At 61.4% G+C, this 57173-nt stretch carries 53 protein-coding genes and 1 tRNA gene (2 of these 54 cut by a window edge); 25 read left to right on the top strand and 29 right to left on the bottom strand.

Translation table 11 applies throughout. From position 1 onward, the window contains the following. On the bottom strand, nt 1-577 hold the 5' portion of the coding sequence (hisN, locus tag AF71_RS17645) for a histidinol-phosphatase (protein ID WP_026372158.1). The gene continues 197 nt to the left of window position 1, outside the view; only the first 577 of its 774 coding nucleotides appear in the window; it begins with the start codon at nt 575-577; its stop codon lies off the left edge, out of view. Nucleotides 578-819: 242 nt separating this feature from the next. Then, nucleotides 820-1701, bottom strand: coding sequence for an N-formylglutamate amidohydrolase (locus tag AF71_RS17650; protein ID WP_018859901.1), 882 nt, complete (start codon nt 1699-1701; stop codon nt 820-822). Nucleotides 1702-1889: 188 nt separating this feature from the next. Here AF71_RS17650 and cpdR1 point away from each other — a divergent pair, with 188 nt between their 5' ends. Both cpdR1 and AF71_RS17660 read left to right on the top strand, forming a co-directional pair. Then, the gene (gene cpdR1 / locus AF71_RS17655; RefSeq protein WP_007527565.1) at nt 1890-2252 is read left to right on the top strand and encodes a response regulator CpdR1; all 363 of its coding nucleotides are present in this window, start codon (nt 1890-1892) and stop codon (nt 2250-2252) included. Between the two features lie 83 nt (nt 2253-2335). After that, nucleotides 2336-2410 (top strand) — tRNA-Val (locus tag AF71_RS17660). A gap of 126 nt (nt 2411-2536) precedes the next feature. On the opposite strand, the gene AF71_RS17665 is transcribed toward AF71_RS17660, so the two are convergent. Next, on the bottom strand, nt 2537-2857 hold the full coding sequence (locus AF71_RS17665) for a hypothetical protein (protein ID WP_018856621.1): 321 nt from the start codon (nt 2855-2857) through the stop codon (nt 2537-2539). A 145-nt stretch (nt 2858-3002) separates the two neighbouring features. Continuing rightward, nucleotides 3003-3224: a hypothetical protein gene (locus AF71_RS17670; RefSeq protein WP_018856620.1), complete on the bottom strand. Its 222-nt coding sequence runs from the start codon at nt 3222-3224 to the stop codon at nt 3003-3005. A 245-nt stretch (nt 3225-3469) separates the two neighbouring features. On the opposite strand from AF71_RS17670, the gene AF71_RS17675 reads away from it, so the two are divergent. Next, nucleotides 3470-3949, top strand: coding sequence for a hypothetical protein (locus AF71_RS17675; RefSeq protein ID WP_018856619.1), 480 nt, complete (start codon nt 3470-3472; stop codon nt 3947-3949). 24 nt (nt 3950-3973) lie between these two features. Here the strand turns inward: AF71_RS17675 and AF71_RS17680 are convergent, their stop codons facing one another. The 3 genes from AF71_RS17680 to AF71_RS17690 form a co-directional block, all read right to left on the bottom strand. Further along, a complete protein-coding gene (locus AF71_RS17680) occupies nt 3974-4672 on the bottom strand; it encodes a hypothetical protein (protein WP_018856618.1) in 699 nt (232 codons plus the stop codon). Nucleotides 4673-4808: 136 nt separating this feature from the next. Next, nucleotides 4809-4994, bottom strand: coding sequence for a hypothetical protein (locus AF71_RS17685; protein WP_018856617.1), 186 nt, complete (start codon nt 4992-4994; stop codon nt 4809-4811). Nucleotides 4995-5041: 47 nt separating this feature from the next. Then, nucleotides 5042-5287, bottom strand: coding sequence for a hypothetical protein (locus AF71_RS17690; protein WP_018856616.1), 246 nt, complete (start codon nt 5285-5287; stop codon nt 5042-5044). A 356-nt stretch (nt 5288-5643) separates the two neighbouring features. Between AF71_RS17690 and AF71_RS17695 the strand changes: the two genes are divergently transcribed. Beyond that, nucleotides 5644-6735 carry a DUF475 domain-containing protein gene (locus AF71_RS17695; protein ID WP_018856615.1) on the top strand — a complete coding sequence of 364 codons (1092 nt, stop codon included), beginning with the start codon at nt 5644-5646 and terminating at the stop codon, nt 6733-6735. Nucleotides 6736-6860: 125 nt separating this feature from the next. Here AF71_RS17695 and AF71_RS17700 read toward each other — a convergent pair whose 3' ends face one another. Further along, a complete protein-coding gene (locus AF71_RS17700) occupies nt 6861-7028 on the bottom strand; it encodes a hypothetical protein (RefSeq protein ID WP_018856614.1) in 168 nt (55 codons plus the stop codon). 86 nt (nt 7029-7114) lie between these two features. Between AF71_RS17700 and AF71_RS17705 the strand changes: the two genes are divergently transcribed. After that, nucleotides 7115-7714, top strand: coding sequence for a GNAT family N-acetyltransferase (locus tag AF71_RS17705; protein ID WP_245267938.1), 600 nt, complete (start codon nt 7115-7117; stop codon nt 7712-7714). Between the two features lie 175 nt (nt 7715-7889). Here AF71_RS17705 and AF71_RS17710 read toward each other — a convergent pair whose 3' ends face one another. From AF71_RS17710 to AF71_RS17720, 3 genes are read right to left on the bottom strand one after another with little or no spacing between them, the layout of a single operon-like run. Next, nucleotides 7890-9407 (bottom strand): tripartite tricarboxylate transporter permease, encoded by a 1518-nt coding sequence (locus AF71_RS17710; protein ID WP_018856613.1) that lies wholly within the window; start codon nt 9405-9407, stop codon nt 7890-7892. Between the two features lie 11 nt (nt 9408-9418). After that, nucleotides 9419-9910 (bottom strand): tripartite tricarboxylate transporter TctB family protein, encoded by a 492-nt coding sequence (locus AF71_RS17715; RefSeq protein WP_018856612.1) that lies wholly within the window; start codon nt 9908-9910, stop codon nt 9419-9421. Then, nucleotides 9907-10851, bottom strand: coding sequence for a tripartite tricarboxylate transporter substrate binding protein (locus AF71_RS17720; RefSeq protein ID WP_025658942.1), 945 nt, complete (start codon nt 10849-10851; stop codon nt 9907-9909). Before AF71_RS17720 ends, AF71_RS17715 begins: the two co-directional genes overlap by 4 nt. A gap of 315 nt (nt 10852-11166) precedes the next feature. Between AF71_RS17720 and AF71_RS17725 the strand changes: the two genes are divergently transcribed. Continuing rightward, nucleotides 11167-11355: a hypothetical protein gene (locus AF71_RS17725; RefSeq protein ID WP_018856610.1), complete on the top strand. Its 189-nt coding sequence runs from the start codon at nt 11167-11169 to the stop codon at nt 11353-11355. Between the two features lie 15 nt (nt 11356-11370). Here the strand turns inward: AF71_RS17725 and AF71_RS17730 are convergent, their stop codons facing one another. After that, entirely contained in the window at nt 11371-12438 is a 1068-nt protein-coding gene (locus AF71_RS17730; protein ID WP_192241587.1) for an ABC transporter substrate-binding protein, read from the bottom strand. A 170-nt stretch (nt 12439-12608) separates the two neighbouring features. On the opposite strand from AF71_RS17730, the gene AF71_RS17735 reads away from it, so the two are divergent. The 5 genes from AF71_RS17735 to AF71_RS17755 all read left to right on the top strand — a co-directional run bounded on the left by AF71_RS17735 (nt 12609) and on the right by AF71_RS17755 (nt 21412). Continuing rightward, nucleotides 12609-13286, top strand: coding sequence for a response regulator transcription factor (locus tag AF71_RS17735; protein WP_018856608.1), 678 nt, complete (start codon nt 12609-12611; stop codon nt 13284-13286). Next, nucleotides 13283-14665: a sensor histidine kinase gene (locus tag AF71_RS17740; protein ID WP_018856607.1), complete on the top strand. Its 1383-nt coding sequence runs from the start codon at nt 13283-13285 to the stop codon at nt 14663-14665. The genes AF71_RS17735 and AF71_RS17740 overlap by 4 nt, the downstream gene beginning before the upstream one ends. Before the next feature lie 111 nt (nt 14666-14776). Beyond that, nucleotides 14777-18097, top strand: coding sequence for a transglutaminase family protein (locus AF71_RS17745; RefSeq protein ID WP_018856606.1), 3321 nt, complete (start codon nt 14777-14779; stop codon nt 18095-18097). A 13-nt stretch (nt 18098-18110) separates the two neighbouring features. Further along, nucleotides 18111-20528 (top strand): circularly permuted type 2 ATP-grasp protein, encoded by a 2418-nt coding sequence (locus AF71_RS17750; RefSeq protein ID WP_169682337.1) that lies wholly within the window; start codon nt 18111-18113, stop codon nt 20526-20528. Continuing rightward, entirely contained in the window at nt 20525-21412 is an 888-nt protein-coding gene (locus AF71_RS17755) for a transglutaminase family protein (RefSeq protein ID WP_169682340.1), read from the top strand. The genes AF71_RS17750 and AF71_RS17755 overlap by 4 nt, the downstream gene beginning before the upstream one ends. Here the strand turns inward: AF71_RS17755 and AF71_RS17760 are convergent. Beyond that, a complete protein-coding gene (locus tag AF71_RS17760; RefSeq protein ID WP_162763411.1) occupies nt 21396-21836 on the bottom strand; it encodes a hypothetical protein in 441 nt (146 codons plus the stop codon). The two genes, AF71_RS17755 and AF71_RS17760, sit on opposite strands and share 17 nt — an antisense overlap. A gap of 38 nt (nt 21837-21874) precedes the next feature. Here AF71_RS17760 and AF71_RS17765 point away from each other — a divergent pair, with 38 nt between their 5' ends. The 7 genes from AF71_RS17765 to AF71_RS17795 all read left to right on the top strand — a co-directional run bounded on the left by AF71_RS17765 (nt 21875) and on the right by AF71_RS17795 (nt 33459). Then, a complete protein-coding gene (locus AF71_RS17765; RefSeq protein ID WP_018856602.1) occupies nt 21875-24337 on the top strand; it encodes a glycogen/starch/alpha-glucan phosphorylase in 2463 nt (820 codons plus the stop codon). Continuing rightward, nucleotides 24334-26541, top strand: coding sequence for a 1,4-alpha-glucan branching protein GlgB (gene glgB, locus AF71_RS17770; protein ID WP_018856601.1), 2208 nt, complete (start codon nt 24334-24336; stop codon nt 26539-26541). The genes AF71_RS17765 and glgB overlap by 4 nt, the downstream gene beginning before the upstream one ends. Before the next feature lie 20 nt (nt 26542-26561). Then, nucleotides 26562-27824 carry a glucose-1-phosphate adenylyltransferase gene (glgC, locus tag AF71_RS17775; RefSeq protein WP_018856600.1) on the top strand — a complete coding sequence of 421 codons (1263 nt, stop codon included), beginning with the start codon at nt 26562-26564 and terminating at the stop codon, nt 27822-27824. A gap of 3 nt (nt 27825-27827) precedes the next feature. After that, nucleotides 27828-29270, top strand: coding sequence for a glycogen synthase GlgA (glgA, locus tag AF71_RS17780; RefSeq protein WP_113470637.1), 1443 nt, complete (start codon nt 27828-27830; stop codon nt 29268-29270). A 6-nt stretch (nt 29271-29276) separates the two neighbouring features. Then, entirely contained in the window at nt 29277-30908 is a 1632-nt protein-coding gene (locus AF71_RS17785) for an alpha-D-glucose phosphate-specific phosphoglucomutase (protein WP_018856598.1), read from the top strand. Nucleotides 30909-30917: 9 nt separating this feature from the next. After that, nucleotides 30918-32882, top strand: a complete 1965-nt coding sequence (gene glgX, locus AF71_RS17790; protein WP_113470636.1) for a glycogen debranching protein GlgX — start codon at nt 30918-30920, stop codon at nt 32880-32882. 91 nt (nt 32883-32973) lie between these two features. Beyond that, a complete protein-coding gene (locus tag AF71_RS17795) occupies nt 32974-33459 on the top strand; it encodes a MaoC family dehydratase (protein ID WP_062374398.1) in 486 nt (161 codons plus the stop codon). Here AF71_RS17795 and AF71_RS17800 read toward each other — a convergent pair. The 6 genes from AF71_RS17800 to AF71_RS17825 all read right to left on the bottom strand — a co-directional run bounded on the left by AF71_RS17800 (nt 33456) and on the right by AF71_RS17825 (nt 40358). Continuing rightward, nucleotides 33456-34589, bottom strand: a complete 1134-nt coding sequence (locus AF71_RS17800) for a zinc-dependent alcohol dehydrogenase family protein (protein WP_113470635.1) — start codon at nt 34587-34589, stop codon at nt 33456-33458. The two genes, AF71_RS17795 and AF71_RS17800, sit on opposite strands and share 4 nt — an antisense overlap. An 82-nt stretch (nt 34590-34671) precedes the next feature. Beyond that, the gene (locus tag AF71_RS17805; RefSeq protein ID WP_018856594.1) at nt 34672-35067 is read right to left on the bottom strand and encodes a VOC family protein; all 396 of its coding nucleotides are present in this window, start codon (nt 35065-35067) and stop codon (nt 34672-34674) included. A 152-nt stretch (nt 35068-35219) separates the two neighbouring features. Next, complete coding sequence (locus tag AF71_RS17810) at nt 35220-35768, bottom strand: sarcosine oxidase subunit gamma (protein ID WP_018856593.1); 549 nt, start codon at nt 35766-35768, stop codon at nt 35220-35222. Further along, the gene (locus tag AF71_RS17815; RefSeq protein WP_018856592.1) at nt 35761-38754 is read right to left on the bottom strand and encodes a sarcosine oxidase subunit alpha; all 2994 of its coding nucleotides are present in this window, start codon (nt 38752-38754) and stop codon (nt 35761-35763) included. The genes AF71_RS17810 and AF71_RS17815 overlap by 8 nt, the downstream gene beginning before the upstream one ends. Further along, nucleotides 38751-39092 (bottom strand): sarcosine oxidase subunit delta, encoded by a 342-nt coding sequence (locus AF71_RS17820; protein ID WP_018856591.1) that lies wholly within the window; start codon nt 39090-39092, stop codon nt 38751-38753. The genes AF71_RS17815 and AF71_RS17820 overlap by 4 nt, the downstream gene beginning before the upstream one ends. A 12-nt stretch (nt 39093-39104) precedes the next feature. Then, a complete protein-coding gene (locus tag AF71_RS17825; protein ID WP_018856590.1) occupies nt 39105-40358 on the bottom strand; it encodes a sarcosine oxidase subunit beta family protein in 1254 nt (417 codons plus the stop codon). Between the two features lie 510 nt (nt 40359-40868). Here AF71_RS17825 and AF71_RS17830 point away from each other — a divergent pair. After that, entirely contained in the window at nt 40869-42233 is a 1365-nt protein-coding gene (locus AF71_RS17830) for a DUF1254 domain-containing protein (protein WP_169682357.1), read from the top strand. Nucleotides 42234-42322: 89 nt separating this feature from the next. Here the strand turns inward: AF71_RS17830 and AF71_RS17835 are convergent, their stop codons facing one another. From AF71_RS17835 to AF71_RS17845, 3 genes are all read right to left on the bottom strand, one after another. Beyond that, the gene (locus tag AF71_RS17835) at nt 42323-42541 is read right to left on the bottom strand and encodes a hypothetical protein (RefSeq protein WP_018856588.1); all 219 of its coding nucleotides are present in this window, start codon (nt 42539-42541) and stop codon (nt 42323-42325) included. 39 nt (nt 42542-42580) lie between these two features. After that, nucleotides 42581-42820: a 30S ribosomal protein S21 gene (gene rpsU / locus AF71_RS17840; RefSeq protein ID WP_007527643.1), complete on the bottom strand. Its 240-nt coding sequence runs from the start codon at nt 42818-42820 to the stop codon at nt 42581-42583. A gap of 456 nt (nt 42821-43276) precedes the next feature. After that, complete coding sequence (locus AF71_RS17845; RefSeq protein ID WP_018856586.1) at nt 43277-43486, bottom strand: cold-shock protein; 210 nt, start codon at nt 43484-43486, stop codon at nt 43277-43279. A gap of 442 nt (nt 43487-43928) precedes the next feature. On the opposite strand from AF71_RS17845, the gene rpsU (AF71_RS17850) reads away from it, so the two are divergent. The 4 genes from rpsU (AF71_RS17850) to AF71_RS17865 all read left to right on the top strand — a co-directional run bounded on the left by rpsU (AF71_RS17850) (nt 43929) and on the right by AF71_RS17865 (nt 47834). Continuing rightward, the gene (gene rpsU / locus AF71_RS17850) at nt 43929-44141 is read left to right on the top strand and encodes a 30S ribosomal protein S21 (RefSeq protein ID WP_003585885.1); all 213 of its coding nucleotides are present in this window, start codon (nt 43929-43931) and stop codon (nt 44139-44141) included. Between the two features lie 134 nt (nt 44142-44275). Next, on the top strand, nt 44276-45136 hold the full coding sequence (locus AF71_RS17855) for a tetratricopeptide repeat protein (RefSeq protein ID WP_169682342.1): 861 nt from the start codon (nt 44276-44278) through the stop codon (nt 45134-45136). Between the two features lie 496 nt (nt 45137-45632). Then, the gene (locus AF71_RS17860) at nt 45633-47291 is read left to right on the top strand and encodes a sensor histidine kinase (protein ID WP_018856584.1); all 1659 of its coding nucleotides are present in this window, start codon (nt 45633-45635) and stop codon (nt 47289-47291) included. Between the two features lie 60 nt (nt 47292-47351). After that, nucleotides 47352-47834 (top strand): DUF992 domain-containing protein, encoded by a 483-nt coding sequence (locus tag AF71_RS17865; RefSeq protein WP_169682343.1) that lies wholly within the window; start codon nt 47352-47354, stop codon nt 47832-47834. 51 nt (nt 47835-47885) lie between these two features. Here AF71_RS17865 and AF71_RS17870 read toward each other — a convergent pair whose 3' ends face one another. The 7 genes from AF71_RS17870 to AF71_RS17900 form a co-directional block, all read right to left on the bottom strand. Continuing rightward, nucleotides 47886-48509 carry a LysE family translocator gene (locus AF71_RS17870; protein WP_018856582.1) on the bottom strand — a complete coding sequence of 208 codons (624 nt, stop codon included), beginning with the start codon at nt 48507-48509 and terminating at the stop codon, nt 47886-47888. Between the two features lie 81 nt (nt 48510-48590). Continuing rightward, a complete protein-coding gene (locus tag AF71_RS17875) occupies nt 48591-49985 on the bottom strand; it encodes an NAD(P)(+) transhydrogenase (Re/Si-specific) subunit beta (protein WP_018856581.1) in 1395 nt (464 codons plus the stop codon). Between the two features lie 7 nt (nt 49986-49992). Then, complete coding sequence (locus AF71_RS17880; RefSeq protein WP_018856580.1) at nt 49993-50391, bottom strand: proton-translocating transhydrogenase family protein; 399 nt, start codon at nt 50389-50391, stop codon at nt 49993-49995. Next, the gene (locus tag AF71_RS17885) at nt 50391-51536 is read right to left on the bottom strand and encodes a Re/Si-specific NAD(P)(+) transhydrogenase subunit alpha (RefSeq protein ID WP_018856579.1); all 1146 of its coding nucleotides are present in this window, start codon (nt 51534-51536) and stop codon (nt 50391-50393) included. The genes AF71_RS17880 and AF71_RS17885 overlap by 1 nt, the downstream gene beginning before the upstream one ends. Nucleotides 51537-51632: 96 nt before the next feature. Beyond that, a complete protein-coding gene (locus AF71_RS17890; RefSeq protein WP_018856578.1) occupies nt 51633-51857 on the bottom strand; it encodes an aa3-type cytochrome c oxidase subunit IV in 225 nt (74 codons plus the stop codon). A gap of 178 nt (nt 51858-52035) precedes the next feature. After that, nucleotides 52036-52788: a hypothetical protein gene (locus AF71_RS17895; protein ID WP_025658921.1), complete on the bottom strand. Its 753-nt coding sequence runs from the start codon at nt 52786-52788 to the stop codon at nt 52036-52038. A gap of 162 nt (nt 52789-52950) precedes the next feature. Next, nucleotides 52951-55254: an EAL domain-containing protein gene (locus AF71_RS17900; protein ID WP_169682345.1), complete on the bottom strand. Its 2304-nt coding sequence runs from the start codon at nt 55252-55254 to the stop codon at nt 52951-52953. Nucleotides 55255-55585: 331 nt separating this feature from the next. Between AF71_RS17900 and AF71_RS17905 the strand changes: the two genes are divergently transcribed. Then, the gene (locus AF71_RS17905; RefSeq protein WP_018856575.1) at nt 55586-56125 is read left to right on the top strand and encodes a TRAP transporter small permease subunit; all 540 of its coding nucleotides are present in this window, start codon (nt 55586-55588) and stop codon (nt 56123-56125) included. Between the two features lie 20 nt (nt 56126-56145). Continuing rightward, nucleotides 56146-57173, top strand: partial view of a TRAP transporter large permease subunit gene (locus tag AF71_RS17910; RefSeq protein ID WP_018856574.1) — the 5' portion only. Its footprint extends 520 nt past the window's final position; only the first 1028 of its 1548 coding nucleotides appear in the window; it begins with the start codon at nt 56146-56148; its stop codon lies beyond the right edge, outside the window.

Below are 57173 nucleotides of genomic sequence, written 5' to 3' on the forward strand. Positions count from 1 at the left end.
GCAGCGCGTAGGCGTAGCAGTCCGTGCCATAGCGGAAGAGCCGCACCTGGCTCTCGATCTCACGGTATTTCTCCATCTCGACACCGGCAAACAGATGCGGCGAGGTGGTGAAGAGAATGGCGTTCGCCAGTGCGCCGCAATCGCGAACCTGCAGCCGCCGCTCCCCTTCCGGGCCGTTATAGATCGAACCGTTCGCATCTGCGAAATAGCTTTCGCCAGTAAAGGGCTGGTCGATCATGCCCATGACGGCCCGGCCGTTTCGCTGCAGACCGATCAGCGTTCCCCAGACCGGTACACCGGAGATGAACGCGCGCGTACCGTCGATCGGGTCGATCACCCAGACATATTCGCGGTCCAGGCCAACATTGCCGTGCTCTTCGCCGAGAATGCCGTGATCCGGGAAATGCTCCTCGATCAGCGCCCGAATGGCGACTTCCGCCGCCCTGTCGCCTTCGGTGACGGGGTCAAAGCCGCTCGATAGCTTGTTGGTCACGTCAAGTCCGGAACGGAACCGTGGCAGCGTTTCGGCCTTGGCGGCCTCCGCCAGGCGATTGAAGAACGAGCGATCAGGCAACATGGTGGAATCCATTGGTGGCGCGCGAGTGCCGCTTTTCATAGCCGAATTGCCGCCCGTTGCAAACGAGAGCGGCAGCTTTTAGCCGGCTGCACAATATTTTTGCACTGCAAAATTTTGATTGACAATTGTGCACCGCAATAGTAGCTTTTGCCCACAGTCTTTGACTGTAAATGCCCTCCTTGGGTGTTTCCTCCCTAGACTTAGACCGCCGCGAGGCGGTCTCTTTTTGATGTCTTGAAGGCCTATTCGGCAGCGAGGGCGGTGTCGGTCGCGAACTGCGCCACATAGACCGCCATCTGGCGCATGAAGGCGGTGATCGCTGCGGCAACCAAGGCGAAGTCGGAGCGCTTCTCCAGCGTAACTTCGTCGACATAGATCGAGCGGTTCACTTCAATCTGCAGCGCATGCAGTCCACGCGACGGGCGGCCATAATGCTCCGTGATAAACCCGCCGGCATATGGCTTGTTGCGGATTGCCGTGAAGCCCATCTCCTCCAAGATGGCGACAGCCGCACGCGACAGATCGGCCGAGGCACTGGTGCCGTAGCGATCGCCGATGATGAAATCCGGCCGCGCATTGGTGCCGGCGACGCGAACGTTGCCCGGCATGGAGTGGCAATCGATCAGCACGCCGAAGCCGAACTGGACATGCGTGCGGGCGATCAGCCGCCGCAACGCCGCGTGATATGGCTTATAGACGGCTTCGATTCGATCGAGCCCCTCCTGCACCGACAGCCGACGGGCATAGATCTCCATGTTCTCGGCAACGATGCGCGGAATGGTACCGAGCCCGCCTGCCACGCGCAGTGAATTGATGTTCGCGTAGGGCGGCAGCAGACCGTCGAACATGCGCGGATCGAGCTCGTAGGGCTCGCGGTTCACATCGAGATAGGCGCGCGGAAAGTTTGCAAGCAGGAGCGGCGCCCCAAGCGCGCTCGCATCGGCAAACAGCTCATCGACATAGTGATCCTCGGAGCGGCGGATGGAAATGCCCTCGAGCCTGGACTGAGCGATGAATTCGGGGGGATAGATGCGCCCGCTGTGCGGCGAGTTGTAGACGAATGGAATGGCGTGCGACGCAGGCTCCCGGACCTCGAAAAGTGCGTATTCAGGGATTTCGTGCACCCTTTTTTCCCTCTTTACCACATCAGGAGGCCATTGCTTCGACCATGTTGCCAGTTGCAGCACTCCAAGTCCATACTATCTCATGGGGATGACGGCCCGGATGGCCTCTTCACCGGTTGTTTACTGGGCGAACTCTAGTGTAAATGGCTGGAGCCCAACGCATAAATTATTGATTAGCGGTCTGGATAATGACTCAGAAGATACTTCTTGCAGAAGACGACAATGACATGCGCCGGTTCCTTGTGAAGGCGCTTGAAAAGGCAGGCTACAAGGTCCTCTCCTACGACAACGGCGCCAGCGCCTATGACAGGCTTCGTGAAGAACCCTTCTCGCTGCTCCTGACCGATATCGTCATGCCCGAAATGGACGGAATCGAACTGGCGCGCCGCGCCACCGAACTCGATCCGGACCTGAAAGTGATGTTCATCACCGGATTCGCAGCCGTCGCCCTCAACCCTGATTCGAAGGCACCGAAGGACGCGAAGGTCCTTTCCAAGCCTTTCCACCTTCGCGACCTCGTCGAGGAAGTAAATAAAATGCTTGCCGCATAAGGCTTCCGGCAAAGCATGTCACAAAACCGAAAAAAGCCTATTGACGGCAAAAAGGGTTTGTGGTCTATGCGCCGCCATCGGATGGGCGTGTAGCTCAGCGGGAGAGCACTACGTTGACATCGTAGGGGTCACAAGTTCGATCCTTGTCACGCCCACCATTCGAATTCAAAGGCTTAGCGCGAAACCGCTAAGCCTTTTTCGTTTCTGGGCCAGCCCAAACATTGATTGCACGCAGCCGACGCGCGGCAAGAGACGGATGGCCGTCTTCGCCTTTGCGTCGGCACCTACGGGTTATTGTAAAAGGACCCACTGTCGTAAGTGCAGGCGTAGTCGAGCGCGCATTGCTTGCCGGTCTTATCCCGGAAATTCGCGGTGGTGCGCGCGTAGCCCAAGCCGCATTTGGCGGGCGGATAGCGAAAGCTGCTGCCGCCGAAACCGGAACGGACGAAAACCTTCTTGTTCTGGCGGATGATCTGGGAAATCTGGCTGCACGTGTAAGCGCGGGCATCGACGTTCAGTGCTCCGGCAGACCATGCCGCGGACGGAAGCATCAACGCAGCGGCCAAGACCCCCGCACCGAAAGCCTTATTGAATGGCGTGCCCATCTCGCCCTGCCCGTAAGTGTGATCGAAGCTTGAATATACTCGTTTTCGGCGAAGCAACAAAACGGCGCTCCATTCCTTGCCAATGCGGAACGCCCGCCAAGGGGCGGGCGCTTCGTTCGGCTTTCGTGCACAACAGCAGCCCATGCTACATGCAGGCAGACGCGGACTTCATTGCCGCCTCGGCAAGCGCCCTCGTCTTGTGCGCGCCGCCGATAGCCATGGCGGTCTTGCCATCAGGACGCTTCGACACGACGCTGCATTTACTGTTGTTCGGAGAATGTTCTACGTAGTAGTGGCTGCTTGCGGCCAGCGCCGGTGCGACGCCGAAGGCCAGGATAGTTACGCTCAGAGCGATTTTCCTGATCATCGCATTCCTCCATCTTGAATCGGCCGGCAGTCTCGCTGCCAGACCAAAGCGTAGCTATCGCGCCCGATGAATTTGACGAAGCGGCATTTCATCGCATGCTCTCATGTCCGGACCAACGACCGCGCAGGAAGGCAGTCGATTGCCAAGTCCACAGGCCAAGCCTATCGACCAATTTCGAACACAGAAGAATGGCAAGCCGCTGCCGACATACTGCACCGCCGACATAAGCACTACGAGGTATAGAGATGAGACTGGCAACTTTGGCCGCCGCTTCGCTGCTCGCCGCAACACTGACAACCGCAGCGGACGCAGCCCCGCAGAACTTCCCCGGCGCTCCGGGGGCACTGACGCTCACCGGCAAATGCGCCAAGCTCGTCGTCGGCAAGGTCGACGCGACGAAGGGCTGCGAAGGCGAACTCGCGAGCGTGACGCTCGTAAATGGACAGGTCACCTTCATCTTCACCTCGGGCGGCAAGATGCTGGGCTTCCAGGGTGACGGCACGGCCATCAAGCCTGCTGCCAACGGCAATGCCCGAATGCCGCTCAACCTGGTGGTCACGGGCGTCGGCCAGAAGATGACAGGTCAGGTCAAAGTTGCCGGCACCTGCACGATGGGTAACCCCTACGGCGGCAAGCCGGTCGCCATCGAATGCTCGGCCGAGAGCAAGGACACCGCCTTTACCGGCAGCTTTCGCACCAACGGCAAGGCGCCGAAGCAGAAGTAGGCCGGCATACGCCGCGGGCTCGCCTCAGGCGCACCACGCGCCATTTGCGCCGGGTTTGCGGGCCAATCCCTCGTTGATCATCTGCGCGCCGATCGACCGACCATCGCGAGACACGACATGCGGGACGCCGCCCTTGCCAGGCTGCCCTGCCGGGTTCATCGCGAAGGATCCGGAGTTCAGGATATTCAGGAGCCGCAGCTTCGCGGCGAAGCCTAGCCGCTTCTCGTTGTCGCAACGGGCCGTCTCAATGCCGGGGCTCACGACGTCGGCAATGGCGATCTTCTCGCCCTTGTACCAGAACGTGCCTCCATCGGCGACGCAGTTGATGTGCTCGCCCTGGCCGCAATAGCCGAAGGCGGCCTTGCCGGTCTGCGCCTGCGCAGGGGAGAGGGAAACTGGCACCGCTTTTTCAAGGACGACAGGTGCCTTGGCCGGAATGGGCACGGCTGCAGGCGGCACCATGCGGGACACTGGCGCGATTGAAGCGGTCTGCCTCGGGCTCGGATCGCGTGCAGGTTCGCTTCGCGCGACCGGCGCTGCCCGAGAGACGATCGAGGCTGGCGCATGCGTGGCCAGCATCGGCTTCACGCTCTTCCAATTGTCGTAAGTCGCAATGCCCCCAACGGCGATGACGCCGATGATTGTCCAGGGGAGAGCGCTTCCGCCTCCCCTTGCCTTCGATCGTGCCGATGATTTGCGGCGGCGTGTCGCAGTCTTTGCCATCTATCCGATTCCCGTGAACACACGGATTATCGCCGGGCAATCCTTTCCGAAAGGTTGGCGACCACGTCATTTTGGTACAGACGTGATGATCCAACGCTCCTGCGAACGGGCGCGCAGTCGCAAAAGTACAAGATATCTAGAGCCGGGCGCCCGGGAACGTGGAGTCCGGCCTTGAGTGCGTCGGCGGGCTCCAACGAGACCTCAGTGAATTCGTGATCTCGATTCTTTCCAGATCGATCTGGATATCAGCGGCCGCGCGAAGCGCCTGCCATTCGATCTCGTGCTTCAGGCAAATGTCGTGCGGCACCAAAGTCGTCTTCATCTTTCCTCACCGGTTGTCGATAATACAGGGCAGCAGGCGTCGATAGGTCAGCGGATCGGCCTTGCGATCGTGGAATCCTCCTCGGCAGCAGGCTTCGGCCCGCCTTTCGAAAGATCGCCGCCGGTGCAGTGAGCGGGGATATGGACGTCATCGAAAACGCCATGCGGCAGCGTCAGGTCGACGTGATGCGGCGGCAGCACTTGTGCCTTTTGCATTCGGTTGGGGCGCGCACGCTTCATGCGGTCCGATTTTTCCGTGCGCGTGTCGGGAGTGTGGGTCGAGGGGTGCATCATCGGCCTCCTTTTTATTGCGCATGCCACTGGTGAACGAAGGACTAACGACCTCGGCGCCGAATAGTTCCGAGGAAAAGAACAAACCGCATCGCGCCGCCTTGACTGGCGTGGCAAGTTCACTACCTTCGACTTATCCCGAGGCCTCGGACATCGGCCGACGGGTCAACCTGGTGCCGGGCCCCTCTGGCGAGAGTTTTTACGGCGCTCTCGTGATGTCGGTACCGCCTGCAGCTTAAGCCGGCGGATTTTTCATTGATGAAAAAGCTCACCATGCCTCACGCGCATGCCCTTTGTGGTATGTCGCTTTTTTCCCGCACATCCTTGTTCGACAACCTTCGTGGCTGCGAGGTGCGGCCATGACCAACGGTTCCCCGCAAAAATCGACGCTCAGCTATTTCCGCTGGGCCTTCATCGTCACCTTCCTCGGCCTCGTCCTGGGCGCAGCCCTCGGCTGGCAGACGACGGGCACGATCGGCGGCATGGCGACCGTCTTCTTCATCTGCACGGTGCTCGCCGTGCTGGAGATTTCGCTCTCCTTCGACAACGCCATCGTCAATGCCAACAAGCTCAAGGAGATGACACCGGTCTGGCAGCATCGCTTCCTCACCTGGGGCATCGTCATCGCCGTCTTCGGCATGCGTATCGTCTTCCCGCTCGCAATCGTCGCGATCGCCGCCCAAATCGGCCCGTGGGAAGCTCTGGTGCTCGCTGCCCGCGACCCTGCGGAATACGCCCGCATCATGAACGACGCACACCTGCCGATCGCAGCCTTCGGCGGCACCTTCCTGATGATGGTTGGTCTCAACTACTTCTTCAATCATGAGAAGGACGTCCACTGGATATCAGGGCTTGAAAAGCTCATGGCCCGCTCGGCCACGATCAAGGGCATCGAGATTGCCTTCGTGCTGGCGCTGGTCCTGGTGTTCTCGTCGTTCCTCGGAGAAGAAGAGGCCACAACCTTCGTGCATTGCGCCATCTATGGTCTTCTGACCTTCCTGGCGGTCGAGGTGATCGGCGGCCTGCTCGATGCGTCGCAGCAGACGATGAGCGCCGCCGCCAAAGGCGGTCTCGGTGCCTTCATCTATCTCGAAGTGCTCGACGCCAGCTTCTCCTTCGACGGCGTCATCGGCGCCTTCGCGCTGACGCAGAACCTCTTCGTTATTGCGATTGGCCTCGGCATCGGCGCCATGTATGTGCGTTCGATGACAATCATGCTCGTCGAAAAGGGCACGCTCGCGGAGTACCGCTATCTCGAGCACGGCGCCTTCTACGCAATCCTGATCCTCTCGGTGATCATGTATGTGCAGACGATGTACCATATTCCCGAGGTCATTACCGGCCTTGGTGGTGCCGCCCTGATCGGCATCTCACTCTGGTCTTCCATCCGCCACAACAAGAAGGAACAGGCGGAAGAGCGCGCTGAGGCGCATAAGGAACTGCACGCCTGAGCTTGCAAGCCGCATTCACCGATGCGGCTTCATCAGAACAAAAATAAAGCCCGCGACCATCCGGTTGCGGGCTGTTTCGTATCCGGCGATCAGAGACCGCCAGCCGCGCCTAAGGCGCAGATAAGCTAGTGGTTGATTCTGCCGAACATGCTCGGGTCGATGCCGAGTTCGCGCAGATCGCGCGCCTTCGGGCGGCGGCCAGCTTCGATGGTGGCGCTCACAGCATTCGCAGCACCGATCATCGCAAAGGCGCGACCAAGGAAACCATCGCGAATGGACTTACGGAAGGACATTTTCTCTCTCGCTTTGCTTTATGATTGACCACTCATACATGTGAACGGAAGCGCGTCTTCACAAGCGACAGAAATTCAGCCCTGCCATGCAAGAACAAGCGATCGAGCGCAAAACGCGCCATGTGGTTGAGAACACGCGACAAAATGAATGGAGGCATCAAATTGACAGGCTCGTTCACAATCAGACGCGCGCGCCCATCGGACGCCGAAGCGCTTTGCGAATTTGCGGCCAGCAGTTTCGGGCGACCTACCGCAGCGACACGCCCGCATCGGATCTTGAGTCCTACATCCAGGCGAATTTCAGCGCCGAACAGCAGAATGCGGAGATTGGCGACCCCTCAGCCGCTGTTTTCCTCGCCATGCTTGATAATCGCGTCATCGGATATGCTCACCTCATGCTGGATACAGTCGACAGACGATCGGCCTTCCTCAATCGAATTTATGTCCACACCGATTGGAGGGGACGCGGATTGGCTATGGCCCTCCTCAAAACGGTGCTGCACGACGCGCATCAACGTGGCGCAACTCGCCTGGAGCTGACCGTCTACCAGCGAAACGCACGAGCCATTGCGTTTTATGAGAGGGCCGGCTTTGTCGTGACGGGCAATACGATCTTCGCGGTCGGTCAGGATTTGCAGAGCGACCTGGTGATGGAAATGAAGTTGGCCGAGCGGCCTAACAGCTGAACGGCGCGGCCAGCACACGTGACTGCCGAACAGCAGAAACTCCGCATTGGATGCGCCGCAGAAGCACCCGTGCCGTCCGCAGCAACCACCAATAACACCTTATCGTCACCAGACGAAAAGGCCGGCGATGTTTCCATCGCCGGCCGCAGTTGTGGGGTTCGGGCAGTCTTTTTCTTTAGTCCTCGTTCGCCGCAAGCTGCGACAGAACCTCGCCGCGTCCACGCAGGCGCAGGATCAGCGGGATGATGAAGGCGGCCGCAGCAACGATGAGCAGGCCGGCCGCAATCGGCGACATCACCAGAGTCGTCACGTCGCCCTGACTGATCGCAAGCGCGCGGCGCAACTGTTGCTCGGCCAGCGGGCCAAGGATGAGGCCGACAACAGCAGGCGCGATCGGATAGCCGAAGAGCCGCATGATGTAGCCGAGGATGCCGAAGGCGAGCAGCATGCCCAGTTCGAAGACCGATGGGTTGGCGCCGATCGTGCCGAGTGTCGCAAACAGCAGGATGCCGGCATAAAGCCACGGCTTCGGGATCGTCAGCAGGCGCACCCAGAGGCCGATCAGCGGGAGGTTGAGCACAAGCAGCATCGCGTTGGCGATCAGCAGGCTGGCGATCAGGCCCCAGACGATCTGCGGGTTGTTCGCAAACAGCAGCGGGCCGGGCTGCAGGCCGTATTGCTGGAAGCCGGCGAGCATGATCGCGGCCGTCGCCGTCGTCGGCAGGCCGAGCGTCAACAGCGGCACCAGGGTCCCTGCCGCCGACGCATTGTTCGCGGCCTCCGGACCAGCCACGCCTTCGATCGCGCCGTGACCGAACTCCTCGGGGTTCTTCGCCAAGCGCTTTTCCGTGGCATAGGAAAGGAAGGTCCCGATCTCGGCACCGCCGGCAGGCATCGCGCCGATCGGGAAGCCAATCAGCGTGCCGCGCAGCCACGCCTTCCAGGAGCGGCCCCAGTCCTGCGCCGTCATCCACAGCGAGCCTTTGACCGCCTCGACCTTCTCCTCGATGCTGTTGCCCTGGGCGGCGATATAGAGTGTCTCGCCGATCGCAAACATCGCGACCGCAAGCGTCGTCACCTCGACGCCATCGAGCAGATCGGGGACGCCGAAGGAAAGACGCGCCTGTCCCGTCTGCTGGTCGATGCCGACCATGGCAAGGGCAAAGCCGATGAACAGCGATGTAAGCCCGCGCAGCGCCGAATCCCCGAAGGCCGACGAGACGGTCACGAAGGCGAGTACCATCAGCGCAAAATATTCACGCGGCCCGAAAATCAGGGCCAGCTTGACGATGTAGGGAGCGATGAAGGCAAGGCCGAGCGTCGCGATCAGGCCGGCGACAAACGAACCAATCGCCGCTGTCGCGAGCGCCGGCCCGCCGCGGCCCGCGCGGGCCATCTTGTTGCCCTCAAGGGCCGTAACGATCGAGGCGCTTTCGCCAGGCGTATTGAGAAGAATCGACGTCGTCGAGCCGCCATACATGCCGCCATAATAGATGCCGGCAAACATGATCAGCGAGCCAGCCGGATCGAGCTTGTAGGTAACAGGAAGAAGAAGGGCGACGGTCAGGGCCGGGCCAATCCCCGGCAGCACGCCGACCGCGGTGCCGAGCGTCACGCCGACGAGCGCATAGAGCAGGTTCATCGGCTGCATGGCGACCAGGATGCCCTGGAAGAGGAATTCGAAGGTGCTCATCGCATCCAATCCTAGAAGAAGATGTGTTCGAACGGCCCGGCCGGCAGGGTCAACTGCAAGAGCTTTGCGAAGATCACCCAGACGACGAAGCTGAAAGCGATGCCCGCAGGGATCGAGATCCAGAGCTTGCGGCGTCCGAAGCCGGCAGCCGTAAAGGCAAAGAGAAGGCCGGTTGCGATCGAAAAGCCTGCCGTCTTGAGAAGCAGCATCTGCGCGGCAAGGCCGGCGACGACCCAAACTACAGGCGCGATTTCCTGATGCTCGCGCTCGGGAAACTCGCCACGCCAGGCTTCGAAGATGGTCCAGATGCCGAGGCCGATCAGGCCGAAGGCGACCACCTTGGGCGCAGTTGCCGGACCGATGCGGTCATACTGAGCGATGGCGCGCATATGCGAGGCATCCCAAAGCATGACGGCAGCGACGACGAAAAGACAGATGGCAATGACCAGCGCCGCCCAGTCAGGGCGGCGCTTCGTTGCCAAGGGTTCGTTACCCCTGCTCATTGAACAAGTCCGATCTCTTTAAGGATGCCTTCGGTAGCCGAAACGTCCTTGTCGAGCTGCGCCTTGAAGGCGTCGCCGGCGAGGTAGGTATCAGCCCAGCCCTTGCTCTTCAGGATTTCCTGCCAGCCGGCGGACTTCGAGAGCTTATCGAAATCAGCGGTGATTGCAGCCGTCTGCTCGGCCGAAAGACCAGGGGCGGCGGCAACCATGCGCCAGTTCTCGACAGCGACATCGAGGCCCGATTCCTTCAGCGTCGGCGCGTCGACACCCTCGATGCGCTTGTCGCTGGAGACAGCCAGGAGCCGGAGCTGACCAGCCTTCACCTGCGATTCGAATTCGCCGTAGCCGGAAATGCCCGCGGTCACCTGTCCGCCGAGGATAGCGGCCAGCGCTTCACCGCCGCCGGAGAAGGCGACGTAGTTGATCTTCGTCGGATCGACGCCGGCAGCCTTGGCAATCAGTCCGACCGCGATGTGGTCGGTACCGCCTGCCGAGCCGCCACCCCAGGAAACCGAACCCGGATCCTGCTTCAGCTTGGCAACGAGATCGGCCATCGTCTTGATGTCGGACGCAGCCGGGACAACGATCGCCTCATACTCGCCGGTAAGGCGGGCAATCGGCGTGACGTCCTTCAGCGTGACCGGCGACTTGTTGGTCAGGATAGCGCCGACCATGACATAGCCGCCGACGATCAGTGCGTTCGGGTTGCCGTTGTTCTGGCCGGTGAACTGCGCGAGACCGATGGTGCCGCCGGCGCCCGGAACGTTTTGTACCTGAACGTTGCCTGAGATGCCTTCCTTCTGCATCACGGTCTGCAGCGAGCGGGCCGTCTGGTCCCAGCCACCGCCGGGAGCGGCCGGCGCCATGATGGTGTAGTCCGCCGCATAGGCCGGCAGGGCGACCGCAGCCGCGAAAATGGTTGCAAGAAGAGTATGCTTCACGAGTGTGTCCTCCGTGGGCGCGGCTGAGAAACCGCGCGTTGTTCTCGATGGAATCGGGAAGGACACCGCAGACGGACTCCAAGGTCCGATATGGCTGGCAAGCTCCTCCCGAAACTTCACCTCTCCGCCTCCACGGAGCTGAAGTTCTGCAAAGCGGACCACAACAAGCTGTCATTTAGCTGACATCGATCAACTATCCACCCCGCGATGACACTTTTTTGCCGCAATTACCCTGGGCGAAAACAGACGCAAAATGCCACCATCCGTGGAACCTGGAGGCGGTTTGTGCGTTATGGCGCTCAGGAGGATTGCCCCATGAGTTCTCACATCGATAACAAGCAGATCGAAAATGAGGGCTTACGCCAGGTGTGGAGTGTGCACGATTTTGCACGCCGGCACCGGTTGGACGAGCAGGAGGAGAAACGTCTTCGCTCGCTCTTTGGGTCATACGCGACGAAGCAGGAACTGCTGGCCAACGCCCAGCGGCCCTGCATCTTCCGCTAATCATCCACGGCGATTTTACTGCGTCCGCAGAACTTCGTTCCAGTGCGCGATCAATCGCGCGCGCTTCACCTGGTCCAGATAAACCATCAAGCCCGGGCTGACAGGCACCGGCCGCAACTGCGCGCCCAAGAGCTCCTGCATCGTGTTGGCGGTATTCTCGCCGGCGACCTCCGGGCTGACAGCGGGAATCTGCAACTCCCGCGCCATGATCGTCTGGCCCTCCTTCGACATGAAGAAGGATAGATAGCGCCGTCCGAGTTCCGGTTCGCCCGCCGCCTGCGGCACCAGGCCGATGCGCGACATCACGACCGTATAGTCTTTCGGCAGCACGATCCCGACATCGGGATGACGCTTGGCCCAATCGGCGGCGTAGGACCCGAGGATGTTGTAGCCGAGCACGAAGCGGCCGTCCGATACGCGCTCCAGGATGGCCGAACTGGTGGAGTATAATTTGACGCCGGCCGCCCCCATGGCGCCGATAACGGACCATATGTCACCGAACTGTTCCTGGTCGCGTGCCATGAACAGGAAGCCGACGCCGGAGCGCTCGATATCATAGGTGCCGATCCGCCCATGGATCGCGTCACCCTTGCGCTTGAGGTAATCGACGAATTCCGCCCGCGAACTCGGCGGCGGCTCCGTCGCGAAGCTCGGCTTGTGGTAGACGAACACCGCCGGCTCGAAGGTCAGCGCGTAGGCGGTATTGCGCCAGTTGGCCCATTTCGGCCAGCGCGCGCTCATCGGCAGGTTGCTCACCTGCGCATAGCCGTCGTTGGAGAGCTTGACCTGCAGATCCATGGCCGAGGAGAAGGCGAAGTCCGCAGTGCGTTGGCCGGCATCCGTCTCCCGCACGATGCGGTCATAAATTTCCCCGGTCAGCATATCCTCGTACCTGACCGCCACGTCCAGATTGGCTTCCTGGAACCCATGGATCATCGGCTGCGCCAGTGGCTCGTCGAGCGATGAATAGACAACCAGCGTCGGGGCCTCGGCATTGCCGGAACGCGCCGGGTAGAACACCTCGTCCGCAGTGGCTAAGCCGGGACAGAGCAACAGGCACGCAAGTAAAGAAAGTCTCCTCATGAGAGGACAATGCACCAGCAACCGGGATCCGGCAAGCGAGCCGCATCCACCCGCAGCGCCCCGAAGGCGGCTGGTACGACCGCAGCAGCAGCACACTCACCAGACACAAAAAATGGCTATGACATCTTCGCCGCCACCCTGTATCCTCTTCAAAAATCAAGGGAACATCCGTGCGCATTCTATTGGTGGAGGACAATATCGCGCTGGCCGACGGGCTTTCGGCCATCCTGCGAGGCACCGGCCATGCCGTCGACGTCGTGCATGATGGTGCCTCCGCCAACGCTGTCACGGCGGCCGAGAATTTCGATCTCGTCGTGCTCGACCTGAACCTGCCGGAAATGGATGGCCTCGAGGTGCTGCGCGCCATGCGCGCCAGACAGAACCAGTCGGCAGTGCTGATCCTGACGGCGCGCGGCACGCCGGAAGAGCGCGTCAAGGGTCTCGATCTTGGTGCCGACGACTACCTTATCAAGCCCTTTGATATCTCCGAATTCGAGGCCCGCGTCCGCGTGCTCCTGCGCCGCCAGGCGGGTCTGCATTCGGCGACTGTCAGTTTCGGCGGCCTTTCACTCGATCTAAATTCACGCGCCTTCTCCGCCGGCTCGACGCCGCTCGACATTCCCGCCCGCGAACTCGGCCTGCTGGAAATCCTCTTCATGCGCGCCGGCAAGGTTGTCGCCAAGGAAGCGATCATTCAGTCGCTGACCGCCTTCGACGACGACATCTCGGCCAATGCCATCGAGCAATATGTCAGCCGCCTCAGGAAGCGCCTGTCGCCCTATGGGCTGACGGTGAGGACTGCGCGCGGCATTGGCTACTATCTCGACAAACTGCCAGAGGCCTCATGACAACGGCCTATTCGCTCCGACGAAGGCTCCTGTTCTGGCTGCTGATCTCGACCGCCATCATCGGCATGGTCGCGCTCGCGGACACTTATCGCGAAGCGGTGCAGACCTCCAACATCGTTTCGGACCGCGTGCTGGCCGGCTCGGCACTCGCCATCGCCGAACGCGTGGTCGTGGCGGAAGACGGCACTCTCGAGGTCGACATCCCCTATGTGGCCCTTGAGATGCTGACATCGGCCGCGCAGGACCGTGTCTTCTATCGCGTCGACGGACCGCCCGGAAAATTCATCACCGGCTATCAGGCGCTTCCGGTCCTCGCCGAAACCGTAGGCGACACGGCAGGCTTTGCCGATGATACCTTCCGCGGCGAACCGATCCGTGTCGCAACCCTCAAGCGGTCAGCCTCAACAGGCATTCGCTCCGTCCCCTTCGCCGTGACCGTTGCCGAAACCACGATCGCCCGCCGTCAGCTCGCCCGCGCCATCCTCTTCCGCTCGGCGCTGCGTCTCTCCCTTATGATCGCCGGCGCCGCCGTCATCGTCTGGATCTCGGTCACGGTCGCGCTCCGTCCGCTGTACAAGCTGCGCGATGCGATCGGCGAACGCAGTCCCGACGACCTGCACCCGATCGAACAGGCAGTACCAAGCGAGGTCCAGCCGCTCGTCGATACCGTCAACGGCTTCATGGTCCGCTTGCAATCGGCGCTCGATGCACTTCGTAACTTCACCGGCAACGCCAGCCACCAGCTGCGCACGCCGCTTGCGATCATCCGCACGCAGCTCGCCCTCTCCGCTCGCGCGAGCACATTGGCCGAAGCGCAGGGCTCCGCCCTGAAAGGCGATCAGGCCGTCGCCCATGCCGAACGCATCCTCGCGCAATTACTGCTGATGGCGAAAATCGACGCTGCAACGGCGAAGGAGGCGCTGACCGCATCGTCGATCGACCTGACAGCCATTGCCCAGGACATCACCGGAGAACTTATCCCGACCGCCGCCGAGGCCGGCATCGACCTCGGCTTCGAAGGCGACCGCCCTGCCCTCGTCCGTGCCGAGCCGCTGCTGATCGGCGAACTCTTGCGCAACCTTGCCGGAAACGCCATCGCCTATGCCGGCAAGGGCGCTGAGGTGACCGTTCGGATATCCGAGACCGACGATGCCGTCCGCCTCGAAGTCGAGGACAACGGCCCCGGCATTCCCGCAGAGACGCTCGCGGCCGTCCGGCAGCGCTTCTCGCGCGGCAGCAACTCCGGCGCGCCGGGCGCCGGGCTTGGCCTGCCGATCGTCGAGGAAATCGCCGGCCTCTTCAACGCATCGCTGACGCTGGAGCCCGGCGCACATGGCAGGGGTCTCACGGCCTCCGTGACGTTTGCGAAGGCGACGTAAAGGCTTAGCCGGCTCGGCCTTACCGCCTTGCATTCTTTCGCTGCATTGCACACACTACCCTTCGGGAACAGCAAATGCCGTACAACGATACGGCAGCGGATAAGGCCGTCCATGTCGATCAAAGCCAGCATCTATCACCTGACGCATTACAAATACGACAAGCCGGTCCGCCTCGGACCTCAGATCATACGCCTCAAGCCAGCGTCGCATTCCAAGACGCGGGTGATCAGCCATTCGCTGAAGGTTTCGCCGTCGAACCATTTCGTGAACCTGCAGCAGGATCCCTACGGCAATTATCTGGCCCGCTACGTCTTCCCTGACCCGGTGACGGAGTTCAAGATCGAGGTCGACCTCGTCGCCGACATGACGGTCTATAACCCCTTCGATTTCTTCATCGAGGAGAGCGCCGAGATGTGGCCCTTCTCCTATCCCGAGGAGATCAGGGACGACCTGAAGATCTACATGCAACCGCAGCCGGTGGAGCCGGCGCTGGCTGCCTATCTCGCCGGCATCGACCGCACTCCCATGCGGACCACCGACTTCATCGTAGGGTTGAATGCGCGGCTGAAGAACGACGTCGAATACGTCATCCGCATGGAGCCCGGCGTCCAGACGCCGGAGGAAACGCTGAAGCTGGCGCTTGGCTCCTGCCGCGACTCGAGCTGGCTGCTGGTCGAGATCCTGCGCAATCTCGGCTTCGCCGCCCGCTTCGTCTCCGGCTATCTCATCCAGCTCACCCCCGACCTGAAGGCGCTCGACGGGCCCTCCGGCACCGAGGTCGATTTCACCGACCTGCACGCCTGGTGCGAGGTCTATCTCCCCGGCGCCGGCTGGGTCGGCCTCGACCCCACGTCTGGCCTGCTCACCGGCGAAAGCCACATACCGCTCGCCGCCACCCCGCACTACCGAAATGCCGCGCCGATATCAGGCGCGCTTTACGGCGAGGCCAACACCGAATTCGCCTTCGAGATGAAGGTCTCGCGGGTAGCGGAGCACCCGCGCATCACCAAGCCTTTCTCCGACGAAAGTTGGAAGGAGCTCAACGAGCTCGGTGCCAAGGTCGATAGCATCCTGCAGGCCGGGGATGTCCGCCTGACCATGGGCGGCGAGCCGACCTTCGTTTCCATCGACGACTTCGAATCCGAGGAGTGGAACACTGCCGCCGTCGGCCCGACCAAGCGCGAGAAGGCGGATGTCCTCATCCGCAAGCTGCGCGAGCGCTTCGCTCCCGGCGGCTTCCTGCATTACGGCCAGGGCAAGTGGTATCCGGGCGAAAGCCTGCCGCGCTGGACCTTCTCACTCTACTGGCGCAAGGACGGCAAGCCGATCTGGCAGAACCCGGAGCTCATCGCCGGCGAGGGCAAGGACACCGGTGCAAAGGCAGATGACGCCGCCAACCTTTTGAATGCCATCGCCAGGGAACTGGCGATCGAGACCGACATGGTGCTGCCCGCCTACGAGGATCCAGCCGAATGGATCATGAAGGAAGGCAGCCTGCCCGAAAACGTCGACCCATCCAATTCCAAGCTGAAGGACCCGGAAGAGCGTAGCCGCATCGCCCGCGTCTTCGAACGCGGCCTGACCGTACCGACCGGCTACATCCTGCCGGTGCAGGCCTGGAACGCGCGCGCCTCTAGCACGCGCTGGGTCAGCGAAAAATGGAAGACCCGCCGCGGCAAGATCTTCCTCGTTCCCGGCGACAGCCCCGTCGGCTATCGCCTGCCCCTCGGCACCCTGCCCTATGTGCCGCCGGCGCGTTTCCCCTATATCCACCCCGCCGACCCGTCGATTCCGCGCAATCCGCTGCCCGAAGTCTTCGTGCCATCCGGCCGCGCCATGCCGGAAGCCTCCCGCCACAGCGACGACAGCAGCCAGAACCGCGTTGAGCAAACCGTCGGCGAGATCGGCGGCGCCGTGCGCACCGCAATCTCGGTCGAACCGCGCGACGGAAGGCTCTGCGTCTTCATGCCGCCGGTCGAGCGCATCGAGGACTATCTCGAACTGATCGCCGCCGCGGAGAATGCAGCGACCGAACTCGGCCTGCCCGTCCATATCGAAGGCTATTCGCCGCCGCAGGACGAGCGCATCAATGTCATCCGCGTCGCCCCCGATCCCGGCGTCATTGAGGTCAATATCCATCCCGCTTCCAACTGGCAGGATTGCGTCGACATTACGATGACGATCTACGAGGAAGCCCGCCAAAGCCGCCTCGGCACCGACAAGTTCATGATCGACGGGCGCCACACCGGTACCGGCGGGGGCAACCATGTGGTCGTTGGTGGCGCCAATCCGGGCGACAGCCCCTTCCTGCGCCGCCCTGACCTGTTGAAGAGCCTGGTACTGCACTGGCAGCGCCATCCCTCGCTCTCCTACATGTTCTCGGGCATGTTCATCGGCCCGACCAGCCAGGCGCCGCGCATCGACGAAGCCCGTCACGACAGCCTCTACGAACTGGAAATCGCGCTCGCCCAGGTCCCCGCGCCGGGTCGCGGCGCGCAACCCCTCCCTTGGCTGGTGGACAGGCTGTTCCGCAATCTGCTGACCGACGTCACTGGCAACACGCACCGCGCCGAGATCTGCATCGACAAGCTGTTTTCGCCGGATGGCCCAACCGGACGGCTCGGCCTCGTCGAATTCCGCGGTTTCGAAATGCCGCCGAACGCACGTATGTCGCTTGCCCAGCAACTGCTGGTCCGCGCGTTGATCGCCCGCTTCTGGCAGCACCCTGCGGACGGCAAGTTCGTGCGCTGGAGCACGTCGCTGCACGACCGCTTCATGCTGCCGCACTTCATCTGGGCCGATTTCCTCGACGTGCTCGGCGACCTCAAGCAGAATGGCTTCGACCTCAGCCCGGAATGGTTCAAGGCACAGCTTGAATTCCGCTTCCCCTTCTGTGGCGAGGTCGAATACGAAGGCTCTAAGCTCGAACTGCGGCAGGCGCTGGAACCCTGGCACGTCATGGGCGAGGAGGGCGCGATCGGCGGCACGGTCCGCTATGTCGACAGCTCCGTAGAGCGCCTGCAGGTCCGGCTGGAAACCAGCAATGCCTCCCGCTACACCGTGACCTGCAACGGCCGCACGGTTCCGTTGAGCTCGACCGGCACGGCGGGCGTCTCGGTCGCTGGCGTTCGCTTCAAGGCATGGCAGCCTGCGTCGGGATTGCACCCGGTTTTGCCGGTCAATACGCCGCTCACCTTCGACATTTATGATACATGGTCGAAGCGTTCGATCGGCGGCTGCATCTATCATGTTGCCCATCCGGGCGGGCGTAACTATGAGACCTTCCCGGTCAATGGTAACGAAGCGGAAGCGAGACGGCTGGCGCGATTCGAGCCGTGGGGGCATACGGCAGGCGCATTCATTCCGCGTGCCGAGACAGTTTCACCGGAATTCCCGCTGACGCTCGATCTTCGACGACCGGTGGGAATCTAAGCACTAGGGCGAAATGGGCAAGAAACCGACGGCAGAACTGAGGGAAGAGCCAGCGATCCGCACCGGAAACGATGCCGTGCTTGACTACACTCCTCTGCCCGGCGTCGCCGACGAGATGGTCGACACCAACGGCGCCATCCGCCCGGTCTGGCAGCGCTTCTTTTCGCATCTGAGCGGAATGCCCGAAAAGGAGCTGACCGAACGCTTCACCCGCGCCGACCGTTACCTGCGCGACGCCGGCGTTTTCTACCGAGCCTACGGCAGCACCGGAAGCGCCGAGCGCTCCTGGCCCCTCTCGCACGTTCCGGTCCTCATTGATGCGCGCGAATGGGAGGCGGTCTCGGCTGGGCTCGTCCAGCGCGCCGACCTGCTGGAAGCGATCGTTGCCGACGTCTACGGCCAAAATCGCCTTGTCGCGGAGGGCGTGCTGCCACCGGCCCTGATCGCTGCCAACCCCGAATACCAGCGTCCGCTTGTCGGCGTCACCCCGGCCGGCGGTCACTACCTGCATTTCTGCGCCTTCGAGATCGGCCGCGGTCCTGATGGAAACTGGTGGGTCCTCGCTGACCGTACGCAGGCGCCGTCTGGCGCCGGCTTTGCGCTTGAAAACCGCGTGGCGACGACCCGCGCCTTCTCCGATATATACGCTGAGACGCCGGTTCATCGCCTCGCCTCCTTCTTTGGCGCCTTCCGCGATGCGCTGCAGGGCATGAAGCACAGCGGCGACGACCGCATCGCCGTGCTGACGCCGGGCCCCGCCAACGAAACCTATTACGAGCACGCCTATATCGCCCGCTATCTCGGCTTCATGCTGCTCGAGGGCGAAGACCTGGCTGTCGTCAACGGCAAGGTGATGGTCCGCACCGTGTCGGGCCTGAAGCCGATCACCGTGCTTTGGCGCCGCCTCGATTCGGCCTATTCGGATCCACTGGAACTGAACCAGAATTCACATATCGGCACGCCCGGCCTCGTCGAGGCTCTGCGCGCCGAAAGCGTGACCATCGTCAATGCACTCGGCAGCGGCATCATTGAAACACGCGCGCTGCTCGCCTTCATGCCGACCATCTGTCGTCGTCTGTTTGGCGAAGAGTTGAAGCTCCCCTCGATCGCGACCTGGTGGTGCGGCCAGAAGGGCGAACGCGAACATGTGGCGGCCAACATCGAAAAGATGGTGATCGGTCCGGCCTATTCGCGCGCACCGTTCTTCGATGACAGGGGCGAATCCGTGCTCGGCTCGACCTTGCGCGCCACGACCAAGGATTCGATCGGCGATTGGTTGAACTCCGACGGCGCCAAACTTGCCGGGCAGGAAGTCGTAACGCTATCGACGACCCCGGCCTGGATCGACGGCAAGCTGACGCCGCGGCCGATGTCGCTACGCGTCTTCGCCGCCCGCACGGCCAATGGCTGGCAGATCATGCCGGGCGGCTTTGCCCGCATCGGCGGCAGTGACGACGTTTCGGCCATCGCCATGCAATCGGGTGGTGCCGCCGCCGACGTCTGGATCGTCAGCGACAAGCCGGTGGAGCAGCACACATTGCTGCCAGCGGAAGGCAGCTTCACCCGCAACATGCCGGGCAGCCTGCCGAGCCGCGCGGCCGACAATCTCTTCTGGCTCGGCCGCTACATCGAGCGCGCCGAAGGGGCGCTGCGCATCCTGCGCGCCTGGCACGCCCGCTTTGCGGAAGCCGCCGATCCGAACCAGCCCCTGTTGGCCGACGTGACAGCCTATCTGGCCGCCGTCGATATCGACACCGAGGAAGCAGTCCCGGATACGCTAATGCGCAACATCGACAGCGCCGTCTATTCCGCCAGCAACATTCGCGACCGTTTCTCGCCGGATGGCTGGCTGGCGCTCACTGATCTCGCCAAGACGGCGCGACGGTTCCACGAGACGATTTCTCCCGGCGACGATGCAAGCCACGCGATGACGATTCTGCTGCGCAAGCTCGCGGGCTTCGCCGGTCTGGTGCACGAAAACATGTATCGCTTCACCGGCTGGCGTTTCCTCTCGCTCGGCCGCCATATCGAGCGCGGGCTGCACATGACACGGCTGCTCGGGCACATGTCAGGGCCGGACGCCCCTGATGGCGCGCTCGACATGCTGCTGGAGATCGGCGACAGCGTCATGACCCATCGCCGCCGCTACAACGTCAACACCGCTCGCCTCACGGTCACCGATCTGCTCGCGCTCGATCCGCTCAATCCACGCTCAATTCTTTTCCAGATGAACGAGATCCACCGCGAGGTGGAGCAGCTCCCGAACGCACTCGTCAACGGCCAGATGTCGCCCTTCTATCGCGAAGCGATGCGGTTGCACTCCGGCCTTGCCGTGATGACGCCGGAGACGATGAGCGTCGATGTCTACCGCCGCCTCGAACGCGAGCTGGAGCATCTGTCCGACCTCCTTGCCCACACATATCTCGGATGACCCAGGTGCTTTACGATCTCTCGCTGCACATGGGATACATCTACGACACGCCGGCCTCTGGCGCCCGCCACATCATGCGGCTGATGCCGCTGTCGCTGCCGAACCGGCAACGGCTGGTGGCCGGCTCGATCAAGGTTTCGCCGACGCCGGATGAACAGGCGCACTTCGTCGATTTCTTCGAGCACCCCGCGACTTCCTTCATGCTGCGCGCGCCGCATGAAAAGCTGGATATCCGCATGCATGCCCGCGTGCAGGTGGAGAGCCATTCGATCGCAGCGGATTTTTCCCCCGTGCTCGCAAAGCTTCCGAATGAGGTCGCAGGCGTCTGGTCGCTGAAGCCCGACGCCCCGCATCATTTCCTCGGCAATAGCCCCCGCCTTTCGGACACACGCGCGATCTCGGACTATGCGAAGGCCTGCGCCGAACCGTCATGGACCGTGCTGCAGATCGCCACTGCGCTATGCGCGAAAATCCATCTGGATTTCACCTATGATGCCGAAGCGACGACCGTCGATACGACGCCGCTTGAAGCCTTCCAAATAAAGCGCGGCGTCTGCCAGGACTTCGTCCATGTCATGATCCTTGCTCTGCGTAGCCTCGGCATTCCCGCCGGATATGTCTCCGGATTCCTGCGCACCATTCCGCCGCCCGGCAAGGAACGGCTGGAGGGGGCGGACGCCATGCATGCGTGGGTCAGGGTCTGGTGCGGCGAAACGATCGGCTGGGTCGAACTGGATCCGACGAACAACATCCCGGCCGGCACCGACCACATCGTCGTTGCCTATGGCCGCGACTACGCCGACGTCGCCCCGGTCATCGGCGTGCTGAAGAGCTACGGCGGCCAACGCGCTGTCCAGGCCGTGGATGTCATTCCGTTGGGATAATTGAATAGCCGATAGAATTCAGATCTTTACCGTGGCGTTCATGGTGCCGCAAAAGGTCAAGGACCTCCTTGCCTCCTGCGGGACCACCCCGAGCAACGCCTATCAGCCCAATAGCATGGCTCAGCTGGTTGCGGACTTGGGCCATGGCCGCCAAGGCGACGAGCTCGCGACCCGCCTGACGAACTGGTAACAGCAAAGACCCGCAAACAACAAAAGCCGCCCCGGAACAAACCGGAGCGGCTTTTCGTTTGCCTGCAAAAACGCGCATATCAAATTCGGAAAACCGATTGAAATCAAGCTCTTTCCGCAGCGGAGCGCCAAGCCTCGGCAATTTTTTCGTTTGGGTAATTCCTTTGTTGCAAGTGCGTTGTAACGATGCATAAACTGCGTGTTTAGTGCGCGGCAAACCGATTGAAATTGGCATAACGTACTGAAACCAAACAGAATTGGCGAGGACTGACGATGAACACCGTTTCGAAGCCGACAATCCCCTCCCCCGCGCCGCGCAGCTCCAAGCCAGAAATTCTCGCCGAAGAAATCATCGAACGCCTGACCTACCGCATCGGCAAGGATGCGAAGGTCGCCAAGCCGCATGACTGGCTGACGGCAACCATCCTCGTCATACGCGACCGCATCATCGACAAGTGGATGGAGTCGACCCGCAAGGTCTACGCAACAGGCGACAAGCGCGTTTACTACCTCTCCCTCGAATTCCTCATCGGCCGCCTGATGCGCGACGCCGTCTCGAACCTCGGCCTCATGGAACAGGTTCGCGACGCGCTCGCCTCGCTCGGCGTCGATGTCTCTGTCATCGCCGGCCTCGAGCCTGACGCCGCTCTTGGCAACGGCGGCCTTGGCCGTCTCGCCGCCTGCTTCATGGAAAGCATGGCGACCGTCGATGTCCCGGCCTATGGCTACGGTATCCGTTACGTCCACGGTCTTTTCCGGCAGCAGCTTGCCGATGGCTGGCAGGTGGAGTTGCCGGAAAGCTGGCTGGCGCACGGCAATCCTTGGGAATTCGAGCGTCGCGAGAGCGCTTACGAAATCGGCTTCGGCGGCACCGTCGACGTGGTCAATAGCCCCGAGGGCGAGCCGCGCTATGTGTGGAAACCCGCCGAGCGTGTCATCGCCGCCGCCTTCGACACTCCGGTGGTCGGCTGGCGCGGCAAGCGCGTCAACACGCTGCGCCTCTGGTCCGCGCAGCCGATCGACCCGATCCTGCTCGACGCCTTCAACGCCGGCGACCATATCGGCGCGCTGCGTGAGAGCAACAAGGCCGAAAGCCTGACGCGCGTTCTATATCCCGCCGACGCGACGCCGGCCGGCCAGGAACTGCGCCTGCGCCAGGAATTCTTCTTCTCCTCCGCTTCGCTGCAGGACATCCTGCGCCGTCACCTGCAGCAGTATGACGATTTCACCTCGCTGCCCGACAAGGTGGCGGTCCAACTGAACGACACGCATCCGGCGGTCTCGGTCGCGGAACTGATGCGCCTGTTGTGCGACGTGCATGGTCTCGACTTCGACCAGGCTTGGGACATCACCCGCGGCACGATCGCCTACACCAATCACACCCTCCTGCCGGAAGCGCTGGAAAGCTGGCCGATCCCACTGTTCGAGCGCCTGCTGCCGAGGCATATGCAGATCATCTACGCGATCAACGCCAAGGTGCTGCTGGAGGCGCGCAAGACCAAGACCTTCTCCGAAACGGAAATCCGCTCGATTTCCCTGATCGAGGAAAGCGGCGAGCGCCGTGTACGCATGGGCAATCTCGCCTTCGTCGGCGCTCATTCGATCAACGGCGTTTCGGCTCTGCACACCGACCTGATGAAGGTCACCGTCTTTGCCGACCTGCATAAGCTCTATCCCGACCGCATCAACAACAAGACCAACGGCATCACGCCGCGCCGCTGGCTGCAGCAGTGCAATCCCGGCCTGACCTCGCTGATCCGCGAAACGATCGGCGACGACTTCCTCGATGACGCCGAAAAGCTGAAGCCGCTCGACAAGTTCGCGAATGATGCAAGCTTCCAGGAGAAGTTCGCGGCGGTGAAGCGCGCCAACAAGGTGGCCTTGTCCAATCTCGTCGCCAGCCGCATGGGCATCAAACTCGATCCGTCGGCTATGTTCGATATCCAGATCAAGCGCATCCACGAGTACAAGCGGCAGCTGCTCAACATTATCGAAGCAGTCGCGCTCTACGACCAGATCCGCTCACATCCAGAATTGGACTGGGTGCCGCGCGTCAAGCTCTTCGCCGGCAAGGCGGCGCCGAGCTACCATAACGCCAAGCTGATCATCAAACTGATCAACGACGTCGCCCGCACGATCAACAACGACCCGGCCGTCCGCGGCCTGCTGAAGGTCGTGTTCGTGCCGAACTACAACGTTTCCCTTGCCGAGGTCATGGTGCCGGCCGCCGATCTGTCTGAGCAGATCTCGACTGCTGGGATGGAAGCATCGGGCACCGGCAACATGAAGTTCGCGCTGAACGGCGCGCTGACGATCGGGACACTCGACGGCGCCAATGTCGAGATGCGCGACCATGTCGGCGAGGACAACATCATCATTTTCGGCCTGCGTGCCGACGAAGTCGCCGCCGCCCGTGCAGATGGCCACAATCCCCGCGCCATCATCGAAGCGTCGCGTGAACTGTCTCAGGCACTCCAGGCCATCAGTTCCGGCGTCTTCTCGCACGACGATCGAAGCCGATACGCGGCGCTGATCGAAGGCATTTACGCGCATGACTGGTTCATGGTGGCGGCCGATTTCGATGCCTATGCGCAGGCGCAGCGCGATATCGACCAGCTCTGGACCGATCCGTCGGCGTGGAACAAGAAAGCGATCTGCAACACGGCTCGGATGGGCTGGTTCTCATCCGACCGCACGATACGGCAATATGCCAAGGAAATCTGGAGAGCCGGATGAAAGCGCCGAAAGCCACCCCTGAAGTCAGACTTCCCTGGGAGATTTCGGCAGACGAGATAGCGGCAATCCTCGCAGGGTCGCATTCCAATCCCTTCGCCGTTCTCGGCGTTCACAAATCGGGAAACGCCTACGTCACCCGCTGCTTCATTCCGGGCGCCGAAGAGGTGACCGCGATGGCGCTCGATGGCAGCGTCATCGGCGAATTGAAGCAGCAGCATTCTGACGGCTTTTTCGCCGGCGAGGTTTCGGTGACGAAGCAGCAGCCGGTGCGCTATCGCGCGCGACGCGGCGATGCCGAATGGGCGGTGACCGACCCTTACAGCTTCGGACCCGTCCTCGGCCCGATGGATGACTATTACGTGCGGGAAGGTTCCCATCTGCGCCTCTTCGACAAGATGGGCGCACACTGGATCAAGCACGAGGGCGCGCAGGGGATCCATTTCGCCGTCTGGGCGCCGAATGCTCAGCGTGTCTCGGTTGTCGGTGACTTCAATGGCTGGGATGGTCGCCGCCATGTAATGCGCTTCCGCTCCAGCGCCGGTATCTGGGAGATCTTCGCTCCTGACGTTCCGACCGGTGTCGCCTACAAATTCGAAATCCGCGGCCACGACGGTGTGCTGTTGCCGCTAAAGGCCGACCCTTTCGCCCGACGCAGCGAACTACGCCCACAGACGGCCTCGGTCGCGGCATCCGAGCTGCTGCAGGAATGGGACGACGCAGCGCATCTGAAGCACTGGAGCGAAACCGACAAGCGTCGTCAGCCGATCTCGATCTACGAGGTTCATGCCGGCTCCTGGCAGCGGCGCGACGATGGCTCGTTCCTCTCCTGGGACGAGCTTGCCGCCCGTCTAATCCCCTACTGCGTCGACATGGGCTTCACCCATATCGAGTTCCTGCCGATTACCGAGCATCCCTATGATCCCTCCTGGGGCTACCAGACGACCGGGCTCTATGCGCCGACCGCCCGCTTCGGCGAGCCGGAGGGTTTCGCCCGCTTCGTCAACGGCTGCCACAAGGTCGGCATCGGCGTCATCCTCGATTGGGTGCCAGCCCATTTCCCGACCGACGAACACGGTCTCGGCTGGTTCGACGGCACGGCGCTCTACGAGCATGCCGACCCGCGCCAGGGCTTCCACCCCGACTGGAATACGGCAATCTACAATTTCGGCCGCACCGAAGTCGTTTCCTATTTGGTCAACAACGCGCTTTACTGGGCCGAGAAGTTCCATCTCGATGGTCTGCGCGTCGATGCCGTGGCCTCGATGCTCTACCTCGACTATTCCCGCAAGCACGGCGAATGGATCCCGAACGAGTACGGCGGTAATGAGAACCTGGAGGCTGTGCGCTTCCTGCAGAACATGAACACCCGTATCTACGCCGAGCATCCAGGCGTCATGACCATCGCCGAAGAATCGACCTCCTGGCCGAAGGTGTCGCAGGCGGTGCATGAAGGCGGCCTCGGCTTCGGCTTCAAGTGGAACATGGGCTTCATGCACGACACACTGAGCTACATGAGCCGTGAGCCGATCCACAGAAAGCATCATCACAACGAGCTGACCTTCGGCCTGCTCTACGCCTATTCGGAAAACTTCGTGCTGCCGCTCTCCCATGACGAGGTGGTGCACGGAAAGGGCTCGCTGATCGCCAAGATGCCCGGCGACGACTGGCAGAAATTTGCGAATCTGCGGGCCTATTACGCATTCATGTGGGGCTATCCGGGCAAGAAGCTGCTCTTCATGGGTCAGGAATTCGCGCAGTGGAGCGAGTGGAACGAGGCAACCTCGCTCGACTGGAACCTGCTGCAGTACCGCATGCACGAGGGCATGCGCCGGCTGGTGCGCGACCTCAACTTCACCTACCGCAGCAAGCCGGCCCTGCACGCCCGCGACTGCGAGGGCGATGGCTTCGAATGGCTGATCGCCGACGACCACGAGAACTCCGTTTTTGCCTGGCTGCGCAAGGCGCCAGGAGAGAAGCCGGTCGCCGTCATCTGCAACCTGACGCCTGTCTATCGCGAGAACTATTCCGTGCGCCTGCCGACCGAGGGGCGCTGGCGCGAGATACTGAATACCGATGCCGACATCTATGGCGGCAGCGGCAAGGGCAATGGTGGCCGCGTGCAGGCCGTCAACGCAGGTGGCGCCATCGCCGCATCGATCACCTTGCCGCCTCTGGCGACGATCATGCTTGAACCCGAGAACTGACGACTGGTGGGAGGATAAAAATGGTAGAAAAACGTGTTCAGCCACTTGCCCGCGACGCAATGGCCTATGTTCTCGCGGGTGGTCGGGGAAGCCGCCTGAAGGAACTCACCGATCGCCGCGCCAAGCCGGCGGTCTATTTCGGCGGCAAGACCCGCATCATCGACTTTGCGCTGTCGAACGCGCTGAACTCGGGCATCCGCCGCATCGGCGTCGCCACCCAGTACAAGGCGCACTCGCTGATCCGCCATATGCAGCGCGGCTGGAACTTCTTCCGCCCCGAGCGGAACGAGAGCTTCGACATTCTGCCAGCCTCCCAGCGCGTCTCGGAGACGCAGTGGTATGAAGGCACCGCCGATGCGGTCTACCAGAACATCGACATCATCGAGGACTATGGCGTCGAATACATGGTCATCCTCGCCGGCGACCATGTCTACAAGATGGACTACGAATACATGCTGCAGCAGCATGTCGATTCCGGCGCCGACGTCACGATCGGCTGCCTGGAAGTCCCGCGCATGGAAGCCGTCGGCTTCGGCGTCATGCACGTCGACACGACCGACCGGATCATCGACTTCGTCGAGAAGCCCGCCGATCCGCCGGGCATTCCCGACAAGCCGGAATTCGCGCTTGCCTCGATGGGCATCTACGTGTTCCACACGAAATTCCTGATCGACGCACTGCGCCGCGACGCCGCTGACCCGAACTCCAGCAAGGATTTCGGCAAGGACATCATCCCTTACATCGTCAAGAACGGTAAGGCCGTCGCCCATCGTTTCGCCAACTCTTGCGTCCGGTCGGATTTCGAGCACGAGCCCTACTGGCGCGATGTTGGAACGATCGACGCCTATTGGCAGGCCAACATCGACCTGACCGCGATCGTTCCGGAACTGGATATCTACGACAAGTCCTGGCCGATCTGGACCTATGCAGAAATCTCGCCCCCGGCGAAGTTCGTCCATGACGACGAAGACCGCCGCGGCTCCGCCACATCCTCCGTCGTCGCGGGCGACTGCATCATTTCCGGCGCAACGCTGAACAAGAGCCTCCTCTTCACCGGCGTTCGCGCCAATTCCTACTCCAAGCTCGAAGGTGCCGTCGTTCTCCCGAGCGTCAAGATCGGAAGGCACGCCCAACTCAGAAACGTCGTGATCGACCACGGAGTCGTCATTCCTGAAGGCCTCATCGTCGGCGAGGATCCGGTTCTAGATGCCAAGCGTTTCCGCCGCAGCGAGGGCGGCATTTGCCTCATTACCCAACCGATGATCGACAAGCTGGGCCTGTAAGCCATGAAAGTTCTTTCGGTTTCGTCCGAAGTCTTCCCGCTCGTCAAGACAGGGGGCCTCGCCGATGTGGCGGGTGCCCTGCCGATCGCCCTTGAGCGTTTCGGCATCGAAACCAAGACCCTCATGCCGGGCTATCCGGCCGTCATGAGGGCTATCCGCAATCCTGTAGTCCGACTCCAATTCGACGATCTGCTCGGCGAACCGGCAACCGTGCTCGAAGTCAAGCACGACGGGCTCGATATCCTCGTGCTCGACGCCCCCGCCTATTACGACCGGTCGGGCGGCCCCTATCTCGACGCCACCGGCAAGGATTACCCCGACAATTGGCGCCGTTTCGCGGCTCTGTCCCTGGCCGGCGCCGAGATTGCCGCGGGGTTGATGCTGGACTGGCGGCCGGACCTCGTGCATACGCATGACTGGCAGTCGGCAATGACCTCGGTCTACATGCGCTACAATCCGACGCCGGAATTGCCGAGCGTCCTGACCATCCACAACATTGCTTTCCAGGGGCAGTTCGGCGCCGATATCTTTCCGGGTCTTCGTCTGCCGCCGCACGCCTTCGCAACGGAAAGCATCGAATATTACGGCAATATCGGCTTCCTGAAGGGCGGCCTGCAGACTGCACACGCCATCACCACTGTCAGCCCCTCTTATGCCGGCGAGATCCTGACCACCGAGTTCGGCATGGGCCTCCAGGGTGTCATCGCAAGCCGAATCGATTCACTGCACGGCATCGTCAACGGCATTGATACCGAAGTCTGGAACCCCTCGACCGACCCGGTTGTCCACACGCATTACAACAGCAGCATGCTGAAGAGCCGCGTCGAAAACCGCAGCTCGATCGCTGAGTTCTTCGGACTTCACCACGACAACGCGCCGATCTTCTGCATCATCAGCCGCCTGACCTGGCAGAAGGGCATGGATGTCATCGCCGCCACCGCCGACCAGATCGTCGACATGGGCGGCAAGCTGGCCATTCTGGGTTCCGGAGACGCGGCGCTCGAAGGGGCACTGCTTGCCGCCGCCGCCCGTCACCCCGGGCGGATCGGCGTTTCCATCGGCTACAACGAGCCGATGTCCCATCTCATGCAGGCCGGTTGCGACGCCATCATCATCCCGTCCAGATTCGAGCCCTGCGGCCTGACGCAGCTTTACGGATTGCGCTATGGATGCGTGCCGATCGTTGCCCGCACCGGCGGGTTGAACGACACCGTTATTGACGCCAACCATGCCGCGCTTGCGGCGAAAGCGGCAACCGGGATACAATTCTCGCCTGTAACTCCATCCGGTCTGTTGCAGGCGGTCCGCCGCGCGCTACATCTCTACGCCGATCAAAAAGTCTGGACCCAATTGCAAAAGCAGGGCATGAAATCGGATGTTTCGTGGGAGAAGAGCGCCGAGCGCTATGCCGCCCTCTATTCAAGCCTCGCCCCTAAAGGCAAGTGAGAGAAAATGATAAAATCCGTACCCACTACGCCCTACCAGGATCAGAAGCCCGGTACCTCCGGCCTGCGAAAGAAGGTTCCGGTATTCCAGCAGCCGAACTATGCCGAGAACTTCATCCAGTCGATCTTCGATTCGCTGGAAGGCTTTCATGGCAAGTGCCTCGTCATCGGCGGCGACGGACGCTACTACAACCGGGAAGTCATTCAGAAGGCGATCAAGATGGCCGCCGCCAATGGCTTCGGCAAGGTGATCGTCGGCAAGGGCGGCATCCTGTCGACCCCGGCAGCCTCCCACATCATTCGCAAATACAAAGCCTTCGGCGGCATCATCCTTTCGGCCAGCCACAATCCCGGCGGTCCAACCGAAGATTTCGGCATCAAGTACAATATCAACAATGGCGGCCCCGCGCCGGAGAAGATCACCGACGCGATCTATGCGCGCACGAAGGTGATCGACACCTACAAGATCGCCGATTTCGCGGACGTCAACCTCGACCGCATCGGCAAGGACGAACTGCCGGGCGGCATGATCCTCTCGGTGCTCGATTCGGTGGAAGACTACACGGCTCTGATGGAAGAGCTGTTCGACTTCCCCGCGATCCGCAACCTCATCAGCCTCGGATTCCGCATCGCTTTTGACGCAATGAGCGCCGTCACCGGCCCATATGCCAAGGAAATCTTCGAAAACCGTCTCGGCGCGCCGTCCGGTTCGGTCCGCAATTTCATGCCGCTGCCCGACTTCGGCGGCCACCATCCGGACCCGAACCCGGTTCACTGCAAGGAACTCTACGACGAGATGATGAGTGATGATGCGCCCGACTTCGGCGCGGCATCCGACGGCGACGGCGACCGCAACCTCATCATCGGCCGCGGCATCTTCGTCACACCCTCCGATAGCCTCGCGATCCTTGCCGCCAACGCCCACCTCGCGCCCGGCTATTCCGGTGGTCTCGCCGGCATCGCCCGCTCCATGCCGACCTCAGGTGCGGCCGATCGCGTCGCCGAGCGCCGCGGTATCGGCATGTACGAGACGCCGACCGGCTGGAAGTTCTTCGGCAACCTGCTCGACGCCGGCATGGCGACGATCTGCGGCGAGGAAAGCGCCGGCACCGGCTCCAACCACGTGCGCGAGAAGGACGGCCTCTGGGCGGTTCTGCTGTGGCTGAACATCCTTGCCGTTCGCGGCGAAAGCGTTCAGGACATCGTCACCCAGCACTGGCAGACCTACGGCCGCAACTACTATTCGCGCCACGACTATGAAGGCGTCGATACTGACGCGGCGAACGGCCTGATCGCAAACCTGCGCAGCCAGCTTGCGTCGCTGCCGGGCCAGAGCTTCGGCCCGCTGAAGGTCGAGAAGGCCGACGACTTTGCCTATCACGACCCAGTCGACAAGTCGGTCAGCGAGCATCAGGGCATTCGCGTCCTGTTCGAAGGCGGTTCGCGCGTGGTCTTCCGTCTCTCCGGTACCGGCACATCCGGCGCCACGCTGCGTGTCTATCTCGAGCGGTACGAGGCGGATTCGACCCGCCACAACATCGAGACGCAGGAAGCGCTCGCCGATCTTATTGCTGCCGCCGAGACCATCGCGGGCATTCGCAGCCGCACGGGCCGCGACGCTCCTTCCGTGATCACCTGACCGAACGGCATGGCGGCGGGTAGACCCGGGCAAGGCGGAGCAACCATCCTCGAGACCGGCGTTGATTTCGCCGTCTGGTCGCGCAAGTCAGGACAGATCGAGCTGTGTCTGTTCGGCGACGACGACAAGGAACTGGCCCGCCTGCCGATGAAACGAGGCGATGACGATGTTCATCGCCTTTTCGTCGACGGCTTGAAGGAAGGTGCGCGCTACGGCTACCGCGCCGGCGGCGTCTATGCGCCCGACGACGGCCTCTGGTTCGACCCGTCGAAGCTGCTGGTCGATCCCTACGCCAAGGAACTCGATCGCCCCTTCCACTACGATCCCCTGCTCGGCACCTCCGGCGCCGAGACGCAGCACCTCGTGCCGAAGGCGATCGTCACCCGCGATGTCCCCGTGAAGCCGGGAAAGCCGCTCTTCAAGCCGGGTGGCTTCATCTACGAGGTTGCCGTCCGACCGTTCACCATGCTGCATCCGGATGTTCCCCAAGCGCAGCGCGGCACCGTCGCGGCTTTGGCGCATCCTTCAGTGATCGCGCATCTGAAGCGCATCGGCGTGGATGCGGTCGAGTTGATGCCGATCACCGCCTGGATCGACGAGCGCCACCTGCCGCCGCTCGGCCTCAGAAACGGCTGGGGCTATAACCCCGTCGCCTTCATGGCGCTCGACCCGCGGCTCGTGCCCGGCGGCATGGCGGAGCTCCGCGACACCGTGGCGAAGCTCCACGCCGAAGGCATTGGTGTCGTCCTCGACCTCGTCTTCAACCACACCGGCGAAAGCGACCGCTTTGGCACGACGCTGTCGCTGCGCGGCCTCGACAACCTCTCCTTCTATCGGCATCTGACCGACCGGCCAGGCGAATTGGTCAACGATACCGGAACGGGCAACACCGTCGCCTGTGATAACCCCTATGTCAGGCAACTGATCATCGACAGCCTCCGCCACTTCGTGCTCGGCGCGGGCGTTGACGGTTTCCGCTTCGACCTTGCCCCCGTTCTTGGCCGAACCGCTGGTGGCTTCGAGGCCAACAGCGAAACGTTGATGGCAATGCTCGCCGATGACGTCTTGTCGGACCGCGTAATGATCGCCGAGCCTTGGGACATCGGTCCTGGCGGCTACCAGCTCGGTAACTTCCCAGCCCCCTTCCTCGAGTGGAACGACCGCGTACGTGATGACGTCAGGTGCTATTGGCGCGGCGACGATCACAAGACCGGACCGCTCGCAACTGCGCTGGCCGGCTCCTCGGACATATTTTCCCGCAACGGTGCGACCGGGACGCGCAGCGTCAACTTTCTTGCCGCCCATGACGGCTTCACGCTCCGCGATCTCGTCTCCTATAGCGGCAAGCACAACGAGGCGAACGGCGAGCAGAACCGCGACGGCCACAACGAGAACCACTCCTGGAACAATGGTGCCGAGGGCGAAACGCACTACCCCGATATCATTCGCAGACGCCGCGATGACCTGAAGGCGCTGCTCTCCACGCTCTTTGCTACGCGCGGCAGCATCATGCTGACGGCAGGCGACGAAGCAGGCCGCACCCAGCGCGGCAACAACAATGCCTACTGCCAGGACAATGAGATCACCTGGATGGACTGGGCGGCGCTCGACGATGAGCTCATCGCCCATACCGCTTTGATCTCAAGCCTGCGCAAGCGCTTCTCCGTGTTCTCGGAAACGGGTTTCTTCGATGGCCATGGCGACGTCGAATGGATATCGCCTTCGGGCCAGCCGATGAGCGTGCAGGAGTGGGAGACCCCGAACTTTTCCACGCTTGGAATGGTGCTGTCGACGCGCGATGGGCAGGGCGGAAAGCCCGCACGGCTGGCCGTGCTTTTCAATCGCTCGGGCGGCGAGGAAATTTTTGCATTGCCCGGGCCGTCCTCATGGCGGCTGCTCGCCCCCAATGGTCAGGAAAAATCCGCGACATCGGCCATCGTGCCGCGCCGCTCGGTCGCTTTCTATCTCGGATAGTTAACCGGCCAGGCCCCTGCCTGCAATTCCTTGTCGCAATTGTCACAATCCCATTGTAAGGCTTGCGCAGCCGCTTTCTCATGAGGAATCAATGGTCAAGGAAATTTCGCTCGCGGATGTGCGCGGGCTCATCGGCACTGAAACCGGCCTCTCGGACTGGATTGTCGTCGATCAGGCAATGATCGATGCCTTTGCGCATGCAACCGACGATCATCAGTTCATCCACGTCGACCCAGAGCGCGCCGCCACGAGCCCATTCGGCGGCACCATCGCCCACGGATTCCTCACCCTCTCGCTGCTTTCAGCGATGAACTACAACAGCCTGCCCAAAGTCCGTGAGCAGACGATGGGCATCAACTACGGCTTCGAGAACGTCCGCTTCCTCTCGCCTGTCAAATCGGGGGCACGCATCCGCGGCCACTTTATCCTTGCCGAAGCCCGCTTTCGCGGCGCCGGCATGTTGATGACGACCTACGACGTCTCGATCGAGATCGAGAACGAGAAGAAGCCGGCGCTCACCGCGCGGTGGATCACCATCATCCAATTCGACCCAAAAGACCGGCCCGAAGAAGCCTAGTGCGCTTCGAAATCGATGACGTGCCGGATCACCTCCCCGGCATGCAGCCGGTCGAAGGCTTCGTTGATCCCCTCCAGCGGACCTGTTGAAGACAACAAGCGATCCACCGGCAGCTTTCCACGCCTGAAGAGCCCGACAAAGCGCGGAATATCCCGGCTTGGCACGCAGCTGCCGAGATAGCTCCCGAGCACGCGCCGCTCCTCGGCGACCAGGCTGACTGCGGGGATTGCGAACTGACTGGATGGACTAGCCAACCCTGCGGTAACCGTCGTTCCGCCGCGCCGCGTGATGCGGTACGCGAGATCAAAGGCCTTGACGGCTCCGGCCATCTCGAGCGCGTGGTCGACGCCGCCCTTTGTCGCCTCGCGGATTTGCTCCACAACGTCAGGGTCACTGGCGCGAAAGACGTCTGTCGCCCCAAGCGAACGCGCGATCTCGAGCTTGTCAGGAGCAAGGTCTACCGCGACAACGCGTTCGGCCCCGGCCGCCACGGCGCCAAGCACCGCGGCCAAGCCGACACCACCCAAACCGACAACAGCGACTGTCTGCCCCGGCTGCACATGACAGGTATTCACCACGGCGCCAACGCCCGTCAGCACGGCGCAGCCAAACAACGCGGCGTGAGCGAACGGGATATCGCGGTCAATGCGAATCGCCGAATGGCGCGAGACCACGGCATGGGTGGCAAAGCCCGAGACGCCGAGATGATGATGGATCGGCACCTCATCGCAGCTCAGTCGCCACTCGCCCGACAGCAGCGTGCCCTTTCCGTTGGCATCGGCGCCGGGAATGCACAGCGCCGGGCGTCCCTCGGCGCAGGGCAGACAATGGCCGCAGCTCGGCATGAAACTCATCACCACATGATCGCCGGGCGTCAGGTCATGGACATCGGGCCCGACCGCTTCCACGGTGCCGGCCGCCTCATGTCCAATCGCCATCGGCACCGGACGCGGCCTGTCGCCGTTGATGACGGAGAGATCGGAATGGCAGAGCCCGGCCGCGCCAATTCGAACAAGGATCTCGTCCCGCCCCGGCGGCGCGAGCTCGAGTTCTTCGATCGTGAGCGGCCGGCTCACCGCAAATGGCGGCGCGACCGGCGATCGGCGCAAAACCGCGGCACGTATTTTCATGAACTCCTCCCGCGAACGGTTCCGGCAGACTAACCGCTCGCAAAAGCCAACCGCAACAGGACTTTAGGCTGCGGCGATTGCGCTATGGTGCACCGTTGATTTCAACGATGTTGCGATCAGGATCGAGCAGGTAGGCCTGCGGAAAACCGGCCGGCCCGGTACGCCTCACACGCAGCCGCCGGGGATCTCCCTCGGGCGCATCCTCGCGAAAACCCTTTGCGATCAGTCCCCGGATACATCCCTCGAAGTCATCGGTATGGAAGGCGAAATGTCCGTCGGCGGTATCGATGGTCGCCACCCGCCGGAACGTCCCAACCGGATTGACGATGATGTGGACCTGCAGCGCTCCGCAGGCAAACCAGGCTCCGTCGGTACTGAAAGGAGGCCTCTCGATCCGCTCGAGACCGAAGATATCGCGATAGAAGGCAACCGATCGGTCGAGATCCGTCGTGACGATGGAAACGTGATGCAGCATCATTGAGGACACCCCGCAACGTTGCGGCTACGCTCCGACAAAGCCGCACGCGATGGCGAATGATGGCATGAATGACACCGGTCTTGCAACTTGAAGCCGAATGGGGACGGCACAAGAGCACCGTCCCCCAATCGGGAATTCCAGTTCCGTGGCGCTTAATGCGCGGCGTCTTCGGCACCCTCGGCCAGCAGGCCGAATACGAAATCGGCGAACGAACGCCAGCACTCGACACGGAACGTATCGTCCTCGGTGCGGAAGAGCACGATCTCGGCCTTGCCGAAAATCGTGCGCGAGCAGGCGCCGACCGGGAAGGCATCAAGCGACAGATCCTGCGGGCAACCCGCGGAGATCGTCGCCTCGGCCCCGGGACCGGAGACGATGATCGCGACGTTGCGGTGCGAGACATCAGTTGCCGAATGCAGCACGTCCGCCTTCGTGAGCGCGCCCATCAGGTCTGCACCGGACTCATCGATAACGAGCCATTCATCCGGCCCGAGCCAGAGGGCGGCACGGCCACCCTTGCGGCCGGAGGTCTTCGGCGAAGACGGAACCGTGACCCCAAGAGCGGAGGACAGAGCCTTGAGGGATCCGGCGGGCGCACGGAGCGCGATGCGGGTGGCGGCCGGCGCTGCCGTCAGCCGTACCGTCGCCGAGCCGCCATGACGACCTGAGAGCACCGACTTGCGAACTGCCGTATCAGCCATTGATGCGGCCTCCTTCCTTGTCAAAGAACACCATGTCAGTCACCTCGACGGCGATCGTCTTGTCGGGCATAGGCACATAAAGTGTCTCGCCCATCCGCTTGCGGCCATCGGCGACCAGCGCGAAGGCGATCGACCTGCCGAGATTTTCCGACCAGTAGGACGAGGTCACATGGCCAAGCATCGTCATCGGCTTCGGCTCGTTCGGATTGGCGACGATCTGCGCGCCTTCTTCCAGCACCAGCTTCGGATCCTTGGTGACGAGGCCGACCAACTGCTTGCGGCCTGCCTTCACCAGATCCGGGCGCTTCAGCCCACGAATGCCGACGAAGTCAGTCTTCTTCTTCGAGACCGCCCAGGAAAGACCAGCATCGTCAGGCGTGACGGTGCCATCCGTGTCCTGGCCGACGATGATGTAACCCTTCTCGGCGCGAAGAACGTGCATCGTCTCGGTGCCGTAGACGCACGCGCCGAGCGGCTCTGCATTGGCCCACACGGCTTCCAGAACGGACTGGCCATAGTCGGCCGGCACGTTGATTTCGAAGCCGGTTTCACCGGTGAACGACACGCGGAACAGCCGCGCCGGCACGCCCATGACCGTGCACTCGGCAACGCTCATATGCGGGAAGGCCTCGTTGGAGATATCGATGCCTTCGACCAGCGGGGCGATGATCTCGCGCGCCTTCGGACCCTGTACAGCGATGACGGCCCACTGTTCCGTCACCGAGGTCAGCCACACCTTCAGATGCGGGAACTCTGTCTGCAGATAGTCTTCCATGTGGTGGAGAACGCGCGGCGCGCCGCCCGTCGTCGTCGTCACGTGGAAGCGATCGTCGGCCAGACGCCCGACAACGCCGTCGTCATAAACGAACCCGTCCTCGCGCGTCATGATGCCGTAGCGGCACTTGCCTGGCTTCAGCGTGTCCCAGGCGTTGGTGTACATGAGGTTCATGAAATCGGCGGCATCGGGGCCGACGATCTCGATCTTGCCGAGCGTCGAGGCATCGAACACACCGGCGACATCGCGCGCCGTCTTGCATTCGCGGGCGACCGCCTGGTGCATCGTCTCGCCGGCGCGCGGATAGAACCACGCACGCTTCCAGTTGCCGACATCCTCGAACACCGCGCCATGGGCCTCTTCCCACTGGTGCAGCGGCGTCTTGCGCGCCGGATCGAACAGATCGCCGCGCGAATGCGCGATCAGCGTGCCGTAGGTGACAGGCGTGTACGGCGCGCGGAAGGTGGTGAGACCGACCTGCGGGATTTCCTTGCCCAGCATCTCGGCGGCGATCGCCAGGCCGTGCATGTTGGAGAGCTTGCCCTGGTCGGAGGCCATGCCGTTCGTCGTGAAGCGCTTGATATGCTCGATCGAGTGCATCCCCTCGCGCACGGCAAGGCGAATGTCCTTGGCGCAGACGTCGTGCTGGAAATCGATGAACGCCTTGGCGCTGGTCTCGGGACCTGCGCCTTCAGCAGCGCCAATCATGCCGCCCGTCCACTGATGGGCTTGCTCAGCCGTGATGCTGATCTTGCCGCCGGAGGGCTTCCCAACTGCCTGCGCCATCAGCTCGCCGGCCGCCAGCGATTCCTCGATCGTCTGCTGCAGATCGTCCGTGCCGTTGCAGGCGCCGACAGAAAGGCAATCCTGCGCGTACGTGCCGGGCAGGAAGCGCTGCGTCTCGGGCTCGAACGCCACCTTGCCGCGCGACTGCGAGAACAGGTGCACCGAAGGCGTCCAACCGGCCGAGACCAGCAGCGCGTCGACCGCGATCTTGCGCGGCGAGCCGCCGCCATTGCGGGCAACGGTCATCGACGAGATGCGGAGCTTGCCTGACGTATTGACCACGGACTGACCGGTGAGAACATCGATGCCGAGCGAACGGGCTTCCGCCAGAACGGCCGCACCCGGCGTCTGCCTGCAATCGACGATCGCGGCGATCTCGACGCCTGATCGTTTCAGGTCGAAGGCGGCCTCATAGGCCGAGTCGTGCGCCGTATAAACGCCGACCTTCTGGCCGACGGCGACGCCATACTGGTTGAGATACATGCGCGCAGCCGATGCCAGCATGATGCCCGGACGATCGTTGTTCGGGAACACCATGTGGCGCTCGATCGCGCCGTTGGCGAGGATGACGCGCTTGGCGCGCAGCTGCCACAGACGCTCGCGCGGCAGGTGGCGGCCAGGGTTCGCGACATGGTCGGTCACGCGCTCGGCGAGACCGACGAAATTGTGGTTGTAGTAACCGAAAGCAGTGGTGCGGGTCAGAACCTGCACATTGTCCATTGCCTTCAGCGTGGCGACCGTCTTCTGCGCCCACTCATAACCGGAAAGGCCGTCGATCTTGACGCCGCTGTCGTAGCGCAGCGCGCCGCCGACATCCGCCTGCTCGTCGCAGAGGATCACCTTGGCACCGGATTGCGCCGCCGCCAGTGCCGCCGAAAGACCGGCGATCCCGGCACCGACGACGAGCACGTCGCAATGCGCATAACGGCCGGCATAGTGATCGGGATCGGCTTCCTTCGGCGCAACGCCGAGGCCCGCCGCACGACGGATCATCGGCTCGTAGAGGTGCTTCCAGGCCGCCTTCGGCCACATGAATGTCTTGTAGTAGAAGCCCGCCGCGAAAAACGGGGACATCAGATTGTTGATGCCACCGATATCGAAGGAGAGCGATGGGAAACGGTTCTGCGATTCGACGATCATACCGTCGAAGACTTCCTGCACGGTGGCACGCACGTTCGGCTGTTTGCGGGCGCTGTCGCGCGCAACGTCGATCAGCGCATTCGGCTCCTCGGCGCCGGCCGAAAGGATGCCCCGCGGACGGTGATACTTGAACGAGCGGCCGACCAGATGGATGTTGTTGGCGATCAGCGCCGAGGCGACGGTATCGCCTTCGAGCGCCGTGTAGCTCTTGCCATCGAAGGTGAAGCGCGCGGTTCTGGCCGGCGTCAGGCGACCCTTGCCTGCAATACGGTTCGTGCCGCTCATTGTGCCTCTCCTTCGAGCTGTTCGTAGGTCTCGACGGGAGCATGCGGAACGGCTGCTTCGCCGATCGTGGGCTTCGGCTCGCCTGCCTTGTAGGTCTTGATGAACTTGTCGCTGATGGTATCGCGCGCCGCATTGAAGAAACGGCCGCATCCGTGCTGGTGGCGCCAGCGCTCGAAGATCAGCCCCTTCGGGTTGTCGCGCAGGAAGAAATATTCCTCGAACGCCTCGTCGGAGATGTCGGCGATATTGGTGGGACGGGCGATATGGGCATCGCCGGCACCGCGGAATTCGAGCTCGGAACGCTCTTCCTGACAGTATGGGCAGTAGATAAGAAGCATGATGTCCTCGTGTCAGTGCGCGACGGCGGCGGCGGCGGCTTCGTCGATCAGACGGCCGGTGCGGAAGCGGTCCAGCGTCAGGCCGGCATTGAACTTGTGTTCCTCATCGCGGGCGATGAGGTGCGCGAAGAGATTGGCCGAGCCCGGCGTCGCCTTGAAGCCGCCGGTGCCCCAGCCGCAGTTGACGTAGAGACCCGGAACCGGCGTCTTCGACTGAATCGCCGAACGGTCCGGCGTGTTGTCGACGATGCCGCCCCACTGGCGCATCATCTTGACGCGGCGGAACATCGGGAAGAGCTCGCAGATGGCATCGAGCGTGTGCGTGATGATCTGCAGGCCGCCGGTCTGGCTGTAGGAATTGTACTGGTCGGTGCCGGCGCCGATGACGAGCTCACCCTTGTCGGACTGCGAGATATAGGCGTGCACGGTGTTGGACATGACCACGCAGGGGAAGATCGGCTTCAGCGGTTCGGACACCAGCGCCTGCAGCGGGCTCGATTGCAGCGGCACGCGCACATCGGCCATCTTCATGACCGTGGTCGTGTGACCTGCGGCCGAAACGCCGACCTTCTTGGCGCCGATGAAGCCACGTGATGTCTCGACACCGGTAACGCGACCATCAGGGCCGCGTCGGATGCCGGTGACTTCGCAGTTCTGGATGATGTGGACGCCGCGATCGGACGCCGCACGCGCGTAGCCCCAGGCCACAGCATCGTGACGCGCCGTGCCGCCGCGACGTTGGAGGGCGGCACCGTTGATCGGGTAGCGGGCGCTGGCTGAGATATCGAGCGGCGGACAATAAGCCTTCGCCTGCTCCGGCGTCAGCCATTCATTGTCGATGCCGTAGAGGCGGTTGGCATGAATGTGGCGCTTGAAAGACTGCTGGTCGTGCACATTGTGCGATAGCATCATCACGCCGCGCGGCGAGTACATAACATTGTAGTTGAGATCCTGCGAGAGGTTCTCCCAGAGCTTCATCGAATGCTCGTAGATGTGCATGCTCTCTTCATAGAGATAGTTCGAGCGGATGATGGTCGTATTGCGACCCGTGTTCCCGCCGCCGAGCCAGCCCTTTTCGAGCACCGCAACATTTGTGATGCCATGCTCCTTGGCGAGATAATAGGCCGCACCCAGACCATGCCCGCCGCCACCGATGATGATGACGTCGTATTCGGCGCGCGGTTCCGGCGAAGTCCACTGCTTCTCCCAGCCCTTGTGACCCCTCAGGGCCTCCCTCGCCACGGCAAAAACCGAGTATCTGCGCATCCGCCTTCATCTCCTTCAGGGGAAAGGTCCCTTCTCGTCGGCCATACAAATCGCAAATCCAAAAGCGGCACAACGTTTCTTTTGCGACGCGGACCGGCTTTTGTTTTGACACGACGGGAGAATGCAGCAGGAGACGTCGGGTCGTTCTCACCCCGACTTGAAAAACGTTGAGTCACTTTCCGACCCGCGCAAACCGACCCGTGCAAACAGTGGTCAACCCTCAATGCATTTTAGAACACTTGAATTTACAATTCCTGAGCGCATATTTTCAGTCAGCGCGAGACCGCCCTCGCGCACCAGAAAATCACGTCTTTCGCATGAGTCGAACCGGTGCAGCCTCGGGAATAATCTTCAACACGCGCCACCACCCCAGGTTTGCATCAATTGGAACGGACCGCCTCAACAAGGAGGATTGTTGCGCCGGTCGTTGGGAGGGTTGCAATGACATTGCGTGCTATCAATTTCGCTGCCGGTCTATTTTTAACCGGAGCGTGCATTGCCGGGCCTGGTATGGCCGCCGACCCCATAACCGAGGCAGAAGCCGCGGCCATCGGGGTTGATGCCTACGTCTATCTTTATCCGCTAGTCACCATGGATGTGACCCGTGCGCAGGCGACAAATATCGAAGCGGGCAAGAAGATGGGCCGTGGACCGGCCAATGCGTTCACCAATGTACCGGAATTCCCAACTGCTGAATTTCGAGATGTCGTCCGACCGAACTTTGACACGCTCTATTCCGTTGCGTGGCTCGACATGACCAAGGAACCAGTCATCGTGTCGGCGCCTGATACCGACGGTCGCTACTTCCTGCTGCCGATGCTCGACATGTGGAGTGACGTATTCGCCTCGCCCGGATGGCGGACGACCGGAACCGCGAAGGCGGATTTCGCGATTGTGCCGCCTGGATGGAGCGGCAAGGACCTGCCGGCCGGCGTACAGCGCATTGACGCACCGACGCCCTTCGTCTGGGTCATTGGGCGCACGAAAACGGATGGGCCGGCCGACTATGACACGGTCCACAAGATCCAGGCAGGCTACAAGGTCACGCCGCTGTCGCAATGGGGGAAGGCGGCAGAACCGGTGAAGGTCACGATCGATCCCAAGATCGATATGACGACGCCTCCGAAGAAGACTGTCGACGGCATGACCGCGGCGGATTTCTTCGCCTATGCGTCCGAGGTCATGAAACATAATCCGCCTCACATCACCGACCAACCGATCATCGCGCTAATGAAACGGATCGGCATAGAGCCGGGAAAAAGCTTCGATAAGACCGAGATCGATCCAACCGTCGCCAAGGCATTGGAAGCGGTTCCCGCCAAAGCCCAGAAGCTGATGGACTGGAAAGTTCCGACGCTTGCCCGCGTCGCCAACAATTGGTCGATGAACACCGACACCATGGGCGTCTACGGCAATTACTACTTGAAGCGGGCGATCGTCGCGCAGCTCGGGCTGGGCGCAAACCTGCCAGAGGACGCGATCTATCCGCTCAACCTCGGCGACGAGAAGGGAAACCCGCTAAACGGAGCGAACAGCTACAAAATCCACTTCGACAAGGCGAACCTGCCACCGGTCAAAGCGTTCTGGTCCGTCACGCTCTACGATCCCGAGGGATTTCAAGTCGCCAACAGCCTGAACCGATTTGCCGTCAGCAGCTGGATGCCCTTCGCCTACAATGCGGACGGTTCTCTTGATCTCTACTTCCAGAACAAGAGCCCGGGCGAGGACAAGGAAGCGAACTGGCTACCGGCACCTGCCGGGCCGTTCAACCTGACAATGCGCCTCTACGGACCGGAGAGCGAAGCCTTGACAGGAAAGTGGAACCCGCCGGTCGTCGAACTGGTGCCCGCGCTCCAACAGGTGACAGCACAGTAGCGATTTCGCGCGTGCCTCGAGCGATCCACATGGGTATCCCCATTGGGTTGAGAGGGCCCTCGCGCGCTGGCGCGAGGCTGCTGGGAGGATCAAACCGACTTGGGCGCAGTCCGCCGCTTCTTGGCAGGGGCGGCGGCGGTTGGTGCTTCGGCTTCTTGCTGCAAGCGTAGCGCCCTGAGCTTCTCGGTCTTCTTTTCGCGAGCCGCGGCTTCTGCCGTGATGATTGCTTTCGCTGTCGTATCAGTGGCAGCCGCCTTGTCGCGCGGGGAGAGCTTGGCCGGATTGAAGAGTTCGTCTTTTGAAGTCATCTGGTCTCTCTATCTAGACGGAGCTCGCCTCATGGCAGCTCAGCGAGCCGGACGGACTGCCTTCTTCGGAGCCGGAAGGAGACCTTCGCGCTGCAGCTTCTTGCGCGCCAGCTTGCGCTGACGGCGAACCGCTTCCGCCTTTTCGCGAACACGCTTCTCGGACGGCTTTTCATAAGCGCTACGCGCCTTGAACTCGCGGAACAGACCTTCGCGCTGCATCTTCTTCTTCAGGACGCGGAGTGCCTGGTCGACATTGTTATCTCGAACGAGAACCTGCAAATTCTTTCCTTTCGTGCGGCAAATCTGTTTGCCGGTTGGTCAGAGTGGAAGCTACTTCCGTACCCTGATGCTTGAAGTTTTCAACCAGGATCCGCCCTGGATATCCGCGTCGGCGTCAACTCTCGGCGTAGGGGATACCGACTGGTTCATGTCGATATCGCTCTCAAGAATCCGCCGATCGAAGTTTTCCGTCTCGAACCGGACCCGATACTGCGGGCGACTCCCGTCTGACGGTAGAACTACCGCGATCTTGCAGGTCCTGCGCGCCTCTTCGGTGCGAACGAGACCGTCTTTCAGAACGATAGTGTCGCCGACAGCGTATCTTGGCATTCGTGCCATTTGGTTCCACCGAACTGTCTTGAGCGTCAAAAACATAAAAGGCCGGGTTTGACCCCGACCTCCGCCATCAGGCTCTCAGCTGCCAGTACATCCGTGGTCAGCCGGGCCGAATGAGAATTAGGCTGCGCGCAGGTTGTCGGCAGAATTCTTGCCAGACTTCTTGTCGCGAACGAGATCATAGGTGATTTTCTGTCCATCGGAGAGGCTTCCCAAGCCAGCGCGCTCAACAGCGGAAATGTGGACGAAAACGTCCGTGCTGCCGTCATCCGGCTGAATGAAGCCGAAGCCCTTGGTGCTGTTGAACCACTTAACGGTACCTGAATTCATAACGATCTCCTTTCATAGTCGTTACTGCCATGCGTTCATTCACAAGGCTAAGATCGATTTTGAGAGGAAATCTGACGGAGCTTGACGCTCTTTCACAAAGGTCACAACCAATAGTCGATTAGCTACATATAGCGCAAACTACGAAATAAACAAGGCAAGGAAGCGTGCTATCGGGGTTTTGGGCAGTTCGCGCAACGCGGATCGACAGCACTCCGAAACACCCAGCTACGCTGAATGGCCCCATCGCGCTCCCATAAAAGCGCCTTCCCTGGGATAAGAAACCGTTTTTTGCGGCAAGAACCGCCGGAACATATGGACTTCGCCCCACCGTTCTGCTATCCGCATCCTCAATCGCAAGGCTGCTGCCGCGCGAACTGTATATTTTTTGCCTCTGGCGCCGTGCTGACGCCGGCATCAACCAAACCAAAGGAACGTGATTCTCGTGCAGGTACTTGTCCGCGATAACAATGTCGATCAGGCTCTCCGCGCTCTCAAGAAGAAGATGCAGCGCGAAGGTATTTTCCGCGAAATGAAGATGCGCGACTACTACGAAAAGCCGTCGCAGAAGCGCGCTCGCGAAAAGGCCGAAGCCGTTCGCCGTGTTCGCAAGCTGGCTCGCAAGCGGGCACAGCGCGAAGGTCTCGTCGCACGCTAAGCGTAGCTGTCGTTATTTCGACGTTTTCAGATGCATGTTGGCGGGGGCGAACTATTCGCCACCGCCTTTTTATTGCTGCTGAAGCTTGCCCGTCCTTGAAGCGGACCGGCTGCACTGGGGGAAAACGAGCCCGCATGGCTGACATCACCAAGACCCGCTCTCTGCGTTCGCCGAAAATCGCCGTTCTACCGGTTTTCGCAATCGTCACCGCGCTAGGCCTTGCCGGCTGCACGACAGGCAGCACCTCGGATGCCGTCATCCGCATCGACAAGGCGCAGGGTTCGCAGGAAAACATCGCCTCGCTGACCTCAGTCATCAATGCCAATCCGCAGGATCCGGAAGGCTACAACGTCCGGGGCTCGGCCTACGGTCGCGGCGGCGACTTCCGCGCGGCGCTGAACGACTTCAACAAGGCCCTGCAGATCAACCCACGCTTCTATCAGGCCTACGCCAACCGCGCGCTGGTCTACCGCAACATGGGTCAGCAGCAGCAGGCGATCCAGGACTACAACAGCGCCCTGCAGATCAACCCGAACTACGACGTGGCGCTGATCGGCCGTGGCAATGTCTACCGCTCCGCCGGCCAGGACGATGCCGCCTACAGCGACTTCAACAAGGCGATCCAGAACGGCACGACCGACGGCCGCGCCTATCACAATCGCGGTCTGATCTATCAGAAGCGCAATCAGCAGGATAAGGCGATCGACGACTTCTCGAAGGCGATCTCGCTCTCGCCGAATGCGCCTGAACCCTATAACGGCCGCGGCATTTCCTACATCGCGCTGAACGACGACGACAACGCATTTGCCGACTTCAATCACGCGATTGAGCTCAACGGCAACGTCGCCGAATCCTGGGCCAACCAGGCGCTGGTCTACGAGCGTCGTGGCGAAAAGGACAAGGCCGCCCGCTCCTACCGCCATGCAATCGGGCTCGACCCGAAGTACCAGCCGGCGAAGGACGGTCTTGCCCGCGTCGGCGCGGCCACCGGCTAAGGCACTACAGGCGACCTGCCAAACGGGCCGACGGTAACATCATCGCCGCTCAGCGGCACCTGGTGCCGGCAGCACGCGGCTCGGCGTGGATCTTTCGCCGCCCCGGCCCTTTCCTCCCCCCTCATCGCGATCGGGCCCGAACGGCCTTGCGGTGCCTGGCGCGCTCCCGAGTGAGCTTGGCGCCGTTTGTCAACCACTCGCCTCTTACGAGATTTTTATGAGCGATGCGGCCTCCGTTTTTCGTTCCCTTCCGCCTCGGAAGCTTCGATTGACGCCACGGTTGAACAAAAATTTGCGAATTGCCGGACGACATGTTTTAGTGTGTTGCAAGCACCATCACCTGTCCCTAACATTGCCGTGGGTTTCGATAGCAGGCTATCAGGAGAGCCGGGGGCGCGTTGAAGGCAATTGCGGTGGTCCAGATTTTTGCTTTCATGCCTGTAAACGGTTGGCGAACCGGTGATTTCGGCTGCATAAGTCAGCGGGGTACCGGCTCATGAAAGGCCGTTTCCGCTTCTTTCCGAAGGCATCGATCGGGACCTACCTGATCGCGATGGCACTTGCGACGGCCTTGCCGATTTTCGCACTGGTGGCACTTCTGCTCGCGCAGCTGGAAGACAACCAGCGCTCAACTCTGAGGCGTGAAACGGCCCAGGATGCGACCGCTCTCGCCCGCTCCATCGATCGCCAGCTTCAGGACATGGCCACAACTTTAAGGTTGCTATCGAACTCGCCGGAACTGGAGAATAACGACTTCGCCTCCTTCCACGCTCGCACCGAGACGTCCCTGCGTACAGACAATCTCTACGTCATCGCAGTTGATGAAACAGGGCAACAGCTCTTGAACACCCGTCGGGACTATGGCGAACCGCTGGGCAAGGCCGGCAATCTCCCGTCCGTCGAGGCCGCGATCAAATCCGGCCGAATCGAAGCGTCCGATGTGTTCATGGGACGAACTAGCGGCGAGTTCGTCTACAACGTCACCATGCCGATGCAGGCCGGCAAGGTCAGGGCGCTGATCATAACACAGAACGCCGGGGACCTTGCGAAGCTGGTCACCACCGAAGGCCTGCCGAACGATTGGTCTGCGGCGGTCATTGATCAGAGTGGGCATGTGGTGGCTTCCGCCGGCGCCACGAATATTGGCTTCGGCCAACCTTTCAATCCAGACATCCTGCCTTCCCTGGTCAATTTCAGCGGCGTCTACGAGAACAAGCAGGTATTGCCGAACGCGATGCTCGGCTATGCGCAGATTCCGGGTTGGTCCTGGAAGACCGTGATATGGGGCCCCGTCGCCACGGCGCAGTCTTCTATCCTGACGACATGGCGCTTTCTGATCATCGGCGGCCTGGCGCTGATGCTTGTCGCGATCCTGGCCGCCTATATCGTTGCGCGTCAGGTGCGCACGACGATCCGCTCAATCGCCGACATGGCCATTCGGATGGGCGAAGGCCACATCGTGGCCCCCATCGAGACCAGCGTCATCGAAGCGAACCAAGTTGCGGTCGCGCTCTCCAACGCTTCTTTCGACCGGAGTCAGACGGAAGACCGCCTGCACTTCGTGATGAACGAACTCGTGCACCGCACCAAGAACCTGCTGACCCTGGTGCAGGCGATGATGCGCCAAGTCGCCAAGCGCGCGGACAGCGTGGAGGCATACCAGGCAGCGGTTGTCGATCGCCTCGAAGGCCTGTCCCGGTCGATCGACCTGCTCACCAGCGAGCAATGGGCCGGCGCATCGCTGCGCCGCGTGATCGACATCCACTTCAAGGGCTTTCCGCAGGCTGCCGAGCAGACCGAGATATCTGGCAAGGATTTTGTCCTCAAACCCGACGTGGTGCAAAATCTCGGTCTCGTCCTGCATGAACTTGCCACGAACTCGGTAAAGTACGGTGCCCTTTCCGTGCCGCATGGCCGCGTTCGGCTGAGCTGGCGGGATGCCCAGAACGAAGAGCGCAACGAACCTCTTGTTGTCTTCACGTGGGAGGAGCGTGACGGTCCGGTAGCGCGCGCTCCCGAGAATTCCGGCTTTGGGACGACCATCATCAAGAATCACGCCGCCGCCGCTTTTGGTGGGACCGTGGAAATCGACTTCCCGCCAGAAGGCTTTTACTGGGCGTTGACGGCTCCTCGTCGCAACCTCGAGCGTGCATAACGCACGGAACAATTAACACTGGACCTTCGTTTCCGACAGGCTACTCGAAAGGAGAAGTCCATGTTCAGGGAAACGATGATTGCCGCGGCGGCTGCCGCAGTAGCCGCCATCGCAAACCCGGCAAGTGCCGCAAACTACATCACCCTCGGCCAGCTCGTCTGCGGATCGCAGGGTGGTCAGGGACTGATCGTCACCTCGCAGAAGAGCCTGCTCTGCACCTTTACGCCGGCGGAGGGTGGCCCGAAGGTCGTCTATGCCGGAACGATCCAGAAATTCGGATTGGATGTCGGCCAGACCGGCAAGACTGTGATGATCTGGCAGGTTCTGGCCAAGACCGGAACCGACATTCCCGATTACGCGCTGGCCGGTGAGTATTACGGCGTAGGGGTCGATGCAAGCTTCGGCGCCGGCGCTGGTGCCAAGGTCATTGCCGGCGGCACCAACCAATCCTTCATGCTCCAGCCGTTGAACGTTCAGGCTCAGGAAGGCCTGAATCTCGCGCTCGGCGTGGAGAAACTGACGCTGGCGCCGGCCGCCACCTGATCTCAGGTCGCGCCGAAGAGGAGAGAGGCACCCGCCTCTCTCCTTTCCGTGTCAAGCGGAACGATGCGTCAGCGCAAGAGCGCCGCCGAACAACATCATCATCGAGCCGCTGATCCGATTGACAAGGCGAACCGCCCAGGCATTGCGCATGACGCCACGCAGTCGCGAGCCGACGAAGGCATAAATGCTGATCGCCCCGACCTCCAAGACCAGGAAGATTGCTCCGAGCGTGAAGAAACTCTGCCAGTAGGCATTGCGTTCGACGAACTGCGGCAAGAAAGCCGTGAAGATCAGGATCGCCTTGGGGTTGCTCGACGCAACAAGAAACTCCTGCCGCACATACGCCCTGAACGTTGAAGGGTGATGGGCAGCCGCCAGTTCCGACACATCCACCTTCGCGCGGAACAGCTTGAAACCAATCCAGAGCAGATAAGCGACACCCAGCCACTTCACGATCGAGAAGGCCACGCCTGAAGCCATCAGGAGGGCGCCGAGACCGAAGGCCGTGATGGCGATCATGATCGCAAAGGCGACGATGCGCCCGGCGGAGGCTGCAATTGCCATGCCCATTCCTGCGCGCGCACCGATCGTCACCGAGAGCAGGTTGTTCGGACCAAACGCCATGTTCAGCGCAAAACAGGCGGGAACGTAGAGGAGCAGCGTTTCGAGGGACATGACATCACCGTGCAAAACAATGGGCGCGGTCCAAGTCCGCGCCCTTGTAGTTTAATCGAGATCAAGCATGCTGGCGACGCTTCAGTGGCCGATCGCCTTGTTGATTTCTTCGGTGACCTTCTTGGCATCTCCGAGCAGCATCATCGTACCGTCCTTGTAGAACAGCGTATTGTCGATACCGGCGTAACCGGAGCCGAGCGAGCGCTTGACGAAGAGGCAGGTCTTGGCCTTGTCGACATCGAGGATCGGCATCCCGTAGATCGGCGAGGTCTTGTCATCGCGCGCCGCCGGATTGGTGACGTCGTTGGCGCCGATGACATAGGCGACGTCAGCCTGCGCGAACTCCGAGTTGATGTCCTCAAGCTCGAAGACCTCGTCATAGGGCACGTTCGCTTCAGCAAGCAGCACGTTCATGTGACCCGGCATACGGCCCGCGACCGGATGGATCGCGTATTTCACCTCGACGCCGTTCTTCTTGAGATTGTCGGCCATTTCGCGCAGCGCATGCTGCGCCTGCGCCACCGCCATGCCGTAACCCGGCACGATGATGACCTTCGAGGCATTTGCCATCAGGTAGGCGGCATCCTCGGCCGAACCGAGCTTGACCGTCTTGTCGGAATTATCCGCGCCGCCCGCGACCGTCTCGCCGCCGAAGCCGCCGAGGATGACGGAAACGAAGGAGCGGTTCATGCCCTTGCACATGATGTAGGAGAGGATCGCACCGGACGAACCGACCAGCGCGCCGGTGATGATCAGCGCCAGATTGCCAAGCGTGAAGCCGATGCCGGCGGCCGCCCATCCCGAATAGGAATTGAGCATCGACACGACGACAGGCATGTCGGCGCCGCCGATGGGCACGATCAGCAGTACGCCGAGTGCCAGTGACAGCGCGACGACCGCCCAGAAATCGAAATGACTTTCCGTTGCGGCGAGGCCGATGATGAAGAGCACGATCAACACCAGCAGGGCGATGTTGATCAGGTGACGGAAGGGCAGCAGGATCGGCTTGCCGGACATGCGCCCGTCGAGCTTCAGGAAAGCGATGATCGAGCCGGTGAAGGTCAGCGCGCCGATCGCAACGCCGAGCGCCATTTCGATCCGCGCCTCGGTGTGAATGCCGCCGATATTGCCGATGCCGAAGGATGACGGCGTATAGAGCGCCGAGGCCGCCACAAGCACGGCGGCAAGGCCGACCAGCGAGTGGAACCCTGCAACCAGCTGCGGCATCGAGGTCATCGGGATCACGCGGGCGATATAGGCGCCCGCGCCGCCACCGATGGCGAGACCTAAGACGATCAGCACCAGCCCGCCGAACGAGGGTGTCGCCAGCGTCAACGTGGTGAGGATCGCGATCCCCATGCCGGTCATGCCGTAAAGATTGCCCTTGCGGCTGGTGGCCGGATGGGAAAGACCGCGCAATGCCAGGATGAAAAGCACGCCGGAAACAAGATAGAGAAAGGCTGCGATACTGTTCATGCGGTCCTCACTTGTCCTTCTTCTTGTACATCGCCAGCATGCGCTGGGTGACAAGGAAGCCGCCAAAGATGTTCACGGAGACGAGGACCAGGGCGATGAAGCCAAAGCCGGTCGCAAGCCCGCTGGTCGAAATGCCGACCGCCAAAAGCGCACCGACAACGATTACTGACGAGATCGCATTGGTCACCGCCATCAGCGGCGTATGCAGCGCCGGCGTCACCGACCAGACGACGTAATAGCCGACGAAGATCGCCAGCACAAAGATCGCGAACTGAAACACGAAGGGATCGATCGCACCGCCGGTTGCAGCACTTGCCGCCTCTGGAGCATGGGCGGCCGCGGCCGCCACGGCATTCACGGCCTGGTTCAACTGCTCCAGCGCCTTGTCCATTGCTTCACTGGCCATCAGTTATCCCCCTTCTTTGCGCCGAACGCCGGGTGCACGACATTGCCTGCATGTGTCAGCATCGTCGCCTTGATCAGTTCGTCCTCGAGATTGAGCGTGACCGACTTCGTTTCCTTGTTGACCATGGTCTCAAGGAAGGTGACGAGGTTCTTGGCGTAGAGCTGGGAGGCGCTGGCAGCGATCCTGCCGGCCATATTCGAAAAGCCGATGACGCGCACGCCGTCGACGTCGGCGACCTTGTTCGGCTTGACGCCTTCGATATTGCCGCCGCGCTCGACGGCAAGGTCGACCGCAACCGCACCCGGCTTCATCGATTTCAGCATCTCACGCGAGACCAGCTTCGGAGCCGGACGCCCCGGGATCAGGGCCGTGGTGATGACGATGTCCTGCTTGGCGATATGATCGGCCACAAGGGCGGCCTGCTTCGCCTGGTATTCCTTGGACATTTCCTTGGCATAGCCGCCGGCCGTTTCGGCCGCCTTGAACTCTTCGTCTTCGACGGCGATGAACTTGGCGCCCAGAGAGGCAACCTGCTCCTTGGCCGCGGGGCGAACGTCGGTCGCCGACACCGCGGCGCCGAGACGGCGCGCCGTGGCGATAGCCTGCAAGCCGGCAACACCAGCGCCCATGACAAAGACCTTGGCCGCGGGAACGGTGCCGGCCGCCGTCATCATCATCGGCATGGCACGGTCATAAACCGCAGCCGCTTCGATGACCGCCTGATAGCCTGCGAGGTTTGCCTGCGAGGAAAGAACGTCCATGGACTGCGCTCGGGTGATGCGCGGCATCAACTCCATAGCGAAACTGGAGAGCCCGGCCTTGGCCATGGCGGCGATCGCTTCGTCATTGCCGTAGGGATCCATGACCGCGATGACGACCGCGCCCCCCTTGTAGCCGCCGATCTCCTCGTCCGTCGGACGACGGACCTTCAATACCACATCCGCGGTCGCCGCCGCACCGATCGAGCCAATCCGCGCGCCGACCGCTTCGAATTCCGCATCCGGAACTTTCGACTTGGTGCCCGCTCCGGACTCGACGACGACGTCGAGACCGAGCCCAATCATCTTCTTTACGGTCTCGACGGACGCAGCGACGCGCGTCTCATCCCCCGTGGTTTCCTTCGCCACAAAAACAATATTGCCCAACCGCCCCTCCTCCGGGTCAGCCAGCCTGCCGCAGGTCCCCCTGCTCAGCCCGAACATTCAGTCAAAGCTTGGAAAAGCGCCCTCCCCGCGCCGCGCTTAACGCAGCAGAACGAGGCCGGCGATGAAGACGATTAGCAGGACAACGAGGCCGCCGAGGAAGCCAGCACCGGTGAAGAAGCCAGCCGTCATGCCAAGCAGGAGAGCGACGAGAAACAGCGTGCCGTACTTAGCAGCGGCAAGGAACATGAGGTAGGTCTGCTCGTGTTCCTTATAGTCCATCGGCGCGCCGACTTCTGCAGGTCCGGTGTGATGCTCAGCCATGAATATCGTCTCCCTCAAAATGCCTGGCCGGTTTGAGACGCGGCCACGAATGCCATTATTTCCCAAGGCTTGCGCCTGGAAATTCCCTTGTCAGGCATTACACAAAGCCTGGGAAAAGCGCAATGCAGGAGAATGCCGCAGTTAGTGCGACACTCTCCATTTCGCGATGCATCGCAGATCAGAGGGGGAGATCCGTCCCAAGCTGACCGTTCGGCACGAAGCGAGCTGTGGGGATGATCGTGAGGGGCGGCAGCGTGTCCTCCGGAATGCGCGAGAACATCATGCGCTGTTCGCTGGCGCTGGAGATAAAGAACGGATAGCGCGTCAGCAGCTTGCGCCCCACTTCAATCACGTTCGTTGCCATCAACGTCATGTCGATTCCGTAGTTCTTTGCCAGCTGACCGGGCACGATCGTATCGGCATAGAAGACCCGCTTGTAGAATGCGGCATGCGGAGGCCGGCAGAACTGAAGGACGCGGTCCGCGCGGAAGTATGCGGCCGCGACGATACTGGGTCTCAACGTCAGATAGGGAATCCAAGGCAGATCGGCCGTCAGATCAGGATCGGCGGCAAACCGCGCCGGATCGATCAGTGTCAGCCCGGCATCGAGCAGCGCGTCCATCGCCCACGGAAAGGCACCCGCGGACTGGCTGACGCGATGCTCAGGTGTAACATAATGGAGCCGTATCGTGCTGACCAACTCGCCGTAATAATAAATACCGAAGACATGCGCGTGACTGTCGAAATCGGTCGCGTCCAACAGTCCCTTCGGAGCCAGTGCCAGCACGTCATGGGCCTTGTAAGCCTTGTAGCGCAGGCGCTCCACCTCGATCATGTCCTCGCTGCTTTCCATGCGGCGGTATTCAATATGATCTAGAATTCCAAGAAGCTTATTACTGAAATCGCTCGTTGTTACAGGAGTATCCACCATGGTTCCTCGGCTGATCGGTTAATAATTCATTAATCATCCGAAAAAACAGCCGACGGCAAGGAACCAACGATAATTTGCGTTATATTTGAATTGTTAAGGTTAACGGCGTTCGCCAGGGAACGGAGCGGCATGGGCCGCTTCCACAAGCTGAAAATTTGAGATTCAGGCTACCTTAGGGCGGCGGCGCGGGGTGGGGCCGCCCGCAAGGCTCTGCGAAAGGATCGCGATATTTTGCGCCGGAACGGCCGGCGAGAAAACATAGCCCTGCACGAGATCGGTCGCACGATACTTGTTGAGAAGGGCCAACTGCTCGGTCGTCTCTACACCTTCGGTGACGATCTTGAGGCCAAGTTCACGCGCCAGATTGACGGTACCGCGCAGCAGTTTGAGGCGGCGGTCGTCCTCGACGATGTTTCGCAGGAAGGACCGGTCGATCTTGACGATATCAAGCGGAAGCGTGTCGAGGTAACTGAGGCTCGAGAAACCCGTGCCGAAATCATCGATGGCGATCGTGATGCCGCGCGCCCGCAGGTCCGCCAGGATGGCGCGCACAGCGGCCGGCTCGTCGATCAAGCAACTCTCGGTGATTTCGAGATGCAGTCGCTCGGGCCCCAGACCCGAGGCGCTCAGTGCTTCGAAAACCGCGGAAAGAATGTCTGCATCCCGCAGATCTCTGGCGGAAAGGTTCACCGAGACCGCGATATGCTCGGGCCAAGTCATACAATCTGCGCAGGCCTTCATCAGGATGAAGCGTGTGATGTCCGAGATGATGCCCATCTCTTCCGCCAGGCGGATGAACACGTCGGGCGGAATGGCACCCTTTTCCGGATGCACCCAGCGAGCAAGCGCTTCGGCGCATTCAATACGCGAGCCGTCGGCCTTGAACATCGGCTGGTAGGCAATGCTGAGCCCCTGCATCCCGACCGCTTCGCGCAGATCGGCCTTGAGCTTCTGCTGCTCGATGTAGCGGCCATCCATCTCGCGCTCGAAGCTTGCAATACCGCCGCGCTGTTTCGACTTGCTTTCGAACAATGCCAGGTCGGCTTTGATGCTCCACTCTTCCATCGCGAAGGCATCGCTTTCAAGAAGCGCAAAGCCACCGCTCAGCGAAACCAAGAAGGTCACGTCATCGGCTTCGTAGTTGCCTTGGATGGCAGCATGCAAACGACGAACTTCTGCGTCCAGCGCTTCCATATCCTTCGCATGCGGGAAGAACAGGATGAACTGGTCACCCATCAGACGGCCGACGATGGCCTTGCGCGCCTGCTCCTCGATGCGGTTGGCGATAGCGCAGAGAAGATGGTCGCCGGTGATATGGCCGCGCATGTCGTTGACGTGTTTGAACTCGTCGATATCAAGCACCATGAACGCAACAGGCCCGCGTTTTTTCGGGTGCTTGTTCAGATAGTCCTGCACGAGATGGCTGAAATACTCGCGGTTCGGCAACCCGGTCAGAGCATCGAATCGAACCATGTGCAAGATCTTCTGCTCTGCCTTCACGCGGCTGGACACGTCTTCGAAGATCAGCACCGCGCCGCCATCAGGCCGGCGGCTTGCGGAGAATTCAAGCGACAGATCCTCGGGAAAATGGATGAGCATGCGTGACAGCTTGCCATCGGCGACCTGGGTCATCTGGCGGAGGATGAGCTCCGGCTGCGTGGAATCCATAAAGCTGTAGCGGGCGCCGTAACGCAGGACCGCGCTGAGGTCGCGCTCCTTCAAGCGCTCGGGGTCGCCGATCTTCAGAAGTTCGCAGGCCTTGCGGTTGATCACCTGGATACGGTTTTCGGGATCGACCATGACGAGGCCATGCGGCATGTTATTGAGCGCTGTATCGAAACGGTCGGCGATCACGGTGATTTCCCGGCGCGCAATGACATTCTCGTAGAGAAACTCGCGCACCCCGTTGGCCATCGCCCGTGTCGTCAGCCAGAATGGGATGAGAAAAATCGACAGGATTCCACGATAGAAGTCCAGCGCCATCAGGCTGCAGATGATCATCGGCAGGCAACAAGAGAAGGTCTGCAGGTCGATCGCCATGCGCGAACCGTAGTTGCGGCCGACGACGGAAACCATGGTGGCCATGGTCACGGCAATGCAGGCGAGCTCCGCAAAACCATCGCCCAAGAAGAATATGGCATAACCGCTGGCAATGCCCAGGAGTGTCGTGGTGCCGGCAGCGCCGGCCACGAGAATTCGCTCCCAATGCTGGATTCCGGCGTACGAGAGTCTTTCTTTGTCGACGCGATCGAACTGCCAGAAGATCGCCATGCGTCCGCCGAACACAAGGACGAAGGCAGCGGCGAGGATGAGATACAGGAAAGACTGCGTCTTGGCGGCGATTGCGAGGCAAGTCGCCGCGTGAACGATAACACCGACGAGCAACGTCATGCGGTTCCCAGAAAGGGAACTCACAAACGACAGATACACATCCGTTGGAACCCTGCCCGGGTTATGTGGCTTCATCCATGCTTTTCCTGTGCGGCGAGACCTTACTGCGAACCCTTTAAAAATTGATTTCGTCCAAACCATAGATTTGGTTGAATTTTTTAAAACCATAACGCGAAAATCCTGGTTTCATAAAGGTTTACGCAGCTACAAGGAGATCTTTGATTCCGGGCCTGCCATGCTCGATTGTCGGCAGTGCCAGGGAGTCGTCGGCAGTGCCTGCGGCGTGCGCTTCGCATAAGACTATATTCCAACACGCCCCCTTTAATCTTCCAATTTGAAACACCCTAGTCTACCAATCCAGAGAGGAGAACGTGTCGAAACAGGCACGATAAAAAGGGGGAAAGGCATGCCGGCTTTGCTGACGGTCAGCCGGCTGATCGATGCGGTCAGCCAATTCATGGGCAAACTGTCCGAATACATGGTGCTGCTCTGCTGCCTGATCAGCGCCGCCAATGCACTCATCCGTTACTCGTTCAACTATAGCTCCAACGGCTGGCTCGAGATCCAATGGTATCTCTTCGCCTTCATCGTTGTGCTCGGTGCAGCACACACGCTGCGTATGAACGAACATGTACGCGTCGACCTCATCTACGGCTCCGTTTCCGACAAAGCGAGGATCTGGATCGATATCATCGGCCTCATCGTCTTCCTGATCCCGGCCTGCATCTTCCTGACCTGGCTCTGCTGGCCCTTTTTCCTGTCCTCTTACCAACAGCATGAGATCTCTGCCAATGCCGGCGGCCTGATCCGCTGGCCGGTCAAGTTCATCCTCGTTCTCGGCTTCGGGCTGCTGTCGCTTCAGGGGATCTCCGAGTTGATCAAGCGGATCGCCGCCCTGACCGGCTACATCCTGATCGATACGAAATACGAAAAACCGCTGCAGTAAGCCGGACCGGAGGAACACCATTGTTTGATTTCGGCATTATTCCGCCGGCGATGTTCGTGGGCATGGTTCTATTCATGCTCTACGGCTTTCCGGTCGCCTTTTCGCTGGCTGCCGTCGGCCTGTTCTTCGGCATCATCGGCATCGCCACGGGACATTTCACCGAGGCCTTCCTGCAGGCCCTGCCGCTGCGCTTCTTCGGGATCGTTTCCAACGACCTGCTGCTCGCCATCCCCTTCTTCACCTTCATGGGCGCCATACTGGAGCGCTGCGGACTGGCTGAAGATCTGCTCGAGGGAACAGGCAAGCTGTTCGGCCGCGTTCCCGGCGGCCTTGCCTACGCGGTAATCCTCGTCGGCGCCGTGCTTGGCGCCATCACCGGCACCGTTGCGGCATCCGTCATCACCATGGGCGTAATCTCGCTGCCGATCATGCTGCGTTACGGCTACAGCCCGAGGCTGGCCACCGGCGTCATTGCCGCCTCCGGCACCATTACCCAGGTCATTCCGCCGTCCCTGGTGCTGGTCGTCCTTGCCGACCAGCTCGGCAAATCGGTCGGCGACATGTATCTCGGCGCCATCGGCCCCTCGATCCTGCAGGTCGCGATCTTCATGGGCTATATCCTGATCCTGTCGATCCTGAAGCCGGCCTCTATGCCGCCGCTGCCGAAAGAAGTGCGGGGCGACTTCAACTGGGCGCTGCTCCTGCGGGTATTGTCCGGGATGATCCCGTCGATCGTGCTGATCTTCCTGGTTCTCGGCACGATCTTCATGGGGCTCGCAACCCCCACCGAAGCCGGTGCGCTCGGTGTTGTCGGCGCAATGGTGCTTGCCGCCATGCACCGCCGCCTCACCTGGCCGCTGATGCAGGAGGCCATGCGCTCCACCATGCACATCACCTCGATGGTGGTGATGATCCTGATCGGCTCGACCTGTTTCAGCCTGGTCTTCCAAGGCATGGACGGCTCGCGCTGGATCGAACACATGCTGTCGGGCATCCCCGGCGGCCCGGTCGGCTTCCTGATCTTCGTCAACATCTTCATCTTCGTGCT

The organism is Rhizobium sp. 57MFTsu3.2, assembly GCF_012932765.1.
In the GTDB taxonomy this organism is placed as follows: domain Bacteria; phylum Pseudomonadota; class Alphaproteobacteria; order Rhizobiales; family Rhizobiaceae; genus Rhizobium; species Rhizobium altiplani.

What these genes read in the sequence shown, in the direction of transcription:
- cpdR1 (WP_007527565.1), top strand. Translation starts at nt 1,890, where the DNA reads ATGACTCAGAAGATACTTCTTGCAGAAGACGACAATGACATGCGCCGG.
- AF71_RS17665 (WP_018856621.1), bottom strand. Translation starts at nt 2,857, where the DNA reads ATGGGCACGCCATTCAATAAGGCTTTCGGTGCGGGGGTCTTGGCCGCT.
- AF71_RS17670 (WP_018856620.1), bottom strand. Translation starts at nt 3,224, where the DNA reads ATGATCAGGAAAATCGCTCTGAGCGTAACTATCCTGGCCTTCGGCGTC.
- AF71_RS17675 (WP_018856619.1), top strand. Translation starts at nt 3,470, where the DNA reads ATGAGACTGGCAACTTTGGCCGCCGCTTCGCTGCTCGCCGCAACACTG.
- AF71_RS17680 (WP_018856618.1), bottom strand. Translation starts at nt 4,672, where the DNA reads ATGGCAAAGACTGCGACACGCCGCCGCAAATCATCGGCACGATCGAAG.
- AF71_RS17685 (WP_018856617.1), bottom strand. Translation starts at nt 4,994, where the DNA reads ATGAAGACGACTTTGGTGCCGCACGACATTTGCCTGAAGCACGAGATC.
- AF71_RS17690 (WP_018856616.1), bottom strand. Translation starts at nt 5,287, where the DNA reads ATGATGCACCCCTCGACCCACACTCCCGACACGCGCACGGAAAAATCG.
- AF71_RS17695 (WP_018856615.1), top strand. Translation starts at nt 5,644, where the DNA reads ATGACCAACGGTTCCCCGCAAAAATCGACGCTCAGCTATTTCCGCTGG.
- AF71_RS17700 (WP_018856614.1), bottom strand. Translation starts at nt 7,028, where the DNA reads ATGTCCTTCCGTAAGTCCATTCGCGATGGTTTCCTTGGTCGCGCCTTT.
- AF71_RS17705 (WP_245267938.1), top strand. Translation starts at nt 7,115, where the DNA reads ATGCAAGAACAAGCGATCGAGCGCAAAACGCGCCATGTGGTTGAGAAC.
- AF71_RS17710 (WP_018856613.1), bottom strand. Translation starts at nt 9,407, where the DNA reads ATGAGCACCTTCGAATTCCTCTTCCAGGGCATCCTGGTCGCCATGCAG.
- AF71_RS17715 (WP_018856612.1), bottom strand. Translation starts at nt 9,910, where the DNA reads ATGAGCAGGGGTAACGAACCCTTGGCAACGAAGCGCCGCCCTGACTGG.
- AF71_RS17725 (WP_018856610.1), top strand. Translation starts at nt 11,167, where the DNA reads ATGAGTTCTCACATCGATAACAAGCAGATCGAAAATGAGGGCTTACGC.
- AF71_RS17730 (WP_192241587.1), bottom strand. Translation starts at nt 12,438, where the DNA reads ATGAGGAGACTTTCTTTACTTGCGTGCCTGTTGCTCTGTCCCGGCTTA.
- AF71_RS17740 (WP_018856607.1), top strand. Translation starts at nt 13,283, where the DNA reads ATGACAACGGCCTATTCGCTCCGACGAAGGCTCCTGTTCTGGCTGCTG.
- AF71_RS17745 (WP_018856606.1), top strand. Translation starts at nt 14,777, where the DNA reads ATGTCGATCAAAGCCAGCATCTATCACCTGACGCATTACAAATACGAC.
- AF71_RS17750 (WP_169682337.1), top strand. Translation starts at nt 18,111, where the DNA reads ATGGGCAAGAAACCGACGGCAGAACTGAGGGAAGAGCCAGCGATCCGC.
- AF71_RS17755 (WP_169682340.1), top strand. Translation starts at nt 20,525, where the DNA reads ATGACCCAGGTGCTTTACGATCTCTCGCTGCACATGGGATACATCTAC.
- AF71_RS17760 (WP_162763411.1), bottom strand. Translation starts at nt 21,836, where the DNA reads ATGCCAATTTCAATCGGTTTGCCGCGCACTAAACACGCAGTTTATGCA.
- AF71_RS17765 (WP_018856602.1), top strand. Translation starts at nt 21,875, where the DNA reads ATGAACACCGTTTCGAAGCCGACAATCCCCTCCCCCGCGCCGCGCAGC.
- glgB (WP_018856601.1), top strand. Translation starts at nt 24,334, where the DNA reads ATGAAAGCGCCGAAAGCCACCCCTGAAGTCAGACTTCCCTGGGAGATT.
- glgC (WP_018856600.1), top strand. Translation starts at nt 26,562, where the DNA reads ATGGTAGAAAAACGTGTTCAGCCACTTGCCCGCGACGCAATGGCCTAT.
- glgA (WP_113470637.1), top strand. Translation starts at nt 27,828, where the DNA reads ATGAAAGTTCTTTCGGTTTCGTCCGAAGTCTTCCCGCTCGTCAAGACA.
- AF71_RS17785 (WP_018856598.1), top strand. Translation starts at nt 29,277, where the DNA reads ATGATAAAATCCGTACCCACTACGCCCTACCAGGATCAGAAGCCCGGT.
- glgX (WP_113470636.1), top strand. Translation starts at nt 30,918, where the DNA reads ATGGCGGCGGGTAGACCCGGGCAAGGCGGAGCAACCATCCTCGAGACC.
- AF71_RS17795 (WP_062374398.1), top strand. Translation starts at nt 32,974, where the DNA reads ATGGTCAAGGAAATTTCGCTCGCGGATGTGCGCGGGCTCATCGGCACT.
- AF71_RS17800 (WP_113470635.1), bottom strand. Translation starts at nt 34,589, where the DNA reads ATGAAAATACGTGCCGCGGTTTTGCGCCGATCGCCGGTCGCGCCGCCA.
- AF71_RS17805 (WP_018856594.1), bottom strand. Translation starts at nt 35,067, where the DNA reads ATGATGCTGCATCACGTTTCCATCGTCACGACGGATCTCGACCGATCG.
- AF71_RS17810 (WP_018856593.1), bottom strand. Translation starts at nt 35,768, where the DNA reads ATGGCTGATACGGCAGTTCGCAAGTCGGTGCTCTCAGGTCGTCATGGC.
- AF71_RS17815 (WP_018856592.1), bottom strand. Translation starts at nt 38,754, where the DNA reads ATGAGCGGCACGAACCGTATTGCAGGCAAGGGTCGCCTGACGCCGGCC.
- AF71_RS17820 (WP_018856591.1), bottom strand. Translation starts at nt 39,092, where the DNA reads ATGCTTCTTATCTACTGCCCATACTGTCAGGAAGAGCGTTCCGAGCTC.
- AF71_RS17825 (WP_018856590.1), bottom strand. Translation starts at nt 40,358, where the DNA reads ATGCGCAGATACTCGGTTTTTGCCGTGGCGAGGGAGGCCCTGAGGGGT.
- AF71_RS17830 (WP_169682357.1), top strand. Translation starts at nt 40,869, where the DNA reads ATGGCCGCCGACCCCATAACCGAGGCAGAAGCCGCGGCCATCGGGGTT.
- AF71_RS17835 (WP_018856588.1), bottom strand. Translation starts at nt 42,541, where the DNA reads ATGACTTCAAAAGACGAACTCTTCAATCCGGCCAAGCTCTCCCCGCGC.
- AF71_RS17845 (WP_018856586.1), bottom strand. Translation starts at nt 43,486, where the DNA reads ATGAATTCAGGTACCGTTAAGTGGTTCAACAGCACCAAGGGCTTCGGC.
- AF71_RS17855 (WP_169682342.1), top strand. Translation starts at nt 44,276, where the DNA reads ATGGCTGACATCACCAAGACCCGCTCTCTGCGTTCGCCGAAAATCGCC.
- AF71_RS17860 (WP_018856584.1), top strand. Translation starts at nt 45,633, where the DNA reads ATGAAAGGCCGTTTCCGCTTCTTTCCGAAGGCATCGATCGGGACCTAC.
- AF71_RS17865 (WP_169682343.1), top strand. Translation starts at nt 47,352, where the DNA reads ATGTTCAGGGAAACGATGATTGCCGCGGCGGCTGCCGCAGTAGCCGCC.
- AF71_RS17870 (WP_018856582.1), bottom strand. Translation starts at nt 48,509, where the DNA reads ATGTCCCTCGAAACGCTGCTCCTCTACGTTCCCGCCTGTTTTGCGCTG.
- AF71_RS17875 (WP_018856581.1), bottom strand. Translation starts at nt 49,985, where the DNA reads ATGAACAGTATCGCAGCCTTTCTCTATCTTGTTTCCGGCGTGCTTTTC.
- AF71_RS17880 (WP_018856580.1), bottom strand. Translation starts at nt 50,391, where the DNA reads ATGGCCAGTGAAGCAATGGACAAGGCGCTGGAGCAGTTGAACCAGGCC.
- AF71_RS17890 (WP_018856578.1), bottom strand. Translation starts at nt 51,857, where the DNA reads ATGGCTGAGCATCACACCGGACCTGCAGAAGTCGGCGCGCCGATGGAC.
- AF71_RS17895 (WP_025658921.1), bottom strand. Translation starts at nt 52,788, where the DNA reads ATGGTGGATACTCCTGTAACAACGAGCGATTTCAGTAATAAGCTTCTT.
- AF71_RS17900 (WP_169682345.1), bottom strand. Translation starts at nt 55,254, where the DNA reads ATGAAGCCACATAACCCGGGCAGGGTTCCAACGGATGTGTATCTGTCG.
- AF71_RS17905 (WP_018856575.1), top strand. Translation starts at nt 55,586, where the DNA reads ATGCCGGCTTTGCTGACGGTCAGCCGGCTGATCGATGCGGTCAGCCAA.